Annotated in this window: 52 protein-coding genes and 2 pseudogenes (1 of these 54 only partly in view); 24 read left to right on the forward strand and 30 right to left on the reverse strand. The window is 68.4% G+C overall.

The annotated features are described in order from the left end of the window. Positions 1-106: 106 nt before the first annotated feature. Genes A5771_RS20115 through A5771_RS20150 form a run of 8 tightly spaced genes read right to left on the reverse strand, consistent with a single transcriptional unit; the run spans position 107 to position 8,418 of the window. Entirely contained in the window at positions 107-562 is a 456-nt protein-coding gene (locus A5771_RS20115; protein WP_234783137.1) for an MlaD family protein, read from the reverse strand. Continuing rightward, on the reverse strand, positions 559-1,764 hold the full coding sequence (locus A5771_RS20120; RefSeq protein ID WP_064856967.1) for an MCE family protein: 1,206 nt from the start codon (positions 1,762-1,764) through the stop codon (positions 559-561). The genes A5771_RS20115 and A5771_RS20120 overlap by 4 nt, the downstream gene beginning before the upstream one ends. A 38-nt stretch (positions 1,765-1,802) precedes the next feature. Then, on the reverse strand, positions 1,803-2,975 hold the full coding sequence (locus tag A5771_RS20125; protein ID WP_082947358.1) for an MCE family protein: 1,173 nt from the start codon (positions 2,973-2,975) through the stop codon (positions 1,803-1,805). Next, positions 2,972-4,009 carry an MCE family protein gene (locus tag A5771_RS20130; protein WP_234783138.1) on the reverse strand — a complete coding sequence of 346 codons (1,038 nt, stop codon included), beginning with the start codon at positions 4,007-4,009 and terminating at the stop codon, positions 2,972-2,974. The genes A5771_RS20125 and A5771_RS20130 overlap by 4 nt, the downstream gene beginning before the upstream one ends. 4 nt (positions 4,010-4,013) lie before the next feature. Further along, positions 4,014-5,105, reverse strand: coding sequence for an MCE family protein (locus A5771_RS20135; RefSeq protein ID WP_064856969.1), 1,092 nt, complete (start codon positions 5,103-5,105; stop codon positions 4,014-4,016). After that, positions 5,102-6,688 (reverse strand): MlaD family protein, encoded by a 1,587-nt coding sequence (locus A5771_RS20140; RefSeq protein WP_064856970.1) that lies wholly within the window; start codon positions 6,686-6,688, stop codon positions 5,102-5,104. Before A5771_RS20140 ends, A5771_RS20135 begins: the two co-directional genes overlap by 4 nt. Next, a complete protein-coding gene (locus A5771_RS20145; protein WP_064856971.1) occupies positions 6,688-7,545 on the reverse strand; it encodes an ABC transporter permease in 858 nt (285 codons plus the stop codon). The genes A5771_RS20140 and A5771_RS20145 overlap by 1 nt, the downstream gene beginning before the upstream one ends. Before the next feature lie 3 nt (positions 7,546-7,548). Further along, the gene (locus A5771_RS20150; protein WP_064856972.1) at positions 7,549-8,418 is read right to left on the reverse strand and encodes an MlaE family ABC transporter permease; all 870 of its coding nucleotides are present in this window, start codon (positions 8,416-8,418) and stop codon (positions 7,549-7,551) included. Between the two features lie 422 nt (positions 8,419-8,840). Between A5771_RS20150 and A5771_RS20155 the strand changes: the two genes are divergently transcribed. Together A5771_RS20155 and A5771_RS23525 are read left to right on the forward strand one after the other, a co-directional pair. Next, entirely contained in the window at positions 8,841-9,434 is a 594-nt protein-coding gene (locus A5771_RS20155; protein ID WP_064856973.1) for a hypothetical protein, read from the forward strand. Then, positions 9,395-10,069: pseudogene (locus tag A5771_RS23525) on the forward strand (Mce protein). The gene A5771_RS20155 and the pseudogene A5771_RS23525 overlap by 40 nt, the downstream one beginning before the upstream one ends. 20 nt (positions 10,070-10,089) lie before the next feature. Here the strand turns inward: A5771_RS23525 and A5771_RS20165 are convergent. Further along, the gene (locus A5771_RS20165) at positions 10,090-11,178 is read right to left on the reverse strand and encodes a phosphodiester glycosidase family protein (RefSeq protein ID WP_064856974.1); all 1,089 of its coding nucleotides are present in this window, start codon (positions 11,176-11,178) and stop codon (positions 10,090-10,092) included. A gap of 122 nt (positions 11,179-11,300) precedes the next feature. After that, a complete protein-coding gene (locus A5771_RS20170; RefSeq protein WP_064856975.1) occupies positions 11,301-12,023 on the reverse strand; it encodes a pirin family protein in 723 nt (240 codons plus the stop codon). A 97-nt stretch (positions 12,024-12,120) separates the two neighbouring features. Here A5771_RS20170 and A5771_RS23530 point away from each other — a divergent pair, with 97 nt between their 5' ends. Next, positions 12,121-12,294: a hypothetical protein gene (locus A5771_RS23530; RefSeq protein WP_165606182.1), complete on the forward strand. Its 174-nt coding sequence runs from the start codon at positions 12,121-12,123 to the stop codon at positions 12,292-12,294. Positions 12,295-12,310: 16 nt separating this feature from the next. After that, on the forward strand, positions 12,311-12,949 hold the full coding sequence (locus tag A5771_RS20175; protein ID WP_064856976.1) for an SDR family oxidoreductase: 639 nt from the start codon (positions 12,311-12,313) through the stop codon (positions 12,947-12,949). Between the two features lie 2 nt (positions 12,950-12,951). On the opposite strand, the gene A5771_RS20180 is transcribed toward A5771_RS20175, so the two are convergent. Both A5771_RS20180 and A5771_RS20185 read right to left on the reverse strand, forming a co-directional pair. Then, complete coding sequence (locus tag A5771_RS20180; RefSeq protein ID WP_064856977.1) at positions 12,952-14,076, reverse strand: NDMA-dependent alcohol dehydrogenase; 1,125 nt, start codon at positions 14,074-14,076, stop codon at positions 12,952-12,954. 82 nt (positions 14,077-14,158) lie between these two features. Then, the gene (locus A5771_RS20185) at positions 14,159-14,899 is read right to left on the reverse strand and encodes a glucose 1-dehydrogenase (RefSeq protein WP_064856978.1); all 741 of its coding nucleotides are present in this window, start codon (positions 14,897-14,899) and stop codon (positions 14,159-14,161) included. Positions 14,900-14,947: 48 nt separating this feature from the next. Between A5771_RS20185 and A5771_RS20190 the strand changes: the two genes are divergently transcribed. The 3 genes from A5771_RS20190 to A5771_RS20200 all read left to right on the forward strand — a co-directional run bounded on the left by A5771_RS20190 (position 14,948) and on the right by A5771_RS20200 (position 17,142). Next, the gene (locus A5771_RS20190; RefSeq protein ID WP_064856979.1) at positions 14,948-15,787 is read left to right on the forward strand and encodes an alpha/beta hydrolase; all 840 of its coding nucleotides are present in this window, start codon (positions 14,948-14,950) and stop codon (positions 15,785-15,787) included. 99 nt (positions 15,788-15,886) lie between these two features. After that, complete coding sequence (locus A5771_RS20195) at positions 15,887-16,639, forward strand: DUF2786 domain-containing protein (RefSeq protein ID WP_064856980.1); 753 nt, start codon at positions 15,887-15,889, stop codon at positions 16,637-16,639. Continuing rightward, a complete protein-coding gene (locus tag A5771_RS20200; protein ID WP_064856981.1) occupies positions 16,636-17,142 on the forward strand; it encodes a TIGR04338 family metallohydrolase in 507 nt (168 codons plus the stop codon). The genes A5771_RS20195 and A5771_RS20200 overlap by 4 nt, the downstream gene beginning before the upstream one ends. 37 nt (positions 17,143-17,179) lie before the next feature. On the opposite strand, the gene mymT is transcribed toward A5771_RS20200, so the two are convergent. Further along, positions 17,180-17,329, reverse strand: a complete 150-nt coding sequence (gene mymT, locus A5771_RS20205) for a metallothionein MymT (protein WP_064856982.1) — start codon at positions 17,327-17,329, stop codon at positions 17,180-17,182. 121 nt (positions 17,330-17,450) lie between these two features. Between mymT and A5771_RS20210 the strand changes: the two genes are divergently transcribed. Together A5771_RS20210 and A5771_RS20215 are read left to right on the forward strand one after the other, a co-directional pair. Beyond that, the gene (locus A5771_RS20210) at positions 17,451-18,107 is read left to right on the forward strand and encodes an O-methyltransferase (protein WP_064857027.1); all 657 of its coding nucleotides are present in this window, start codon (positions 17,451-17,453) and stop codon (positions 18,105-18,107) included. Between the two features lie 129 nt (positions 18,108-18,236). Beyond that, the gene (locus tag A5771_RS20215; protein WP_064856983.1) at positions 18,237-18,683 is read left to right on the forward strand and encodes an SPW repeat protein; all 447 of its coding nucleotides are present in this window, start codon (positions 18,237-18,239) and stop codon (positions 18,681-18,683) included. Between the two features lie 37 nt (positions 18,684-18,720). On the opposite strand, the gene A5771_RS20220 is transcribed toward A5771_RS20215, so the two are convergent. Beyond that, on the reverse strand, positions 18,721-19,098 hold the full coding sequence (locus tag A5771_RS20220; RefSeq protein ID WP_064856984.1) for a group I truncated hemoglobin: 378 nt from the start codon (positions 19,096-19,098) through the stop codon (positions 18,721-18,723). Positions 19,099-19,230: 132 nt separating this feature from the next. Beyond that, positions 19,231-20,946, reverse strand: coding sequence for a dihydroxy-acid dehydratase (ilvD, locus tag A5771_RS20225; protein WP_064856985.1), 1,716 nt, complete (start codon positions 20,944-20,946; stop codon positions 19,231-19,233). 77 nt (positions 20,947-21,023) lie between these two features. On the opposite strand from ilvD, the gene A5771_RS20230 reads away from it, so the two are divergent. The 4 genes from A5771_RS20230 to A5771_RS20245 all read left to right on the forward strand — a co-directional run bounded on the left by A5771_RS20230 (position 21,024) and on the right by A5771_RS20245 (position 24,475). After that, positions 21,024-21,596, forward strand: a complete 573-nt coding sequence (locus A5771_RS20230) for a DUF305 domain-containing protein (RefSeq protein WP_064856986.1) — start codon at positions 21,024-21,026, stop codon at positions 21,594-21,596. Then, on the forward strand, positions 21,593-21,886 hold the full coding sequence (locus A5771_RS20235) for a metal-sensitive transcriptional regulator (RefSeq protein ID WP_064856987.1): 294 nt from the start codon (positions 21,593-21,595) through the stop codon (positions 21,884-21,886). Before A5771_RS20230 ends, A5771_RS20235 begins: the two co-directional genes overlap by 4 nt. A gap of 78 nt (positions 21,887-21,964) precedes the next feature. Then, positions 21,965-23,176, forward strand: coding sequence for an MFS transporter (locus tag A5771_RS20240; RefSeq protein ID WP_064856988.1), 1,212 nt, complete (start codon positions 21,965-21,967; stop codon positions 23,174-23,176). Positions 23,177-23,338: 162 nt separating this feature from the next. Beyond that, positions 23,339-24,475, forward strand: coding sequence for a L,D-transpeptidase (locus A5771_RS20245; RefSeq protein WP_064856989.1), 1,137 nt, complete (start codon positions 23,339-23,341; stop codon positions 24,473-24,475). Positions 24,476-24,517: 42 nt separating this feature from the next. Here the strand turns inward: A5771_RS20245 and A5771_RS20250 are convergent, their stop codons facing one another. Beyond that, complete coding sequence (locus A5771_RS20250; RefSeq protein ID WP_064856990.1) at positions 24,518-26,503, reverse strand: M13 family metallopeptidase; 1,986 nt, start codon at positions 26,501-26,503, stop codon at positions 24,518-24,520. A gap of 53 nt (positions 26,504-26,556) precedes the next feature. Here A5771_RS20250 and A5771_RS20255 point away from each other — a divergent pair, with 53 nt between their 5' ends. Together A5771_RS20255 and A5771_RS20260 are read left to right on the forward strand one after the other, a co-directional pair. Further along, positions 26,557-27,261 (forward strand): hypothetical protein, encoded by a 705-nt coding sequence (locus tag A5771_RS20255; protein ID WP_064856991.1) that lies wholly within the window; start codon positions 26,557-26,559, stop codon positions 27,259-27,261. Continuing rightward, positions 27,258-27,971 (forward strand): hypothetical protein, encoded by a 714-nt coding sequence (locus A5771_RS20260; protein ID WP_064856992.1) that lies wholly within the window; start codon positions 27,258-27,260, stop codon positions 27,969-27,971. Before A5771_RS20255 ends, A5771_RS20260 begins: the two co-directional genes overlap by 4 nt. 18 nt (positions 27,972-27,989) lie before the next feature. On the opposite strand, the gene A5771_RS20265 is transcribed toward A5771_RS20260, so the two are convergent. Then, a complete protein-coding gene (locus A5771_RS20265; RefSeq protein ID WP_064924615.1) occupies positions 27,990-28,472 on the reverse strand; it encodes a helix-turn-helix domain-containing protein in 483 nt (160 codons plus the stop codon). Between the two features lie 29 nt (positions 28,473-28,501). Continuing rightward, positions 28,502-31,489, reverse strand: coding sequence for an MMPL family transporter (locus A5771_RS20270; RefSeq protein ID WP_064856994.1), 2,988 nt, complete (start codon positions 31,487-31,489; stop codon positions 28,502-28,504). A gap of 384 nt (positions 31,490-31,873) precedes the next feature. On the opposite strand from A5771_RS20270, the pseudogene A5771_RS24210 reads away from it, so the two are divergent. After that, a pseudogene (locus tag A5771_RS24210) lies at positions 31,874-32,137 on the forward strand (hemophore-related protein); the annotation flags it as partial. 19 nt (positions 32,138-32,156) lie between these two features. On the opposite strand, the gene A5771_RS20275 reads toward A5771_RS24210, so the two are convergent. Further along, a complete protein-coding gene (locus tag A5771_RS20275) occupies positions 32,157-33,305 on the reverse strand; it encodes a lysylphosphatidylglycerol synthase transmembrane domain-containing protein (RefSeq protein ID WP_234783141.1) in 1,149 nt (382 codons plus the stop codon). A 94-nt stretch (positions 33,306-33,399) separates the two neighbouring features. On the opposite strand from A5771_RS20275, the gene A5771_RS20280 reads away from it, so the two are divergent. Next, positions 33,400-34,539, forward strand: a complete 1,140-nt coding sequence (locus A5771_RS20280) for an AI-2E family transporter (protein WP_064856996.1) — start codon at positions 33,400-33,402, stop codon at positions 34,537-34,539. Here the strand turns inward: A5771_RS20280 and A5771_RS20285 are convergent. The 3 genes from A5771_RS20285 to trmB form a co-directional block, all read right to left on the reverse strand. Further along, on the reverse strand, positions 34,499-37,354 hold the full coding sequence (locus tag A5771_RS20285) for an MMPL family transporter (RefSeq protein WP_064856997.1): 2,856 nt from the start codon (positions 37,352-37,354) through the stop codon (positions 34,499-34,501). The two genes, A5771_RS20280 and A5771_RS20285, sit on opposite strands and share 41 nt — an antisense overlap. A 71-nt stretch (positions 37,355-37,425) precedes the next feature. Further along, positions 37,426-38,109 (reverse strand): NYN domain-containing protein, encoded by a 684-nt coding sequence (locus A5771_RS20290; RefSeq protein WP_428844427.1) that lies wholly within the window; start codon positions 38,107-38,109, stop codon positions 37,426-37,428. Between the two features lie 8 nt (positions 38,110-38,117). Continuing rightward, positions 38,118-38,882: a tRNA (guanosine(46)-N7)-methyltransferase TrmB gene (trmB, locus tag A5771_RS20295; protein WP_064857028.1), complete on the reverse strand. Its 765-nt coding sequence runs from the start codon at positions 38,880-38,882 to the stop codon at positions 38,118-38,120. Positions 38,883-39,030: 148 nt separating this feature from the next. On the opposite strand from trmB, the gene A5771_RS20300 reads away from it, so the two are divergent. The 6 genes from A5771_RS20300 (at position 39,031) to fadD4 (ending at position 45,850) form a co-directional block, all read left to right on the forward strand. Then, positions 39,031-40,008 carry a hypothetical protein gene (locus A5771_RS20300; protein ID WP_064856999.1) on the forward strand — a complete coding sequence of 326 codons (978 nt, stop codon included), beginning with the start codon at positions 39,031-39,033 and terminating at the stop codon, positions 40,006-40,008. Further along, entirely contained in the window at positions 40,005-41,603 is a 1,599-nt protein-coding gene (locus A5771_RS20305; protein WP_064857000.1) for a hypothetical protein, read from the forward strand. The genes A5771_RS20300 and A5771_RS20305 overlap by 4 nt, the downstream gene beginning before the upstream one ends. 130 nt (positions 41,604-41,733) lie before the next feature. Further along, on the forward strand, positions 41,734-43,554 hold the full coding sequence (locus A5771_RS20310; RefSeq protein ID WP_064857001.1) for a phosphoenolpyruvate carboxykinase (GTP): 1,821 nt from the start codon (positions 41,734-41,736) through the stop codon (positions 43,552-43,554). A 109-nt stretch (positions 43,555-43,663) separates the two neighbouring features. After that, on the forward strand, positions 43,664-43,966 hold the full coding sequence (locus tag A5771_RS20315; protein WP_234783139.1) for a type II toxin-antitoxin system Phd/YefM family antitoxin: 303 nt from the start codon (positions 43,664-43,666) through the stop codon (positions 43,964-43,966). Between the two features lie 90 nt (positions 43,967-44,056). Next, positions 44,057-44,263, forward strand: a complete 207-nt coding sequence (locus A5771_RS24215; protein ID WP_234783140.1) for a hypothetical protein — start codon at positions 44,057-44,059, stop codon at positions 44,261-44,263. Between the two features lie 69 nt (positions 44,264-44,332). Continuing rightward, the gene (gene fadD4 / locus A5771_RS20325) at positions 44,333-45,850 is read left to right on the forward strand and encodes a fatty-acid--CoA ligase FadD4 (RefSeq protein ID WP_064857002.1); all 1,518 of its coding nucleotides are present in this window, start codon (positions 44,333-44,335) and stop codon (positions 45,848-45,850) included. Here fadD4 and A5771_RS20330 read toward each other — a convergent pair whose 3' ends face one another. From A5771_RS20330 to A5771_RS20350, 5 genes are all read right to left on the reverse strand, one after another. Continuing rightward, positions 45,851-46,888 carry a hypothetical protein gene (locus A5771_RS20330; protein ID WP_064857003.1) on the reverse strand — a complete coding sequence of 346 codons (1,038 nt, stop codon included), beginning with the start codon at positions 46,886-46,888 and terminating at the stop codon, positions 45,851-45,853. Positions 46,889-46,905: 17 nt separating this feature from the next. Further along, the gene (locus tag A5771_RS20335; RefSeq protein ID WP_064857004.1) at positions 46,906-48,054 is read right to left on the reverse strand and encodes a site-2 protease family protein; all 1,149 of its coding nucleotides are present in this window, start codon (positions 48,052-48,054) and stop codon (positions 46,906-46,908) included. 15 nt (positions 48,055-48,069) lie between these two features. Continuing rightward, a complete protein-coding gene (locus A5771_RS20340; protein ID WP_064857005.1) occupies positions 48,070-49,260 on the reverse strand; it encodes an RtcB family protein in 1,191 nt (396 codons plus the stop codon). Positions 49,261-49,315: 55 nt separating this feature from the next. Continuing rightward, positions 49,316-50,488: a hypothetical protein gene (locus tag A5771_RS20345; protein WP_064857006.1), complete on the reverse strand. Its 1,173-nt coding sequence runs from the start codon at positions 50,486-50,488 to the stop codon at positions 49,316-49,318. A gap of 166 nt (positions 50,489-50,654) precedes the next feature. Next, positions 50,655-51,821 (reverse strand): acyl-CoA dehydrogenase family protein, encoded by a 1,167-nt coding sequence (locus A5771_RS20350; RefSeq protein ID WP_064857007.1) that lies wholly within the window; start codon positions 51,819-51,821, stop codon positions 50,655-50,657. 27 nt (positions 51,822-51,848) lie between these two features. On the opposite strand from A5771_RS20350, the gene A5771_RS20355 reads away from it, so the two are divergent. Beyond that, the gene (locus A5771_RS20355; protein ID WP_064857008.1) at positions 51,849-52,811 is read left to right on the forward strand and encodes a MaoC family dehydratase; all 963 of its coding nucleotides are present in this window, start codon (positions 51,849-51,851) and stop codon (positions 52,809-52,811) included. Here the strand turns inward: A5771_RS20355 and A5771_RS20360 are convergent. The 3 genes in view from A5771_RS20360 to A5771_RS20370 are tightly spaced (at most 4 nt apart) and all read right to left on the reverse strand, a layout consistent with a single transcriptional unit that may run on beyond the window. Then, positions 52,808-53,959 (reverse strand): acyl-CoA dehydrogenase family protein, encoded by a 1,152-nt coding sequence (locus A5771_RS20360; protein WP_064857009.1) that lies wholly within the window; start codon positions 53,957-53,959, stop codon positions 52,808-52,810. The two genes, A5771_RS20355 and A5771_RS20360, sit on opposite strands and share 4 nt — an antisense overlap. Position 53,960: 1 nt before the next feature. Beyond that, on the reverse strand, positions 53,961-55,013 hold the full coding sequence (locus tag A5771_RS20365; RefSeq protein WP_064857010.1) for an acyl-CoA dehydrogenase family protein: 1,053 nt from the start codon (positions 55,011-55,013) through the stop codon (positions 53,961-53,963). A gap of 4 nt (positions 55,014-55,017) precedes the next feature. Beyond that, positions 55,018-55,866, reverse strand: the 3' portion of a protein-coding gene (locus A5771_RS20370; RefSeq protein WP_064857011.1) for an alpha/beta hydrolase. 48 nt of this gene lie beyond the right edge of the window; the window shows 849 of its 897 coding nt (coding positions 49-897); its start codon lies off the right edge, out of view; it ends in the stop codon at positions 55,018-55,020.

Genomic DNA, 55,866 nt, shown 5'->3' on the forward strand with positions numbered 1-55,866 from the left:
GGCCCGGAACACCCACCGGAGCCCGGGCGACCGGGGGGGGGGCGTGGGGGGGGGGGGTGGGGGGGGGGGGGGGGCCCCGCAGGCGGGGGGGGGGGCCCAGCCGGGGCTATATGGTAAGGGGGGGGGGCGCGTGAGCGCGGCCCACCCCGCTGCCGCCGGACAGGAACGGGCCGGTGTTCGAGGGCGGCTCGAAGTCGATGTACTGTTCGCCGGCGGCCGACAGACCGGAGACCCGCACCGTGCTGGCCACCGGGATCTGGACCGTCGAGGAGATGTTGGCGACCGCGTCGACGCCGTTCGGCGTGACCCGCAACGACTCGATCCGGCCCACCGGTACCCCGCGCACCGACACGTCCTGGTTGGCCAGCAACCCGCCGGAATCCGGCAGCGCGATCGTGATCTGGTAGGTCGAGCGCGCCGGATTCACCTGCAGCGCCCCGACCAGCAGGTAGGCGGTCGCCACTACCAGTGTCATCGCCAATGCGAGCCCGGACAGCAGGTTCTTGCGCCGGTAGCCGGCGCGGACCAGGGCCACCAGGCGCCGGCTGAGTGCCTCGATCATGGTGTCGGCCCCGGTGTCGGCGGCCCGGGCTCGGCCAACTCGGCTTCCGCCGGGGTCGGGGGTATCGGCGGACCGACCGCGGTCCACGGCGCCTGCCCCATGTCGGAGTCCGGGCCGCGCCCCACCACGCGTTCTTGGAGCCGCCACAGCGCGTACTTGATCGAACCGGCCATCTTGGCCCAGTCGTAGCGCTTCGGGCCGTGAAACGCCGGGTCGCCTTTGAACCCGGCGTCGGGCATCGAACCCCACACCAGGCGGTCGATGCTGGCGTGCACCGAAACACCCGAGCCGACCGTCATTTTGACGATAGGTGCGATCAGCCGGTTCAGGGCGTACAGGCTGGTGTTGGGGTCGGTGGCCACATCGTTCCACGCGCTGGCAAGCGTGTTGGCGTCCTTGATGAAACTGTGCCCGGAATCGTCGGTCCCGGCGATCGAGGGGAATCGGGCCAGCTGGCGGCTGGTCGCGCCCAGTTCCTCGACCAGGTCGGCGAGCTGGCTGGTGTTGTCCACCAGTGTGTCGGTCGCCGGACCTGCTGCGTTGAGGACGTCGGTGAGCGCGGCGCTGCGCGCATCGAGCTGGTCGGCGAGTCTGCTGGTCTCGCGCAGCGCCGTCTCGATCTCGCCGGAACGGGCGTTGAGTTTCGTCAGCAGTTCGTTGGACTGGTTGATCAGCTTTCCGAACGCCTTGCCCTGGTCACCGGTCGCCTTTCCGGCTCCGTTGACGATATTGGTGAAGTTCTGCACCGCACCGCCGTTCACCAGCAGCGCCGCCGAGCTCAGCACCGACTCCACGGTGGCCGCCGACGCGGTGGACTCCAGCCCGATGGTGTCGCCGTCTTTCAGCAGCGGCGCCGACGGGTCGAGGGGCACCGGCGGCTTGATCGCCACGAACACATCACCCAGCGGTGTCGCCGAACGCAATTCCGCGGTGCTGCCCACCGGAATCCGGGCACCGTCCATGATGCGCAGCGTGGTGACCGCGGTGTAGTTGCGGGCCGCCATCGACTCCATCTGGCCGATGTCGGCACCGGCGAGCTTGACCTTGGCGTGCCCCGGCAGGTTCAGTGCGTTGGCGAACACCGCGGTGATCAGATACCCCCCGCTGCCGATGCCCGGCGCCGGCAGCGGCAGGCTGTTCAGACCACTGGTGCCGCAACCCGCCGCCGACGAGGTGATGACCGCACTGCACAGCAATGCCATGGCCGTCCTCGGTGCCCGTCTGCGTCGTTGTCTCACGTCTACTGTCCCATCATCGAAAGGCCGTCGAGGACGTAGGTGAGGCCGAAGTCCGGCCCGTAGTCAGCCAAAGTCCCCGTTCCGCAACCCAATTGCCGAAGGTGCATCATGTTGCACAGCTCCTTGGTGCTTTGGCTGTCGACGAGAATCTTGTCGGCCAGGGCGTGCAGGCGGACCGCTCCGTTGTTGGTGTCGACGGTGTTGTAGATGTTCTCCAGGGTCAGCGGCAGCAGATTGATGAGCTCGGCCAGGTCGCGCTGCTTCTCCACCAGGGTGGTCACCGCGGTGTCGCCGTTGAGGATGGCTTGCTTGAGGTGGTCGCGATTGGCCTGCAGCAGCGTCGTCGCCTGGGTGACGATCTCGTTGAACTTGCGGCCGGTACGCCCGGTCCCGAAATCCTCGTTGGCCAACATCTGACTCAACTGGCGTGTGGTGGAACCGAATTGGCGTAACTTCGCGTCATTGCGGGCCGCCGCGTCCATCAGCGAGCTGAGGTTGGTGATGATCGTGGTCAACTGATCGCCGGTCGCCTCGCCGCGGTCGGAGCTCAGTTGCAGGGCGCGCGACAACTCGCTCAGCGCGGATTTGATCTTCTCGCCGTTGCCATCGGCGATATCGGCGCCGGCGTTGATCACGTCGGCCACCGGGCCATTGCCTTTGCCGTCGCCGCCGAGCGATTTGGAGACCTTGTCGAGCATGTCGAGCACGCGATCGAATGCCACCGGTGTCCGGGTGCGGTTCAGCCCGATGGTGGTGCGGTCGGCCAACACCGGGCCGCCCGCATACACCGGGGTCAGCTCGATCTGCCGCGCGGTGAGGATCGAGGTGTTGATGGTCACGGCGTGCACGTCGGCCGGGATCTTCACATCGCGGTCGACGGTGAACTCGGCCTCGACGTATCCCCCCTTCGGGGTGACCTTCTTGACCTTGCCCACCGGCATCCCGAGCACCGCGACCACGTTGCCCTGGTATAGCCCTGCGGCGCTGTCGAATTGGGCGGTGACGGTGAGGTGTCCGCCGAACGGGTTGAGGTAGTAGCCGCCGACCGCGACCAGGATCAGCGCGCCGGCGACCAGTGCGGCGACCAGTGCGCTGACCCGCCGCCGACCCTTGCCGTTACCGGTGCCCGGTTCTTCTATCGGCTCGTCGGCGAGGACGGCCGGTGCCGCGATCATTTGCAGTCCTTGAAGTACTCGATCATGCCGAACTGCTTTGCGCGGCCGCTGATCGCGCACATCCACGAGTCGATCGCGATGCCGTTTCCGGCGAAGAACTCGATACCGGGGCCGTAGCCGGTGGCGTTGGTCAGGCCCCGCAAGGGCGGCGGCGCGGACTGGATCAGGCTGCGCAGCAGATCGTCATGCTGGCCGAGCATGTCCGACAGCGCACGCAGGTTGACCAGCATGTCGTCGAGCATCAGGCGGTCGTTGACCACGACGTTGTTCAGGTTGCCCGTCAGATTGGTCAGCGCAGCCAGCATGGCGTGGAAGGTGTTCTGCCGCGCCACCAGTTCTCCGATGAAGTCCTGGCCCTGATCGACCAGGTTTCCCAAGCTGGTCTGCTGGTTACGCAGTGTGGTGGCCACCCGCTGGGTGCTCGCGAGCAGGGTGCCAAGCTGATCGCGCCGGTCGGCGGTGATCTTGGATAGCGAGTGCAGATTGGCCATCGCTTGCGGAATCACCGGCGGGAGTCCGCTCAATTGTTGGCCGAGCACGGCCAGGGACTGCCCGAACTGGTCGGAGTCGACCTGGTCGAACGTCGTGGTGGCGTCCTCCAGCAGCGACTCCAGGGAGTAGGGCACCTCGGTGTGGGCGAGGGTGATCCGTTTGCCGGGCAGTGAGCCTGGGCCGTCGGGCTCCAACCGCAGATAGCGCGAGCCCAGAATGGTCATCACCTGGATCGTCGCCCGGGTGTCCTTGCCCATCGGGATGTCATTGCGCACCGTCAGGCCGGCTTCGACGTGGTCACCGGCCAGGCGCATGCTCGATACCCGGCCCACCTCGATGCCCGCGACCACGATCGGGTTGCCGGGGGCCAATGCGGCGGCCTGGGCGAACTCCGCGGTGTAGCGCGTGTAGCCGAAGCCGAGCACCTTGACCGACAGTGCCGCGGCCACGACGACGGCCACCACGGCCAGTGCCCCGAACCCCAGCCAGGTGGTGTTGTAGGACTCCAGCGGTCGCGTGCGCCACTGACGGACGAACTTCATGGCGCTACCCATCGGCGGTGTTCCTGCATCTCGGTGTGTGCCACGCCAGGTTCTCCCGGGTTATCGGGCGGGCATTGCCGGGGGTGGCCGCGTTGACGATGATCGTGGTGATGTCGTTGAAGCCGGGGAAGAAGCCGGTCGCATTGATATCGCACAGGTAGGCGTTGCCGTAGGCGCCGTCTCCGAACGCCCGGCCCAGGCCCTTGAGCACCAGGGGCAGGTTGGCGCCGGTGAACGCCAGCTGCGGTTCGATTCCGGCCATGTGCTTGGTGAAACCGGGTTCCCGGTTGATCATCTCCTGGAATGACGGGAAGACCTCGTCGGCGATCCGCGAGAGCTGTCGCGTCACCTGGGCCAGCGAGCCGACCGAGGACTGCAGGGCCGGTCGACGCGCATCGAGGTCGGCGACCGCGGTCCGCGCCTGGGTCAGTGCATGGTCGAGCTGATCGTTCTGCCCGGCGATGGTGCCGGTCAGCCTGTTCAGGCTGGTGATGAGGTCACCGAGCACCTCGTCGCGCCCGGCCAGTGTCGCGGTCAGCGTCGACGACTGATCGACCAGTGCGGTGATCGAGGCCTGGTCGCCCTGCAGCGACTGCAGCACGCCCTTGGTCAGATCGTCGGCCTGTTTGGGATTCAGCAGCGACATCAACGGTTTGAACCCGTTGAGCAGGGCGCCGACGTCGAAGGACGGTTCGGTGCGCTCGACCCCGATCACGCTGCCGCGCGGCAGGATTCGTTCTTGGCCGGGGGCGCCCTCGCTGGCACCGAGCGACAATCCGAGGTAGCGCTGGCCGATGATGTTCTGATACGTCACCGACGCGACGGTGTTGCTGTACAGCTTCTGGTCGCTTTGGACGATGAATGAGACGCTCGCGAGTTTCCCGTCCAGTTCCACCTTTTCGACCCGGCCCACCCGGACCCCGGCCATCCGGACGTCGTCGCCTTCGCGCAGCCCGTAGACGTCGGTGAACACCGCCGCGTAGGGCGTCGTCGCGCCGGCCACGTCACGGCGCAGCGTGGCATACACGAGCCAGGTCAACACCAACGAGATGACCATGAACAGAGACAGCCCGACCAAGGGGCCCCGGAATCTCATTTGTGGCCACCGCCTTTCGCCGGTGCCGGGACGAATGAGACCGCCGAGCCCCGCGCGACCGGACCCAGCAGCAGCTGGGTGGCCACCGAGGCCGGCTCGCTCTGACCGGTGACGAGCCCGGTGATCAGACCGAGCTGGTTGCGTTCGGCCTGACTGCCGACGGGACCGACGTTGCCGCCGTAGGACGCCGGGGCCACCGGCGCCGCCGGCTGCCACTCCGGTGCCGGGGGCAGCGCCGGGATGATCGGGCTCGGCGGCGGCGGCGGAGCAGGGTCGAGCGGGTCGGCGGTGCTGGGAACCCGGGGGAAGGGCCCGGTCCACCACGGCAGCGGTGGGTTGGTGTCCTCGAGGCTGCGGTTGGGGTCCACCAGCGGCGGCCCGACGGCGCGCAGCTTCCCGTCGGGGCCGATCTCGGTGCCCGCCGGCGGCTCCAGGCCGGCGGGGAAGTTGTAGTTCTGCGGCAGCATGTTCTCGGGCAGCTCGGGGCGCACCGAGATCATCGGCGCGGTGAAGCAGCTCGGGCCCTTCACGTCGCCGTACTGCGGGCAGTCCGCCCGGGTGTAGGTGTGCATCGGGGTGAAGGACAGGTTGGCTCGCATGTTCCTGGTGACCAACTTGGGGTCGTAGAGCTGGTCGAAGAACTTGTCGGAGAGCCGGTTGACCCGGGTGAAGATCGGAACGAACTTGTCGGCGTTGTTGGCCAGCACGCCGATGACGGGCGTGAGGTCATGGGTGATCTGGATCAGCTGATCGGTGTGGTTGTCGAGGGCTTCGCGGGTGACACCGACGGTGTGCTGGCTGCCGGCGACCAACGAGGCCAGCTCGGCGCGCTTTTCGGCGAACGCTCGCATCGGCGCGACGGCCTGGTGCAGGGCGTCGACCAGGTCGGGGGCGGTGGATTGCAGGCCGTGGGTGGCGTCGAGCAGCGCCGAGACCGTCGACGGCCCGGGGTCGGTGGCGACGATGCCGTTGAGCTGATCGAGCAGCCGGGACATGTTCGCGCCGGCGCCCAGCAGCTTGACGCGCCGATTATCGGTGGCCGCGCCGACGGCGGCCAGAATGCCCAGGCTGTGGTCTTCGCGGCTGCGGCCGGTGGCGGCCAGGATGTCGCGCAGCTTGGAGACGGTGGTCTGGAAGATCACCGTCGACAATTCGCCGTTCTCGGCGATGTGCGTGCCGTCCCGAATGGTGGGCCCGCCAGTACCGGAGTCGACCAGCTGGATCGACGACACCGCGAAGACGTTCGAGGGCACCACCCGGGCGGTCACCGACGTCGGGATGTCCTTGGCGTAGTCGGGTTTGAGGTTGATGTGCACGTAGTTGGGTTTGCCGTAGGCCGCCGGTACCACGTCGGTGACGTTGCCGACCAGCAGGCCGTGGTACTTGACGTCGGACTGGGCGGGCAGGCCGTCGCCGACGTTCATCAGGTCGGCCACCACTCGCACGTAGCTGTTGAGCATGCCGGTGGACTTGGCCAGCAGGCCCCCGGTGACCAACGCGATCACCGCGAGAACCGCGACCCCGGCGCCCAGCAGTTGGCGTTCGGAGGGGCCGCGCCCGTCGAGGTCGAGTGAGTTGCCCATCAGCCACCGAACCTGGCGCCGGCGTCGATGCTCCACAACGCCATCGTCAGCAGCATGTTGACCATGATCACGATCGTGATGGAGGCCCGCATGGCGCGGCCGGCGGCTACTCCGACGCCTTCGGGCCCGCCGGAGGCGTAGAAGCCGTAGTAACACTGCACGGTGGAAGCCAGCCACACGAACACCACGCACTTGATCACCGAGTAGACGATGTCCTTGCCGCTCAGCATCATCGTGAAGTAGTGCAGGTACGGCCCGATCGAGCCGCCGCTGATGACGCCGGTGACCACCTGACAGGTCAGGTAGGTGATCGCCAGGCAGGCCACGTACAGCGGGATGACCGCGATGGTCGCGGCCAGCAGCCGGGTGGTGACCAGGTAGGGGATGGGCTTGATCGCGATCGACTCGAGGGCGTCGATCTCCTCGGCGATCCGCATCGCGCCGAGTTGTGCGGTGAAGCGGCAGCCGGCCTGCATGGCGAACGCCAGCGACGCCATGATCGGCGCGAGCTCGCGGGTGTTGACCAGCGAGGAGATGATGCCGGTCGCCGGACCCAGACCGAGCAGGTTCAAGAAGTTATAGCCCTCGATCGCCACCAGGGCGCCGGCGGTGAATCCGAGCACCACGGCCACCCCGGCGGTCCCGCCGCCGACCACGATGGAGCCGTTGCCCCAGGCGATGTCGGAGAGCAGGCGCAAGAACTCCTTGCGGTAGTGCCGCAGGACGGTCGGGACACCGGCCGCGGCCCGGCCGAAGAAGACCAGCATGTGTCCCAGCCGGACGGTCGGGGCGGACGCCATCCGGTAGGCGCGCAGCAGTGGGCGCGCGATCGCCGGGACGTACTGAGAGACCGCCATCTCTTACAGACCCGTCCGGGGATACAGCACGTTGTAGAGCTCGCTGATGCCGACGTTGACGATCATCAGCACCAGGATCGACTCGACCACCGACGCGTTCACCGAGTTGGCGACCCCGGCCGGTCCGCCCCGGGTGGACAGCCCCTTCTGGCAGGACACCACCGCGACGATCGCGCCGTAGACCACCGCCTTGATCAGCGCGACGATCATGTCGCCGGTAGTGGCGAACGAGGAGAACGTCGCCACGAAGCTGCCGGGCGCGCCCTTCTGGAAGTAGACGTTGAACAGATAGCTGGCCAGGAATCCGACGAAGCAGGTGATCCCGGTCAAGGCGACGCCGATCATGATGGCTGCGGCGAAGCGCGGCACGACCAGGCGGCGGATCACCGAGACGCCCATCACCTCCATGGCGTCGGTCTCCTCGCGCATGGTGCGCGAGCCCAGATCGGCGGTGATCGCCGAGCCGACCGCGGCGGCCATCAGCATCGCCGCCACCAGAGACGCGGCTTGGCGGATGACGGCCAGCCCGGCAGCCGCGCCGGCCAGTGACGTCGCCCCCACCTGGTTGGCCAGCAGGGCGAACTGGATGGACAGGGTCACCCCGATGGGCAGCGCCACCAGCACCGTCGGCAATACCGCGGTGTTGGCCATGAACGCGCTCTGCCGGACGAACTCGCCCCACTGGAACCGGCCGCTGAACAGATCGGTGAAGAAGTACTGCACGGTGCGCACGGCCAGCACACACTGCTCCCCGACGGTGGTCAGTGATGCCAGCGGGTGGCGGTTGACGTAGCCGACGGTCCAGTCCTCAATGGCGGCCACCCCGTCGAGGGGCGCCTTATCGCCGGATTCACGTTGACCCTGGGTGGTCATCGGTCGCCGACCGTGCACTTGCGACCACCGACTGTCGGCGATTCCGCGCTGGGCCGATGATCCATGGCGGACATGGTAGCCACCGTTCTTACTCCAAGGTAGGGTTCGGCGATTCCGGCACCGACGGGCGAAGGAACCGGTGAGATGTGCGGCGCGGCGGTCCGACGAGCACTCATCGGACGTCGGCGCGGCGTTTCATCCGGCAATGATGTCGGAGACGGTGCCCCGGTAGCAGCACTTCGAGCAACATGACTCGGCTTATGGCCGGTTGATTCGGCGGTCCAGCTTCGGCTCTCCTCCGTCGAGCCTCGCTAACCGCCGGGTTACTCACCGGTAGCACCGATTTCGCGGATTCAGTGTGCTGCGGGCGGCCGCGGTGGCGATACTCGACGCGGACGAAACCGAGCGCGGGGAGACTGTCGATGCGGAAATGGTGGGCGCGGGCCGCCGCCGGTGCGGTTGCCTGCGCGGCGGCGACCGGGGTGCTGCCGGTCCCGGGCCCCGCCGTCGCTGATTCCAACCAGCCGCCGGCCCTTCCGGTGTTCGTGCCGACGCCCACCCACTGGTCACCCCATATGGACTTCTGGCCGTACAACACGTTCACCTATCAGGTCACGCCGGAGATGATCAGCGGCATGTCGGACTCCTGCCAGTGGTTCGCCGCGCAGTTCGACCCGCTGATGGGCCAGATCAACGACTTCAACCGCACCCTGGCCGACCGCCACGACGTCTACCCCGGCGTGCAGCCGCAGGCCGATGCGGTGCTGGCCAACATCGACCGGTCGACGGGTTTTCTGGGGCCGCGCCTGCAGCCGCTGACGATCCGCAACAGCCCCGACAACTACGGGCCGTATTCGCCGATCTACGGCGGCGAGCAGCTGACCGGGGTGCTGTTCCAGTTGTCCCGCATCGCCGACAGTATGCGCAAGAAGCAGCCGGCGGGCTTCGCCCGTCCCCATATCGATTCCGCCGCCGGATGGGGCAGCGCGTTGCGCAATTCCGGGGCCTGCACCTGAGACTCCCGCTGCTGCCGGGTAGGTTCGGTCACGTGTCGGAGGAGACGGATTCGGCCGACGATCACGTCGAAGTCGAGGTCGAAGACGAGGCTGTCCTCGACACGGCAACCGATGACACGGCAACGAACGAACCGCAGCCCGTCGACGCCGGTGCCGGCCCGGGCAGCACGAGGCGGCGAGGGATCGCCGTGGCGGTGTTGGCGCTGGGCGTGATCGGCGCGGCCTACGAAGGCTGGCTGCTGTTCGCCCACCATCAGCGCGAGGTGGCCGCCGCGCAGGCGCTCGACGCCGCCCAGAAGTACACCACGGTGTTGACCGGGGTGGACCCGGCGGCGATCGACAAGAACTTCGCCGAGGTGCTCGACGGGGCCACCGGCGAGTTCAAGGACATGTACGCCGCGTCCAGCGAGCAGCTGCGCCAACTGTTGATCGACAACAAGGCCGCCGCGCACGGCACCGTCATCGAGGCGGCGGTCAAGTCCGCGGCCAAGAACCAGGTCGAGGTGCTGCTGTTCGTCGATCAGTCGGTGAGCAACAAGGCCTAGCCGCAGGCGCGGATCGACCGCAGCCGCATCGTGATGACCATGGAGAAGGTGAACGGCCGCTGGCTGGCCGCCAAGGTCGACATGCCCTGAGCAATGGCGGCAGCCCGCCGTTAGTTGAACGCCAACCAGCTGGGCAGTGCGCGTTCATGGGCGTCGCACAACACCTGCGCGGTGTCGCACGACCCGCGCGGCACACCGGCGCCGGTCCACATGCCGCCGGCGTCGCGGCGCAGCACCACCGCCGACGACGAACCGCCGTCGAGCAGGACGGCGTGATCGCTGCCCAGGCCGCGGAACAGGTCCTGCATGTTGTCCGGGGTGTAGTGGCCGCCCTGGAAGATGTACATCTCGTCCTTGGCCCGCGAATAGCCCAGCGCGGTGCGCGCCGCGCTGGGCCCGCCGTCGTTGAGTTGCCCGGTGACGCCGGGCGCCAGCAGCCCCAGCCCGCTTACCGCGACGAACCGGTCCCCGCGTTCCACCAGGCCGGTGATGGTCGGCCCGGCCGCGTCATAGTCCCCGCCGTCGCGGCCGCCGCGCGGCCACAACACATACGGCGCGCCGCGGGTCGGCAGGATCATCGTGGTCAGCGTCGACCAGTGCTCGTTGCCGCCGGACAGTCCCTGCTTGCCGGCGTAAGGGATGGTGCCGGTGACGGCGACGTTGGCCCGGCCCTTGCCGCGGGTGTTGTCCACGTAGGCCCCCAGCGGGGAACTGCATTTGGTGGTCCGCCAGGATCCGCCGCGCTGGCCGCGGATGTCGAAGAAGTTGGCGTTGATCGCCACCATCGGCCGGCCCAGCGCCTGCCAGGCCTGCAGCGGGGTATACAGCTCGGAGGCCTGCAGCAGCCCCTCGCTGGTGCGGGCCCGCGGATCGCGTTCGCAGCGGCTCTGGACACCGCTGTGACTGTCGACCAGCAGGTGCGGCTCGATGCGCTGCGAGGCCGCCTTGAGCACGACGAGGTGCCCGCCGCCGGACATCTCATACCAGTCGCCGGCGGCGTTGAGCATCGGTGCGGGATGCCCGCCGCCGAAGTTGTAGACCACGTAGGAGCCCGGCGTGCGGGCGATCGCGGCGGCCAATTGGTCTTGGGCGGCCGCGCGCGCGGTCGGCAGGCCCGGGCCGAACGCCAGGGTGGCGAACAGCAGCACCGCGCTGCAACCGGCCGCCAGGCGGCGCGCGAAAGCCCTTGGAGTCAGCAATGTTTGCCCCTTCGGCTCCGGACCGGCAGACACCAAGTTCCCAGGCTAGCCACAGAAACCGCCGGGGTGGCGTCCCGTGATCGGACTGTGCTCCGTCGGTGCCGGATCGGTTATCGGCGTGATCAGCCGCCGAGTGGGGCCTGCATAGCCCAGATCAGGAGCTCCGCCGCCGTTTCGGCGCGCACCCGTGGGCCGCCGCCGCCGGTGAAGCGGACCGCGTCACCGGTGTGCAGCGCGCCGGTGCCCTCCAACTCGACCCGGCCGCGCGCGACGAACAGATGCACGTACGGGGCGTCGGGCAGTTCAACGCTGCCACCGGGCCGCAGCCGGGCGGCGTACAGCGTGGCGCCGGCGTTGCCGATGGTGATCGCGGCCTGCGGGTCGCTGCCGGAGGCGACGGTGACCAGCCCACCGCCGGTCAGCGCGTCGCCGATCTCCTGCTGTTGATAGCCCGGGGTGCCGCCGGGCGTGTCGGGGATGACCCACATCTGAACAAAATGCACCGGCTCACTGCCCGATTCGTTGCGTTCGGAATGCGCGATGCCGGTGCCGGCCGACATCCGCTGGGCCAGTCCGGGGCGGATCACCCCGGAGTTGCCGAGCGAATCGCGGTGGGTCAACTCGCCGGACAGCACCCAGGTGACGATCTCGGCGTCGCGATGCCGGTGAGTGTCAAAGCCGGAATCCGGCGCCACCACGTCGTCGTTGTTGACCAGCAGCAGTCCATGGTGGGTGTTGTCCGGGTCGTAGTAGTCGTTGAACGAGAACGAATGCCGCGACGTCAGCCACGGTGCACGGGTGACCGCCCGGTCGGCGGCCCGGCGCACCTCGCGCAAGCCGGTCATGACCGCCAGGCTAGCGCGCGGCCGGAGATTACCTGCCCGGCTCTTCGGGTACGCGCTGCAGGCGGCATTCCGTTCGACAAGCAGGTAGGTGTCCGCGATGCAACGCGAAAGCGCAAACCACAGTCCTCGGGAAGACGACCAGCTCAAGGCGGAGCTGCGAGGCACGCTGCAGGGCAACCGGTCCAGCCGGGTAGAGGAGTGGCGCGACCCGGAGCCGCCGGCCGACGACGATCCGGACATCCCGCTGGCCGGCCCGCCGCCGGGGTCTTGATCAGAAAGGCCGACCGATGGGTTTTCCCGAACAGCAGCAGAAACCGCCCGGGGTTCAGAGTGGGATGCAGCCGGTGCCCGACTGCGGTGAAACCAGCTATCAGGGCTCGGGCAAGCTGACCGGTAAACGTACGGTCATTACCGGCGGAGACAGCGGCATCGACGTGCTGGTCAACAACGCCGCCTACCAGATGAGTCATCCCAGCCTGGACGAGATCAACGACGACGAATGGGACTACACCTTCAAGCTCAACATCGGCGCGTACTTCTATCTGATCAAGGCGGCACTGCCGCACATGGGCGCCGGCGCGTCGATCATCGGCAGTTCCTCGGTCAACTCCGACGCCCCCAACCCCAGCCTGGCACCGTACGCGGCGACCAAAGCGGCGATCGCCAACTTCTCGGCGAGTCTCGCGCAGCTGCTCGGCGACAAGGGGATCCGGGTGAACAGCGTGGCGCCCGGCCCGATCTGGACGCCGCTGATCCCCTCGACGCTGCCGCCCGATGCGGTGGCGTCGTTCGGTGACAACGTGCCGCTGGGCCGCGCCGGCCAACCGGCCGAACTCGCGTCCAGCTATGTGCTGCTCGCCTCCGACGACGCCAGCTACATCTCCGGGGCGCGCCTGGCCGTCACCGGAGGACGGCCGATCCTCTAGATTTACCAGTCGGATTCGTCGAAGGTGATGACGCCGCGGATGTTCTTGCCGTCGACCATGTCGGCGTAGCCGTCGTTGATGTTCTCCAGCTTGTAGGTCGTGGTGATCATCTCGTCGACCTTGAGCAGCCCGGACTTGTACAGGCCCACCAGCCGCGGCGTCTCAATGTGGGAGCTGCCGCCGCCGAAGATGTTGCCCTTCAACGTCTTCTGCAGCATGGTGAACAGGAACAGATTCAGCTTGACGTCGGCGTCGACCATCGAGCCCATGCCGGTGACCACGCAGGTGCCGGTCTTGGCGGTCAGGGTCAGCGCCTCTTCGATGTACTCGCCCTTCATGTCGCCGACGGCGATGATCACCTTGTCGGCCATCAGGCCCCAGGTCTCCTCCATGACCGGCATGATCGCCTCGGCCATCGACGGGTAGACGTGGGTGGCCCCGAACTTGACGGCCGCATCGCGCTTGAACGCCACCGGGTCGATCGCGATGACGCGCCGTGCACCGGACAGCACCGCGCCCTGCAGGGCGCTCATGCCGATCCCGCCGACGCCGATGATGATCACGGTCTCGCCGGGCTTGACCTCGGCGACGTTGGTGGCCGACCCGAACCCGGTCGGCACCGCGCAACCCATGATCGCCGCGGTCTCGAACGGCACGTCGGAGTCGATCTTGACGACCGAATCGGCGTGCACGGTCATGTACGGGGCGAAGGTGCCGAGCAGGTTCATCGGGGAGACCTCATGCGACCCGGCGTGGATCCGGTTGGTGCCGTCGGCGATGGCCTTGCCGCCCAGCAGCACTGCCCCGCGGTCACACAGCGAACGGAAACCCTTCATACACGGCGGGCAGGAACCACAGGCCGGGATGAAGGCCATCACCACGTGGTCGCCTTCTTCCAGGCCGGTCACCCCCTTGCCGACCTTGGTGATGACCCCGGCGCCCTCGTGGCCGCCGAGCGCCGGCAGACCGATCGGGGTGGCTCCGGTGGTCAGGTGGTAGTCGGAGTGGCACATGCCCGCGGCATGCACCCGGACCTGGACCTCGCCGTCGACCGGGTCGCCCAGCTCGATCTCGTCGACCCGCCACGGCGAGTTCAGCTCCCACAACAATGCGCCCTTGGTCTTCATGCGGGCGATCTTAGCCAGTTGGCCGGAACGTGTTACAACTCCGGTGCCCAGCACCAGGGTTGAGCTGCTAAAACAGCTCTTATCACCCCTTGTGCGGGATGCCCACCGACAGCCCGCCGTCGATGACCAGGTCCGCCCCGGTCATGTAGGAGGACTCGTCGGAGGCCAAGAAGACCACCGCGGTCGACACCTCGGCGGACTTGGCGCCCCGGCCCAGCGGGATCTGCAGCGAGTCGTCGGGGATGGCGATCGTCATCCGGGTGCGGATCAAGCCGGGCAGCACACTGTTGATCCGGATGTTGTGCGGGGCCAGCTCCACGGCGGCCGCTTTGGCCAGGCCGCGCACCGCCCACTTCGAGGCCACGTAACTGTGCAGCCCGGCGGTGCCGCGGATGCCCTCCACCGAGGAGATGTTGATGATGGAGCCGCCACCGGCCGACTTCATCGGTGCCACGGCCGCGTGCATGCCCAGCATCGTCCCGGTCAGGTTCACATCGAGCACCTGCTGCCAGGCGGCGGCGTCGAAGTTCTCCAGGGTGTTGTACTTGGCGATCCCGGCGTTGTTCACCACCACGTTGAGGCGGCCGAACTCCTCGACGGCGCATTGCACCGCGGTCTGCCAATCCTGGCTCTGGGTGACATCGAGGCGGACGAACCGGGCGGTGTCGGAGCCCAGCTCGTCGGCGAGCTTGGCGCCCTCCTCGTCGAGGATGTCGCCGATCACGATCTTCGCGCCCTCGGCGGCCAAGGCGCGTGCATGCGCGGCACCCATGCCCCGCGCGCCGCCGCTGATCAGCGCAATCTTGCCCTCGAGTCTGCCCATGGCGCCTCAGGTTACCGGGGCGCGATGTTTGCCCGTTACGCTGCCCTGATGGCTGTCACCCGCACCGAACGAACCTTTGACGGTGTCCGGGGAGTGCAGATCGTCTACGACACCTGGACACCGGAAACGGCACCTCGTGCCGTGGTGGTGCTCTCGCACGGCTTCGGTGAACACGCCCGCCGCTACGACCACGTCGCGGCGCGGTTCGCCGAAGCCGGGCTGGTGACCTACGCGCTGGATCACCGCGGCCACGGCCGATCCGGAGGCAAGCGGGTGCTGTGCCGGGACATCTCGGAATACACCGGCGACTTCCACACGTTGGCGGGCATCGCCGCCCGGGAGCACCCCGGGTCGCCGCGGGTGGTGCTCGGGCATTCCATGGGCGGGGCGATCGTGTTCAGCTACGGCGTCGACCGCCCCGACGACTACCAATTGATGGTGCTGTCGGGGCCCGCGGTGGATATGGCCGGCACCGTCTCGCCGTTGCTGGCGTTCGTCGCCAAAGCGCTCGGTGTGCTCGCCCCCGGCCTGCCGGTCGAGAAGCTCGACTCCAACCTGGTCTCCCGCGATCCGGCGGTGGTGGCGGCGTACAACGAGGATCCCCTGGTGCACCACGGTCGGGTGCCGGCCGGTGTGGCGCGGGCGCTGATCAAAGTCGGCGAAACCATGCCGTCGCGGGCGGCGGCACTTACCGCGCCGCTGCTGGTGGTGCACGGTGAGCAGGACGGTCTGATCCCCGCCGAGGGCAGCAGGAAGCTGGTGGAGAGTGTCGGGTCCACCGATGTGCGGCGGATCGTGTACCCGGATCTGTACCACGAGGTGTTCAACGAGCCCGAGCGCGCGCAGGTGCTCGACGACGTGGTGGGCTGGATCGACGCGCACCTGTGAATCGCCGTCGGCGCGGTGTCGCTTACGTCGGTTAGCGTTGCCGACCATGAGCACCGACGACGACGAGGCGGAGCGCAGCGACGCTGAGGAGCGGCGGCAATGAGCACCGACGACAAGATGTTGGCGCGCATCGCCGCACTGCTGCGCCAGGCCGAAGGTACCGACAACGCGCATGAAGCCGACGCGTTCATGGCGGCGGCGCAGCGGCTGGCCACCGCGACCTCCATCGACCTGGCGGTGGCCCGCGCGCATTCGGCCACCCGGACCGCGGCGACCGCCCCGGTGCAGCGCACCATCACCATCGGGTCGCCGGGCGCCAAGGGCTTGCGCACCTACGTGCAATTGTTCGTGGGCATCGCCGCGGCCAACGACGTGCGCTGCGACGTGGCGTCGAACTCCACGTTCGTCTACGCCTACGGCTTCGCCGAGGACATCGACGCCACTCATGCCCTCTATGCCAGCCTGGTCGTACAGATGGTGCGGGCCTCCGACGTCTACATCGCCAGCGGCGCACACCGGCCCACCCCGACCATCACCGCCCGGCTGAACTTCCACCTCGCGTTCGGCGCCCGCGTCGGCCAGCGGCTGGCCGAGGCCCGCGACGAGGCGCGAAAGGAGGCCGAGGAGGACCATCGCCGTCCGACCGGCACCGCGATCGCGTTGCGCAACAAGGAGATCGAGCTGCACGACTATTACCGCAGCGCGTCGCAGGCACGCGGCACCTGGCGGGCCACCCGGGCATCAGCGGGGTATTCCTCGGCAGCACGACGGGCCGGTGACCGGGCCGGCCGGCGAGCACGGCTGGGCGACGACACCGAGCTGTCGGTGGCGCGCTCCGCGCTGGAGCGGTGAGCGAGCGTTCCGAGCGCGACACCCAGCGCGCCAAGGTCTACGCCGCAGAGGTCTTCGTGCGGACGTTGTTCGATCGTGCCGCTGAGCGCGGTTCGGGCGACATCGATTTCTTCGGCACCCGGTTGACGCTTCCGCCGGAGGCCCGCTTTGGCTCGGTGGCGGCGGTGCAGCGTTACGTCGACGACGTCCTGGCGCTGCCGTCGGTACGCGGCCGCTGGCCGGAGGCCCCGGCGTTGCGCGTGCGCGCCCGCCGCGGCGCCACGGCGGCGCACTACGAAAAGCTCGGTCAGGCAGGCGTTATCGCGGTGCCGGACCAACGCGGTGCCCAGTGGGCGCTGCGGGAACTGGTGGTGCTCCACGAGATCGCCCATCATCTGTGCGACATCCGACCGCCGCACGGCCCGGATTTCGTTGCGACGTTGTGCGAGCTGGCCGAGATCGTGATGGGTCCCGAACTGGGCCATGTGCTGCGGGTGGTGTTCGCCAAAGAAGGCGTCCGGTGACGCACGGCCTCCAGGTGCGTCACCGGACCGCGAGTCCTCAACTGCTGACGGGGACCAGTTCGTCACCGCAGGTGCAGCGGTAGGCCGCGCCGGCGCCCTCGCAGTGGCATGCGGATTCGATACGGACCCGGCAGCCGCAGCCCTCGTGGCCACAGGTCAGCACGGTTCCTGCTTCGTAGTTCGCCATGTGTCTCTCCTTCGGTGATGAGAGCCGGCGAGGTGCCGGCCCGCTGACTATATACCCCATAGGGGTATGGGGTAAAGATCGTTGCACCGGAAATCCTGATGGGAGGCTAGCCTCGGTGGACGTGACTGAAACCCCATCGCCCCGCGACGTCGACACCCTGCTGGACCGCATCTTGGCCGGTGACGACCCGGAGTTGCAGGCCGCGCTGGCCGCCAGCGATGCGGCCGGACTCCCGCCGATCGCAGTCTCGGCGCAGCAGGGCAAGTTCTTGAATCTGCTGGCCACCGCGACGCGCGCCACCCGCATTCTGGAGATCGGGACGCTGGGCGGCTACAGCACGATCTGGTTGGCGCGGGCCGCCGGCCCCGGGGGTGCCGTGGTGACGCTGGAGTACGAGCCCAAGCACGCCGAGGTGGCCCGGGCCAACCTGGACCGCGCCGGTGTGGGGAAGCGGGTGGAGATCCTGGTCGGCCCTGCACTGGAGACCCTGCCGACCCTGACCGGCGAGCCGTTCGACCTGGTGTTCATCGACGCCGACAAGGAGAACAATGTCGGCTATCTGAACTGGGCGGTGCAGCTTGGCCATCCCGGCTCGGTCATCTTGGTGGACAACGTGATTCGCGAAGGCGCGATCCTGAATCCGGATGCGGATCCGACCGCGCGGGGCAGCCGAGACGTGCTGGAGCTGATGGGCGAGCACCCGGGCCTGCAGGCCGCGGCGATTCAGACGGTCGGCGCCAAAAGCTGGGACGGCTTCGCTATCGCGGTGGTGCAGTAGTCGAGGTATTCGCTGTTCGACCAGGCGGATTCGGCGTTGCTGGCGGATCGCCGGCGAGCGTAACCTTTCATCAGATGGATGGGTGCAGTCGGCACCAAAATGCCTGCTGCGTAACAGAAAGGTTGCGAAATGAGTACGGTCCATTCATCAATCGATCGTCACCCGGATCTGTTAGCTCTTCGGGCGACTTATGACCGAGCGGCCGAGTCGATGGCGGCGCAATTCACCTTCGGGATGACGCTGTTGACGGCGGTGTATGCGGCCCTGTCACCGTGGATCGTCGGGTTCGACGGCACGTCCCGGCTGACGTTCAACAACTTCATCGTCGGCGCGGTGGTGGCCTTCCTGGCGTTCGGGCTGGCCTCGGCGCTGGACCGCACCCACGGTATGGCGTGGACCCTGCCGGTGTTCGGCGTGTGGTTCATCATCTCCCCCTGGGTCCTGCGGGACATGTCACCGACGCCCGGCATGATCTGGTCGAATGTGGTCGCCGGTGCGGTATTGACCGCCCTGGGGCTGACCGCCGCCTACTTCGGTAGGCGGGCCCGGCACGACGCGACCACGCCCGCGGCGTGACCTCGGTAAGCGGCTGACCGGCCGGACCGTCGGCCGGTCAGCCCAGTGCGGCGCTGTGCTGGTCGGCCACGATGTCATCGGACAGCGGCGCGATAGCGGCGATGATCTCCGCCGTGGTCGTCTCGGGTACACCGCACGCGGTCAGCGCAGCGGTGAGATGACCGACGGCCAGGTCGAACTGCAACCGACCGATGTTGCGGCCACGATGTGCCGCGGCCATCGACAGCCCCCGGTACGGCCCCGGGCCGCCGAGCGCTGCCGAGAAGAACGCGACCTGCTTGCGTTTGAGGGCGGTCATGTCGCTGTTGCGGAAGTAGCCGGCAAGCCGGGCGTCGCCCAGCACGCGCGCGTAGAAGTCCTCGACGACCGCGGTCAGCGCCGCGGCGCCGCCGATCTCGGAGTAGATGCAAGTCATCTGAATGTGTCCTCGGGGGTGTGGCGAACCATGCACCGACCAGCACACCGTCAGGGCGTTTCGCCGCCGTTAAAGCGCAGTCACGATCGTCGAAAGAACATTCACGCCGGTGGCATCCCCGCCGGCGACGGGCTACCCGCAGACCGCGCCGATGGCCGCCGAACCCACCAGCTTGCGGTACTTGGCCAGCACGCCGGTGGTGTAGCGCGGCGGGGGAGGGGTGAAACCGTCGGCGCGGGCGGCGAATTCGGCCGGGTCGGCCACCACGTCCAGCGTCGCGTTGGCCACGTCGAGGCGGATCGTGTCGCCGTCCCGCAGGAACGCCACGGGCCCGCCGTCCACCGCCTCGGGCGCGATGTGGCCGACGCACAGCCCGGTGGTGCCGCCGGAGAACCGGCCGTCGGTCAGCAACAGCACGTCTCTGCCGAGACCGGCACCCTTGATCGCGCCGGTGATGGCCAGCATCTCGCGCATCCCGGGACCGCCCTTGGGGCCCTCGTAGCGGATCACCACCGCATCTCCGGCGCTGATCGTGCCGTCTTCGAGCGCATCCAGTGCGGCCCGCTCGCCGTCGAAAACCCGTGCGGTGCCCTCGAACACGTCGGTGTCGAAGCCGGCCGACTTGACCACGGCCCCCTCCGGGGCCAGCGAGCCGCGCAGGATGGTGATGCCCCCGGTCGGGTGGATGGGGTTGGTCAGCGCGTGCAGCACCTTGCCGTCGACGACCGGGGGGTTGAGCTCGGCGATGTTCTCCGCCATCGTCTTTCCGGTGACGGTCAGGCAGTCGCCGTGCAACAAGCCGGCCTCCAGCAACGTCTTCAACATGACCGGCACCCCGCCGATCTTGTCGATGTCGAACATCACGTGCTGCCCGAACGGTTTCACGTCGGCCAGATGCGGCACCTTGGCGCCGACCCGGGAGAAGTCGGCCAGGGTCAGCTCGACCTCGGCCTCGTGCGCGATCGCCAGCAGGTGCAGCACCGCGTTGGTGGATCCGCCGAACGCCATCACCACCGCGATCGCGTTCTCGAACGCCTCCTTGGTCAGGATGTCGCGGGCGGTGATACCGCGGCGCAGCAACTCCACCACGGCCGCCCCGCTGCGCCGGGCGTAGCCGTCGCGGCGGCGATCGGCCGAGGGCGGCGAGGCGCTGCCTGGCAGCGACATACCGAGCGCCTCGGCCGCGCTGGCCATGGTGTTGGCCGTGTACATGCCGCCGCAGGCGCCCTCGCCGGGACAGATGGACCGCTCGATGATGTCGACGTCCTCGCGTGACATCAGCCCCCGCGAACAGGCCCCGACCGCCTCGAAGGCGTCGATGATCGTCACCTCGCGCTCGGTGCCGTCGGAGAGCTGGGCGTAGCCGGGCATGGTCGAGCCCGCGTAGAGGAACACCGCGGCCAGGTCGAGGCGCGCCGCGGCCATCAGCATCCCGGGCAGCGATTTGTCGCAGCCGGCCAGCAGCACCGAGCCGTCGAGCCGTTCGGCGGACATCACGGTCTCGACGCTGTCGGCGATCACCTCGCGCGACACCAGCGAGAAGTGCATGCCCTCGTGTCCCATCGAGATGCCGTCGGACACCGAGATGGTGCCGAACTCCAGCGGGTAGCCGCCGGCTTCGAAAACGCCCTCCTTGGCGGCCTTGGCCAGCCGGTCCAGCGACAGGTTGCAGGGGGTGATCTCGTTCCACGACGACGCCACGCCGATCTGAGACTTGGCGAAGTCCTCGTCGCCCATGCCCACCGCGCGCAGCATCCCGCGGGCGGCGGTCCGCTCCAGGCCGTCGGTGACGTCGCGGCTGCGGGGTTTGATGTCGACGGACGAGGTGTCGGTGCTTCCAGAATTCACCCGCTAAGTATGCCGGTAGGGGGTGGGCGGACCAAACGAATAAAATACCCCGCGGGGGTATGCGCTAAAGTGTGCGCATGAGATCCGCCGTCGCCGTCGTCGTGGCACTCGCCGTCAGCATCGCGGCCGGCGCCTGTCACCGCCCGCCGGAAACCCCGCCGGAGGCCGCTGTCTCGAGCAGTTCGGCGGCGGCCAACACCGGCAGCCCTGTCGACATCGCGTTCCTGGAGAACATGGTCGTACATCACCAGCAGGCCCTGGAGCTCACGGCGCTAGTCGGCGGGCGCAGCACCGATCCGGCGCTGTTGGCGCTTGCCAACCAGATCACCGCGCAGCAGCAAACCGAACTGCAGGGCTGCCAGGCGCAACTGCTGCAGTGGGAGGCGCCGTCTGGCGGGCACCACGCGGCCGCGGACATCCCCGGAATGGTGGATCGGGCCACCCTGGACCGACTGCGAGGCCTGCGCGGCCCTGCTTTCGACAAGCTCTGGCTGCAATCGATGATCGAACACCATCGTGGCGCGATCACCATGGCGCACAACGAGATCCAAGACGGCCAGAGCCCGGAGGCGATCAGCATCGCGCAGTCCCTGGCGGCACGGCAGCAGATTGAGATAGACCAGATGAACCAACAGTTGGGGGCGCTATGAGCACCGATGCACCCGGGTACTCCCCGCGGAAGGACAACTACGCCAAGCGGATGCGCCGCATCGAAGGCCAGGTGCGCGGCATCGCCAAGATGATCGACGAGGACAAGTACTGCATCGACGTCCTGACCCAGATCAGCGCGGTCAACAGCGCGCTGCGCTCGGTGGCGCTGAACCTGCTCGACGAGCATCTGGCGCACTGCGTTCGCGGTGCCGTCGCGTCCGGCGGCGAGGAGGCCGACGCCAAACTCACCGAGGCCACCGCCGCTATTGCGCGGTTGGTTCGTTCCTGACCCCCGCGCCGTTACCATGTGACCCAGCAGTTACCGGGAGCGCCATGCGCCAACACCACTCGACGCTGCCCCCACACCATGACTGTCGACACCGCAAAAGCCCGCAGCGGGCCGTGGACGCCCCGGACCACGGCCCAGTTGGCCATCCTGGCCGCCGCTGCGTTCATCTATGCCACCGCTGAGATCCTGCCGGTCGGGGCGCTGCCCGCGATCTCGGAGGGCCTGGGCGTCAGTGAAGCGCTGGTCGGCACCCTGCTGGCCTGGTATGCGGTGGTGGCAGCGGCGACGACGATTCCCCTGGTGCGCTGGACCGCGCACTGGCCGCGCCGCCGGGTGCTGCTGCTTACCCTGTTCTGTCTGACCGCTTCGCAGGTGATCTCGGCGATGGCGCCGAACTTCACCGTGCTGGCCGGCGGGCGGGCGCTGTGCGCCGTCACCCACGGCCTGATGTGGTCGGTGCTGGCGCCGATCGCCACTCGGTTGGTGCCGCCCAGTCACTCCGGGCGGGCGACCACGGCGATCTACGTGGGCACCAGCTTGGCACTGGTGGTCGGTATCCCGCTGACCTCGGCCATGAGCCTGCTGTGGGGCTGGCGGCTGGCGGTGGTGGTGATCACCGTGGCGGCGGCGGCCATCACCGTGGCGGCGCGGTTCGCGCTGCCCGCGCTGGTGCTCAGCACCGACCAGCTGGCGTTGGTCGGCCACCACCATTACCGCAATGGCCGGTTGTTGGGCGTGAGCGCGGTGATGCTGATCGCGGTCATGGGCCACTTCATCTCCTACACCTTCATCGTGGTGATCATCGGCGACGTGGTCGGCGTCCCGGGGGCCCGACTGGCCTGGCTGTTGGCGGCGTTCGGGGCGGCGGGGCTGATCGCGATGCCGATGTTGGCCCGCCCACTGGATCACCGGCCCAAGGCGATCACCGGGGGCTGCATGGCTGCGATGTCGGCGGCTTTCGTCGTCTTGGCGTCGCTGTCGATCGGCGGGCACCACACGACCGGCACGACACTTGCGGGAGCGGCGGCGATCGTGCTCTGGGGTGCCATGGCGATGGCGGTGTCGCCGATGTTGCAGTCCGCGGCGATGCGCACTGCGCCCGACGATCCCGATGGTGCGTCGGGTCTGTACGTGACGGCGTTTCAGGTCGGCATCACCGGGGGATCGCTGGCCGGCGGCCTGCTGTTCGAGCGGGCCGGAACGTCGGCGATGCTCAGCGCATCGGCACTGCTGGTGGGCCTCGCGGCGGTGGGGATCGCGGTCAGCAAGCGGTTGTTCGTCGTTCCCTGACGTAACAGGGGCGGTTACCTTCGCCACTGCGTCGCCGCTAGAAACCGCAGGTCAGTGGGATCTCCGACCCGGTTTCGGAACGTTTTCGGCTCGCTGTACGAGTTAGCTGGCGGTCGCCTTGTGCCACACTTGAAGCCAAGATTGTCCACCGGAGGTAGACGCATGTCGGGATGGAAGCTCGCGGGCATCGGGGCTTGGCTGTCCACCGCGGGAATGGCCGCGGTGCTCACGCTGGGCTGCGGGGTGGCGCTGGCCGACCCGCCGCAGCAGCCCGGGGAGCCCGCGCCGGTGAACGCCGGCCCGGTCGACCCGTTCGCGCCGCCTCCGGCGGAGTTGCCGCCGCCGGACCCCTTCGCGCCGCCTCCGGACCCGTTCGCGCCGCCTCCGCCGCCGGCGGACCCGATGGCGTTCCCGCCGCCGGCGGAGCCCGCTCCGGCGGCCGCGGGCGAGCCGGTGCCGGGTGAGCCGGTGCCGGGCGAGCCGCTGCCGGGCCAGCCGCTGCCGGGCGAGCCGGGTGCGGCACAGCCGGGTGCGGTACCGGTCGCTGCCGGGCCGGTGGCCGGGCAGAACCCGGAGCCGTTCACCGGCACCCCGCCGTTCCTGCCGCCGTCGTTCAACCCGCTGGACGGCTCGCTGGTGGGTGTGGCCAAGCCGATCATCATCAACTTCCAGCGGCCGATCGCCGACAAGGCCATGGCCGAGCAGGCGATCCACATCTCCTCGAACCCGCCGGTGCCCGGCAAGTTCTACTGGATGACGCCCAGCCAGGTGCGGTGGCGGCCGTTCAACTTCTGGCCCGCCCGCACCACCGTCACCGTCGACGCGGCCGGCACCAAGTCGAGCTTCCGCACCGGGGACTCGCTGGTGGCCACCGCCGACGACAAGACCCACCAGATGACGATCACCCGGAACGGCAAGCTGGAGAAGACCTTCCCGATGTCGATGGGTATGTCGACCGGCGGCCACGAGACCCCCAACGGCACCTACTACGTGTTGGAGAAGATGCCCACCCTGGTGATGGACTCGTCGACCTACGGGGTGCCGATCAACTCCACCTACGGCTACAAGGTGACCGTGCAGGATGCGGTCCGCATCGACAACAGCGGCGGCTTCGTGCACAGCGCCCCGTGGTCGGTCAACGACCAGGGCAAGCGCAACGTCAGCCACGGCTGCATCAACTTGAGCCCGGCCAACGCCAAGTGGTTCTACGACAACTTCGGCAGCGGTGACCCGGTCGTGGTGAAGAACTCCGTCGGCACCTACACCAAGAACGACGGCGCCCAAGACTGGCAGATGTAGTGCCGCGATCCCCGCTCGCGCACTAAAGCGCAATAAAACAGGTCAGTTCCAGATGCGGACCCGCTGGGCGGGCTCCAGGTACAGCGCGTCGTCACGCGTGACACCGAACGCCTCGTAAAACGCGTCGATGTTGCGGATCACCCCGTTGCAGCGGAACTCCGGCGGTGAATGCGGATCGGTCGCCAGTCGCCGGATCGCCTCGGCGTCACGGGATTTGGTGCGCCATACCTGCGCCCAGCCGTAGAAGACGCGCTGCACCCCGGTCAGGCCGTCGATCACCGGGGCCTCGGCGCCGCCCAGCGACAGCTGGTAGGCCAGCAGGGCGATCGAGAGCCCGCCGAGGTCACCGATGTTCTCCCCGACGGTGAACGACCCGTTCACGTGGCGCCCGTCGCCCAGCGCCCGCGGCACGTAAGTGTCGTATTGCGCGATCAAAGCGTCTGTGCGCGTACCGAATTCGCTGCGGTCGGCATCGGTCCACCAGTCGATCAGGTTGCCGTCGCCGTCATACTTGGCGCCCTGGTCGTCGAAACCGTGGCCGATCTCGTGGCCGATCACCGCACCGATCCCGCCGTAGTTGGCCGCGTCGTCGGCCTCGGGGTCGAAGAACGGCGGCTGCAGGATGGCGGCGGGGAAGACGATCTCGTTCATGCCCGGGTTGTAGTAGGCGTTGACGGTCTGCGGTGTCATGAACCATTCATCGCGGTCCACCGGCGAGCCCAGCTTCGCCAGTTCGCGGTCGTAGTTGACCGCGTAGGCCCGCAGGAAGTTGCCGTACAGGTCAGCGGGATCGGTGACCACGGCCGAATAATCCCGCCAGCGCGCCGGGTAGCCGACCTTGGCGGTGAACTTGTCCAGTTTGGCCAGGGCCCGCTCCCGGGTCTCGGGGGTCATCCAATCCAGGCCGGCGATGCTGACCCGGTAGGCCTCCCGCAGGTTCGCCACCAGCGCATCGATGCGCGCCTTGGCATCGGGCGGGAAATGCTTTGCGACGTAAAGCTTTCCGACGGCGTCGCCCATCATCGACTCCACCAGGGAGACGCCGCGCTTCCACCGGTCCCGGATTTGCTCGGTGCCCGAGAGCCGGCGCCCGTAGAACTCGAAGTCCTCGGCGACCAGGTCATCGGTCAAGATTCCGGCCCGGCCGTGAATGAGCCGCCACCGCGCCCAGTCCCGCCAAACGGCGAGCTCGACGGAGTGCCACAGCGCGGCGAACGCGGTCAGGTAGTCGGGCTGGCGCACCACGAGTTCGGCGGTGACCTCACCGGAGACCCCGAGGGCGCCGACCCAGCCCGCCCAGTCGAAACCGGGCGCCTCCTGCGGCAGCCCGGCGAAGGTGCGCAGGTTGTAGCTCAGCTCGGCGTCGCGACGCTTCACCACGTCCCAGTGCGCGCCGGCCAGTTGTGTTTCCAGCGCCACGATGCGAGCCGCGACCGCGGCGTGCTCGGCGGCGTCCCCGCCATAGACCAGCGCGAACATCCCCGCGATGTGGTCGGGGTAGGCGGCCAAGATCTCGGCGTGCTGCCCGTCGCGGTAGTACGACTCGTCCGGCAGCCCGAGACCGGACTGGGTCAGGTGCAGCAGGTAACGGGTGGAGTCCTTCGAATCGGTGTCCACATACAGCCCGACGGCGCCGCCGACGCCGGTGCGCTGGCAGGCGCCCAGCACCGCCGCCAGGGCGTCGCGGTCACCGGCGTGCTCGATCGCGGCCAACTCCGCCAGCAGCGGCTGCACACCGCGGGCCTGCACGGTCTGCTCGTCGAGGAAGCTCGCGTACAGATCGCCGATCCGTCGTTCATCGGTCCCGGCCGGCGCGCCCGACTTGGCGGCTTCGGTGAGCAGATCGCGGACCTGGATCTCGGCCCGGTCGAACAGGGCGCGGAAGGCTCCGTCGGTGGCGCGGTCCGGCGGCATCTCGTAGCTGTCGAGCCAGCGGCCGTTGACATGACCGAACAGGTCGTCCTGCGGGCGGACGGCCCTGTCGAGATGGCTGAGATCGAGGCCGGAACGCGTCGCTGGTGAGGTCATCGGTGCCCATCCTTTCACGGCGAACGGTACAGCCGTCCTGTAGCGTCACCGCCATGCCTGACGAGGAGCAGCCCGACATCTCCAACGAAACGGACGACGGCGTCGGCGATCCCGGTTCGACCACCGCGGAGGCGGCCGGCGCCGAGGGCGAAGCCGACGAGAGACCGGTCGTCAAAAAGCCCGCCCCCGGCAAGCGGGCGCCGGCGGCCAAAGAGGCCAAAGGCGCCATGTTCTCCAGCTACGGCCTGGTGTCGGCGTTCCTCGGACTGGTCGCGGTGGCCGCGTTGGTCTTCGGTCTGATCACCTGGAATATGCACCGCGGCGATGTCGACGAGCGCTCCTACCGCAGCCGCGTCCTGCAGACCGCGGCCAGCTGGACCAGCGTGCTGATCAACCTGAACGCCGAGAACGTCGAGAAGGGCATGGCGCGACTGCGCGACAAGACCGTCGGCGAACTCAACAGCGAGTTCGACGCCGCGTTGGCGCCCTACCGCGATGTGGTGCAGAAGATCCAATCCCGCAGCAGCGGCCGGATCGAGGCGGTCGCCATCGAGACGGAACGCCACAACCTGGACGATCCGGCCGCCACCACCGAGCAGGCGTCGACTCCCGGCCGCACCGACCCGGTGATGGTGATCGCCACGTCGATCGCCGAGAACGTCGGCGGCCGGCCGCAGACCGTGCACTGGGCGCTGCACCTCGACGTCAGCGACGTCGACGGGCACCTGATGATTTCTCGATTGAGGTCGATCCGATGAGCAAGCTGGGGAACCTGAAATCGCGGGCGCTGTGGCGCGTCCTGGCTTTCGACATCGCCGCTCCGCTGGCCGCGATCGCCGGTCTGCTGTTTTTCGGGCTGGTCAAAGATTGGCCGCTGTGGTGGGTGTCGGTCTGCTCGGTGCTGGTGCTGCTCATCGTCGAGGGCATGGTGGTGAACTTCCTGCTGCTACGCCGTGACGGGGTCACGGTCGGCACTGACGACGACCGGCCGGGCCTGCGACTGGGCGTGGCCGGCCTGGCCGCCACGGCGCTGGTCGTCGCAGCGGTGTTCGGATATCTGGACTGGACGGTGCCCGATCAGGAACTCGAGGCCGACTCCGGTGAGGTGGTCAAGACCGCCGTCGCGATGGCAGAGGCCGCGGCGACCGTCTCGCCGGCCAACCCGGACGCGTCGATCGAGAAGGCAGCGACCTTCATGGTCCCCGACCGGGTCAACGCTTTCCGGGAGAGCATCGGCCGCACCGCCACCGAGATGGCCAACCGCAACATCGCCGTGGACGCGCAGGCGCTCAGCGCCGGCGTCGAGGCGCTCGGGCCTTCGGCAGCTCGGGTCGCGGTGGTGCTGCGCAGCGTGCAGTCGGTGGCGAACCAGCAGGTGAAGCAGGCGGTGGTGCCGGTGCGGGTGACGCTGACCAAGCGCGGAGATCAGTGGATGGTGCTGGAGATGTCCCCGATCCACGCGCGCTGACGCGCGGCGTCAGATGGCTCAGAGTTGTCCGGGGTCGCCGCGGGTGTGCATCTTGACGAACCGGTCCGACAGTCGCCGCATCCGGATCATCAGCGAGGCCGGCGGACTGACCGTGCCGTCCAGGTATTCGCTCAGCGTGTCGGCGGGCACCCCGACCCGCGAGCAGAATTCCTGACGGCTCAGGCCCGACCGCTCGATCAACACCCGCACGTGGCGGGCGACCTCGGCGCGTTCGTTGGCCTCCAGGTGGTCGCGGGCCCGGGCCAGCACCTCCGCGAGCGCCTTGGAGATGCCGTAGGGTTCGGTGCCCTCCAGCACCTCTTCGACCTGGCGCGCGGTGCGCCCGTACGGGTCGCGCTTGAGGGCGACCACGATCAGCTGCCAGGTGGTGATATCGCCGGTCTGTAGCGCCGAGCGGATGGCGGAGGTCGGCCAGAACTCCACCGGCCGGTCGGTGCCACCGGGCCGGGAATCGGGCCGGGATTGTCCCCGGAGTGGCAGCGATCCGCTGCGTCGGTCCGCGGCCAACGTCACCTCGCCTCCTCCAACATCGCCACCGCCACCGCCAGGCAGCGTCCCCGGACGTGTTCCCAGTCCGTGTCCGCTCGGGGCGCACCGCCGCCGGAGTAGTCCTCCTCGCGTTGGGCGGGTTCCGGGTCGGCGAGCCGACAGACCAGCTGCGTGGCCATCCATCGTCGTTCGGCTGGTTGCCCAGAGTAGTACTTGTCGATCTCCTTGAGTGCCTCAGCAACGGTTTTCGGGTCCAGTACGTCGGCGAGCTCGGCGAGCTCCGCGTAATCCCGGCGGCTGTTACGTGACATCAGCAGGTAGCCCTTGAGCCGCAGTGTCTCGGCGCCGGTGGGAATCTGCAGCCGGTCGCCGGTGGGCAGTTGCACGGCCGCGGTCTCCATCGGGCGGCGACGCGTCAACGCCGGGCCCTCGAGCCCGATCTCGTTTGCTACCCACGCCTCGGTCTCCAGCGCGTCGAGGGCGACCGCGAGCCGGCGCCGCCACACCGTCACCGGGTGCACCGGCCGCACCGCCTTCGGCATCGCCCGGCCGGTGCCGGTGCGCGACTGCCACCCGCCGGCCAGCCTGGCCAGCGGGTGGGCCCTCGCCTTGCCGCCGGCGGGCACCGCCGCCGCACCGACCGGTAGCACTTCGATCTTGCTGGTTGCTATCTCGGCAAGGCCGCAGCCGCGCAGTGCCAGCGGGTCGCCGACGCAGACGGCGTCGGGAACCAGCTCTTTGAGCTTCGCCGCCGACTTGACCACCACCCGAAGGTCGGCGCTGGGGGTGATCAGCGCGGAGATGTCATCGGGGATCACCACGACGTCGCCCAGCTCGACTGTGGGCAGCGGCTTCTCGAAGTCCACCGAGGGCAGGATCCGGGCCAGCCAGCGCGGCAGCCACCAGTTCCACTCGTCGAACATCTTCATCAGCGCCGGCACCAGCACCAACCGCACCACCGTGGCGTCCACCGCGATCGCCACCGCGCAGGCCACCCCGAGTTCGGCGACCAACGGCATGCCGGCGAACGCGAAGCCGATGAACACCGCGATCATGATCAAAGCGGCGCTGGTGATGGTGCGCGCACTGCTGCTCACCCCGTGGGCGACGGCGTCATGGGTGTTGCCGGACTGCAGAAAACGCTCCCGGATCCGGGTCAGCAGAAAGATCTCGTAGTCCATCGACAGACCGAACGTCATCGCCAGCACGATCGGCGGGATGAAGCTGTCGATCGAGCCGGTGGGCGCGAACCCGAGTCGCTCCAGCCACCCCCACTGGAACACCACGACCAGGCTTCCGTAGGCGGCCCCCACCGACAGCACGGTCATCACGACGCCCTTGAACGCCAGGAACACCGACTGGATCGAGATCAACAGCATCAGGAACGCGATCACGGCCACGAATACCAGCACCAGCGGTTCGGCCGCCGCGACCCGGTCGTCGAAGTCCTTGATCAACGCGGTGGGTCCACCGACGTCGACCCGCACCGACGGCGACCCGGCCGCTTCGGGCAGGTGTTCGCGCATCCAGTCGATGGTCTCGCGCGCGGCCATGTCCTCAGGGTCGACCGACAGCACCGCAGACAGCAACCCACTGCTGTCGTCGTCGCCGAAGACCGGCGGGGACACCGAGGCGATGTTGGGGGCCTGCGTCATCGCCTGGCGGACCGCCAGGAACGTCTGGGCATGCTCGGGTGCCGATGCGTGCGCGTCGGGAACCGTGACCAGCACCCGGACCGGCCCCAACGCGCCGGGACCGAGGGCTTGCGCAGCCGCGGCCACTCCGCCCCGGATCTCATGGGACGAGTCGAACTGGCGGAGCATGCTGTTGCCCTGTTCCAGCGACAGCACCGGCGCCGCGAGCGTCAGCAGGAACCCGGCGGCCAGCAGCGCTGACACCCAGGGGCGGCGCATCACCCCCGCCGTCCAGCGGGTCCAGAACCGGGACTGGGTCGCCTGCGGGCGGCGCGCCCAGTGCAACAGCGCCGAGCGTTTGGCGACCGGACGTCCGAACACCGCCAACACCACGGGGGTGAGGGTGACCGCGGCCAGTACGGCGACCGAGACCGCCAGGATCGCCCCGGTGGCCATCGACACCAGCACCGGGGTGTTGATCAGGTAGATGCCGGTCAGGGAGGCCACCACGGTCAGGCCGGAGAGCACCACGGCCAGCCCGGATGTCGCCATGGCCGCATCGGCGGCCTCCTGGGGCTGGCGGCCGGCCCGCAGTTCTTCGCGGAAGCGCATCAGGATGAACAGTGAGTAGTCGATCGCCAGCGCGATCCCGAACATCGACACCGTCGAGGTGACGAACACCGACATCGCGGTGAACATCGACAGCAGATAGACCAGTCCCATGGTGACGACGACGGTGCCGATCCCGAGCGCCAGCGGGATGGCGGCGGCCGCCAGTGAACCGAACACCGCCAGCAACACGATCAGCACGATCGGCATGTTCCATTGTTCGGCGTCCGCGATGTCCTGCTTGGTCTTCGCCGACGCCGCCGCCCCCAGGGCGCCCTGGCCGATCACATACAGATTCACCGAGCCGTTCTCGATCCGGCCGGGCTGGTCGCCTTCCACCCCCAGCTTGGCCCGCAGCTTCTTGGCGACGTCGACCGCGCCGGTGTTGTCGAAGTCCACCCGCAGCGACACCACGTAGGGCCGGTCGGGGCGTGGCGGCGGCTGTGCTCGATCGGGCATCACCGTGACGCTGGACGCCTCGCCGGCGACGCGCTGGAGCAGTGCAACGGCGTTCTTCATGTCCTGATAGGTGGCATCGGCGCGGGGAGCGGCCACCAGAGCCAGCGGCGAGGTGCCTTGGTCGGGGAAGTGTTCCTCGAGCCGATACTGCACGTTCAGCGACTGGGACCCCGCCACCTCGAAGCCCCCGCCGGTGAGGTGACCGGACTGGGTTCCGGCCAGGTAGAGCGAGAGGAGCACAGCCAGAAGCCAACCTGTGAAGACCACCCAGCGGAATCTGCGCAGGTTGCTACTGAGGCGCATCATGAACTGCTGGATTTCGGCTCTCCCCGCTCTCGCCCGCACCGGTGCCTCGCGTGCTGCGAGCCTACCGCAGCCCACTGATGCGCCGGGGGTTTCCCGTCGCCTCTGAGCTGGTCTGATGCTGTCCGGGAACCGCACTGTGACCAGGCTGACGTGCGCTCGGGTGGCGGCGGTCGATCAGGGCTGACAGGATCGCGTACGGACCCCCGGATCGTGCCGTTGCTGCCGGGAGACTTCCCGCCCATACCGAACACCCCGAGTGTGGTCCGCAACGTGGGGGACCGAGGCGCACACCCGCAGCCGTGAGGAGAATTCGTGAACACCACCCGTGCCCTGTCCGGCCTCGGGGTCATTGCCGCCGCATCCGTAGGCGGCATCACCGCCGCGGTGCTGGCCGGCCCCTCCACGCCGTCGGCGACCGCGTCCAAGGATCCCTGCGTGGCCAGTGAGGTGGCCCGGACGGTGGGTAAAGCCGTCACCTCGGCCGGCGACTACCTCGACTCGCACCCGGACACCAACCAGGTGCTGACCGGGGCCCTGCAGCAGCAACCCGGCCCGCAGACCCTGGCGAACCTCAAGGGCTACTTCGACGCCAACCCGAAGGTCGGCGACGACCTGGCCAAGATCACCGCGCCGGTGCAGGAGATGAGTGACCGGTGCAAGCTGGCTGTCAACCTGCCGCAGGTGCTCGGGCTGCTGCAGGCCGCCCAGGCCCACGGTGGCCTGCCGGGCGGCCGGCCGGTAGTCGGCCCGCCGGCCGGGGGCGTAACCCAGCCGGTGGCGGTTCGGTAGCGCCCTCCTCGGCCGTGTCGTCGGTGCGGAAGACGAAAAAGAACACCACCCAGCCGACGGCGCCGACCAGCAGCCAGCTGACCATCCGATAGATCAGCACCGCGGAGATCGCTTCCGGCAAGGTCAGCCCGCTGGACACCAGCCCGGGCACCAACACGGCCTCGACCACCAGCAGTCCGCCCGGCATCAGTGGAATCGTTCCCGCGGCGCGGGCGGCGGCATAGGCCACCGTCAAACCCGCCACCGATGCCTGCCCCCCGGCGGCGTAGGCCGCGCAGGCCAGGCAGGCGACGTCGGCGACCCAATTGAACAACGACCAGCCGAATGCCGTCGACGCCGCGCGGCGGCCCAGGCTGACCGACTCCAGTTGCCCCAGCAGTCGGCGCCAGGTCGCCAGGCCGGTGCCTGCGGGCTTGTCGCGCACCGAGTTGACCCAGCACAGCACCCGGACACCGATACCGTCGATCAACTCCGGCCGCGCCGCGACCGCCTGGGCCAGCAACAGCAGCGCGACGAAGCCGCCGAGGGTGAACAGGAGAGAGAACGGGTTGCTGCGCGCACCGAGCAGGAAAGCGCCACCGAGCCCCAACAGCGCCAGCCCGAGCGCCTGCAGCACTCCCGACATCACCAGCTGCCACGACGCCACCACCGGCGACGCACCCCAACGCCGTTGCTGGCGGTACAGGAATGTCGTCGACAGCACCGGACCGCCCGGCAGCGTGGTGGACAACGAGTTGGCGGCGTAGAAGGCTGCCTCGGATCGCCACTGGGTGACGCGCACCCCGGCCGAGCGCAGCAGGGTGCGCTGGATCTGGGCGAAGCTGTGCATGGACGCCGCTGCCGCCAGGATCCCGCCGAACAGCCAGCGCCGGTCGGCGCTGCAAAGGCTGCGCCACGCCGCGGCGAGCTGATCCCACACCAGCACCACCTCGACGGTCAGCACCACCGCGACCAGACCGAGGACCACTGGACGCGCCCAGGTGCGGACGCCGGTGAGACGTTGCGGGGCCCGGGTCGGGACACCGATTACGTCGTGGGACACGAAACTAGAGGTTAGCCGCGCACCATCGAGATTCTCACTAGTCGATGTGCTGTCGCTGCGGCATCGTTACGCTACCGGAATGTCAGCCAGCACAGACGAATCCGTACACCCGACGGTGCGCAAAGCGGCGGCGTGGGCCTGGCGCCTGCTGGTGTTGTTCGCCGCGGCGCTGGTGGTGCTGCTGATCGCCCGGCGGCTGGAAGTGATCGTCGTCCCGGTGGCGCTGGCGATGATGATGTCGGCGTTGTTGCTACCCGGCGTGGATTGGCTCGACCGGCGCGGCGTGCCTCGCGGCCTGGCGGTGTTTCTGCTGCTGCTCGGCGGGCTGGCGGCGCTCGCGGGGTTGCTGAGCTTCGTGGTCGACCAGTTCATCGACGGGGTGCCCGAGCTGGTCGAGCAAGTCACCCAGGTGGTCAACTCGACCCAGCGGTGGCTGATCGAAGGCCCCCTGCATCTGAGCGGCGAACAGATCGACCGCGCCGGCGAAACCGTGATCAACGGCTTACGCAACAATCAGGCCAAGCTGACCAGCGGGGCGCTGTCGACGGCCGAGACCATGGCCAAGATCTTCACCGGCGCCTTCGTCGTGCTGTTCACCTTGATCTTCTTCCTCTACGGCGGCCGCAACATCTGGCACTTCGTCGTCAAGTTCTTCCCGAGCGGGGTACGCGACAGGGTGCATGCGGCCGGGGTCGCGGGTTTCGAGTCGCTGATCGGCTACATCCGGGCCACCTTCCTGGTGGCACTGGTCGACGCCGTCGGCATCGGCGTCGGGCTGGCGATCATGGCGGTGCCGTTGGCCTTGCCGCTGGCCTCGCTGGTTTTCCTGGGAGCCTTCGTACCGCTGGTCGGTGCGGTGCTCACGGGATTGCTGGCGGTGCTCGTCGCCCTGATAGCCAAGGGCTGGGTCTATGGGTTGGTGACGCTGGGCCTGATCATCGCGGTCAACCAGCTGGAAGCCCACGTGCTGCAACCGTTGGTGATGGGTCGCGCGGTGTCGATCCACCCGCTGGGGGTGGTGCTGGGCATCTCCACCGGGGGGATCCTGGCGGGCATCGTCGGCGCGCTGCTGGCGGTACCGACGATCGCCTTCATCGACCGGGCGGTGCGGGTACTGGTCGGTTCGTCGGACGACGGCGGGTCCGAGGGCGGCTTGCTCGAAGCCGAACCCGACGAGGTCAGTACCGGCCCTCCCGACGCAGTAGCTCCGCCGCACTGAGACCGCCGGCGGCACCGCGGCGCTGCGGGTCGTCCCCGGCCTTGTCGCCCTTGTCGCCCTTGTCGGCCTTATCGCCCGCAGCGGTGAGCTTCTCGGTCGGCGGGGTGTCCGGGTCGGAAGGGGCGCCTTGGGAACCCGGAACCGGGATGGCGGTGGTCGGGGCGTTCTCGTCGTCGCCGGCGTCCTGCGGAGGCACCGGCAGCGCCCGTGTCCGCTCGTCGCCACGGCCGCCGCGCAGTTCGCCGAGCCAGGATTCGATTTCGCGTTCCGGAACGTCGCCCGGCGATTCCACCCGCTCGGTCACCGCATCGGCGGCGGAGAATCGGGTGGTCGGCGCATCAGGCGAACCGGTGTTGATCCGGTTGGTCCGGGCGCCCGACGGGTTGCCGGTCACCGGCCGGGTCGGCAACTGCTCACTGGGCCGCGAGCGCGCCTGGGCGGACCCGCTCGGTGCGGGGTGAGTCGGATCGTGCACGGGGCGCGGCGCGCCGGCGCCTACCGCTGCGGGGGCGGGCGTCGCAGCCGGGAAGCGGCGGGTCACCTTGCGCCGCTCGTCGGGCAGCCGGATCTCGCCCAGCCCGATCCGGTGCTGGAGGCGCTTCATCCAGCGTGGAGCCCACCAGCAGTCGTCGCCGAGCAGTTTCATCACCGACGGCACCAGGAACATCCGGATCACGGTGGCATCCAGCAACAGCGCCGCCATCAGGCCGAACGCCAGATACTTCATCATCACCAGATCGGAGAACACGAACGATGCCGCGACCACCGCCAGGATCAGCGCGGCCGCGGTGATTAGACGACCGGTGGTTGCCGTGCCGATCCGGATCGCCTCGGCGGTGGACATCCCGGATTCTCGGGCCTCCACCATCCGGGAGACCAGGAAGACCTCGTAGTCGGTGGCCAGGCCCCAGCCGACCGCGACCACCAGCGCGATCACCACCACCATCAGCGGCGTGGGGGTGAAGTTCAACAGCTCGGCGCCGTGCCCGTCGACAAATATCCAGGTCAGGATGCCCATCGTCGACCCAAGGGTGAGCGCGCTCATCACCGCGGCCTTCAATGGCAGCACCAGCGACCCGAACGCCAGGAACATTAACAACGTGGTGGTGGTCAGCAGAATGAACACCATCAGCGGCCCTTGCCTGACCAACGCGTGGATGCTGTCCTGCTCGAGTGCGGGGGTGCCCCCGACCAGCACGTCGAGGCCCTTGGGGGTGCTCATATGGCGCAGCGCCTTGATCTTCTGCGCGGCCTCGTCGCGGGTGATCAAGCCGTTTTCGATCACCCGGGTGGAGGTCTCCTTCGAGGCCCCGGGCAGATAGGGCCGTTCTTTCCACATCTCGTCGGGGTCGTCCTCGGGGACGACGAACCCGCTGATCGACATCGCCCGACTGCGCACCTCGGCGACCTGCTGGTCGGTCACCGGTTTATCGTTGTCGCTCTTGATCACCAGGGTCAGCTTCTCGGTGCGGAAGCCGGGGAAAATCTCGTCGAATTGCTCCTGGGCCATCCGGGCGGTGTTGTCCGGCGGGAGATATTTCTCGCTCATCCCGCCGAACGTCAGCCTGCCCAGCGGGATGATCAGCAGGATCATCGCGACCACGATGGGGATCGCGAAGACCAGCGGCCGCTGCATCACGAAGTTGACCAGCTTGCCCCAGAACCCGGCCTCGACCTCTTCGCGGGTCTTGGTCTTCTGAGTCTTCTCGGCGAACCAGCCGATGATGCGGTTGGAGAACTCCCAATCCCGCAGGAACGGAATGCGGTAGAGGGTGCGCACCCCCAGCGCGTCCACATTGGTGCCCAGCACGCCAAGAATGGCCGGCAGCAGGGTGATCGACAGCAGGGCCGCCAGTCCCACCGAGGCGAAGATTGCGTAGGTTATCGCCTTGACGAAGCCCTGCGGCAGCACGAGCAGGCTGGCACCCGACACGATGATCAGCACCGCCGAGAACACCACGGTGCGTCCGGCCGTCATCACCGAACGGCGGACCGCCGCCTCGGTGTCGTAGCCCTCGGCGATCTCCTCGCGAAATCGGCTCACCACGAACAGGCCGTAGTCGATCGCGATACCGAGGCCGATCAGCGACACCACCGGTTGGGCGAAGAAGTTGATCGGCCCGAATATGGCGGCGAACCGCAGGATGCCGGTGGCGCCGGCAATGCTCAAACCACCCACGATGACCGGCAAGCTGGCGGCGACGACCCCACCGAACACGAAGAACAGCACCACCGCCACCAACGGCAGCGCCAGCACCTCCATCCGCTTCTGGTCGCTGGCGATGGTGCCGGTCAATTCACTGGCGATCGGCTGCAGGCCGGCCAGTTCGACCTTGCCCCCGTCGAGTTTCTGCAGATCGGGCTGGACCGCCTGGTAGTTCTTCAAGATGGTGTCGTCGTCGTCACCCTTGAGTTGGATCGACGCGAACGCGTGCTTCTTGTCGGGGTCGGCCATGGTGGCCAGCGCTTCGGGATTGGTGAAGTAGCCGACCCAGCTCATGATCTGGTCGGGGTGGTCGTTTTTGACCTGGTTCAGCCCGTCTTTGACGCCGTCGAACCACCGCTTGTTATCGACGGTCTCGCCTTTGGGGGCGGTGAAGATCGCCACCACATGGCTGGTGCGGTCCCGGCCGTAGGCCTCGTCGCCGAGCACCGATGCCTTCACCGACTGGCTGCCGTCGTCGTAGAAGCCGCTCTGGGTGACGTGGTCGCCCAGGCTCATCCCGTAGACCCCGCCGCCCAGACAGAGCGCCACCATCACGCCGATTACGATGAACCGGTAGCGGTATACAGTTCGACCCCACCAGGCGAACACCTATACGCTCCTCACTAAAATCTGTTGAGAGATCTTTCGACCCGCGCGCCCCATTTCAGGCTCTCCAGTTGTCACTCGCGCGAGGCCAGCAGTGAGCTCAGCGGCCGGAACGGCTGCAGCCATGCCCCTTGCTCCGGCAGCGAATCCAGGCTGATCCGCGGCAGCCGCTCCCGGAACACACCAGGAATGTCTTCCAGGTCGACAAACTCCAAGCTATCCGAGGCTAGCGCCCAGCTGGCATGTTCGCGAAATCCGAGCACGCAGACCGCGATGCCCAGCGCGCGAAGTTCTTCCAGTGGTTCCCGGAACGCCTGGCCGTCGGCAGAAGCCACCGCCACCGCGGCCAGCCCCTGCTCCTTACGTAACGCAATGTGTTCCAGCATGTCGGAATCGACATCGCTGTCCTCGTCGATCTTCGGCTTGGCGAAGACCGCGAAACCCACGTTACGCAACGCCTCCACCCACGGCCGGACGACGTCGGCGCTGCCCGGGGCGATGTTGGTGAACACCGTGGCCTCGGGTTCGACCGGCCATTGCGGGTGGCTCGCCGAAATCTCGGCGGTGCGATTGAGCAGCCAGCGGCCCAGCGCGTCGAACCGGGGCCGCTCCACCCCGGTCGGACGCCGGCCCAGGATCGCACCCAGGCCCATGTCCAGATTCGGGGCGTCCCAGACGAGCAGCACCCGACGGGCCGGTGGCCCCGGGGAGGCCGGCTCCTGCGGGATCTCCGTCGTTGGGCCCGGCACCTCCGCCACGGTGTCGCTCACAGCGGCTTCTCCCAGATCAGCTCGGTGATCGCGCTGCCCGCGTCGCGGCCCTTCGCTTCGTATTTGGTGGTGGGCCGGGCGACTGAGATGGGTAAGCCGGCGCCTTCGGACGGGTCTGTCACTCGGCGCAGGCGGGGCTCGCCGTCGCCGGACTCGGCGATCTGTTCGGCGTAGCCGGCATGGTCGGTCGCCGCGTGCAGCACCCCGCCCGGCCGCAGCCGATCGGCGATCAGGGCCAGGGTGGACGGTTGCAGCAACCGCCGCTTGTGGTGCCGGGCCTTGGGCCACGGGTCCGGGAAGAACACCCGCACCCCGGTCAGCGAAGCCGGGGCTATCAGGTGTTCGAGCACGTCGAGGCCATCGCCACGCAGCAGCCGGATGTTGCCCACCTGTTCGCGCTCGATTGCGCAGAGCAACTGCGCCAGCCCGCGCTCGTAGACCTCGACGGCGATCACGTCGAGATCCGGTTCGGCGCGGGCCATCGCGACCGTGGAGCTACCGGCTCCACAGCCGATCTCGAGTACCACCGGGGCCTCACGGCCGAACCAGCGGTGCGGGTCCAGCGGCTCGGGACGGCCGGGCCCCTCCGGCGGCAGCACGTCGGCGCCCAACTGAGGCCAGAGCCGCTCCCAGGTCTGGCGCTGGCCGGCGGAGAGCGCGGAGTGGCGATAGCGGACGCTGAAGTTGCGGGCGCGTCGTGGAGTCGGCGCTTCGGTACCGGCGACGTCTGATGGCGTCTCGACGTCGCGCTGCGCATGCATGCAGTCCATGGTGGCCCATGGACTGTGGTGTACCCACGGCGCGGTGCACATTGATACCCAACAGTTAGCACCGTGGTGACTCGCTTCACACGGGCACAGCTGACAACATGGCCTCAGTGGGGCGGGCCGATTGGGCGATGTGGGAGGCATGGTCGTGACACAGGGGCACCAGCTCTTCGCTGCCGAGCTGACTCGGCTGGCCGGCGAGATCTGCAATCCGGGGTTGTCGTCGCTCGCCGCGGACATCGCCGCGCCGCTGACGATCGCGGTGTGCGGCCGGCGCGGGGTGGGTAGGCGCAGCGTCGCTGCGGCACTGGCCGCCGCCGGCGTGCGCGTCGCCGACCGGCCTGACGTGGAAGCAGACGCCGTGGTCTACGTGGTCGCCGAAGCGGTCAAGCCGGAGGACACCGCGGCGGTGGTACGCGCGGGGCGGCGTGCGCCGCTGCTGGTGGTGCTGAACAAGGCGGACCTGGCCGGGCATTGCGGTGTCGCCGGCGTCGCAGCCGCCACCGGGGCGCCGGCCGAACCGCTCTCGGCGTTGTTCGCACTCGCCGCGCTGGGAGGGCGGCTGGACAATGGGCTGTGGACCGCGCTGCGCCGGCTCGCGGCGGAACCGGCCGACCTCAGTTGCGCCGAACACTTCGTCAGTTGCCCGCACGGCGTGCCGCGGCAGCTGCGCGAGCGGCTCTGCGCGACCCTCGACCTGTCCGGGATCGAGCGAGTCCTCGAGCTGGCCCGGCGCGGCGGCACCGTGGCCCAGGCCCGGGCGTTGCTGCGTCGGCTCAGCGGCGTCGACGGCGTGCTGGCCCGGCTGGCCGCGCTGGGCGCCGGGGCGCGGCACCGGCGGATGACGGAGGCGGTGGCCCGGCTGGAGGCGCTGGCGGTCGGCCGGGATTTCGCCGCACGCATCGATGAATTCTTGACCCGCGACGCGACGGTGGCGGCCAGGATGGCCGCGGCGGTGGCCGTTCTCCCAGAACACGCGGTGCCGGGTGAACCGCTGCGGCGGGCGCGCCGGTGGCAGGCCTACCGCAGCGCGCCGATGGGCATCACCCAGCGTGCCTGCGCCGGGGACATCACCCGCGGATCGTTGCGGGCCTGGGCGACGACGCGGGGCCGCTCATGACCGCCCCACAAGGCCCCGATCTCGACGCCACCGCCGCCGTGGACGCCCTGGTGGCCGAGATCGCCCCGGGGATTCGCCCGCCGGCGGTGCGACGCTGCGACGCGATCATGGTGACCGGGCCCTGGTTGGCCGGGGTGAGCGCGGTGGCCTCCGCATTGGCCGACCGGCTGCCGGAGTGGCGCGTGCTGGAAGCCACCGACCTGATGCCGGGCGAGGTGCCCACGGCGGTGGTGTTCGTGGTGTCGGCCGCAGCGGCACTGACCGACTCGGACTGCGCGCTGCTCGACGCCGCGGCCGCCCACACCGACGTGGTGATCGGCGTGGTGTCCAAGATCGACGTGCACCGCCAGTGGCGGGAGATGCAGGACGCGGCTCGCGAGACCCTCGCCGACTACGCGCCCCGCTATCGCGACGTGGAGTGGGTGGGGGCGGCCGCGGCGCCCGAGCGGGGCGGCCCGCGGGTGGACGACCTGGTTGCCGAACTGGCCAAACAGCTCGGTGACAGCGATGTGGAGCGACGAAACCGGCTGCGGTCCTGGGAGTTCCAGCTACGCACCGATGCCGACCGGATCGACCGCGACGCCCGCGCCGAGGGGCGGCGCGCGCGGGTGGCGTTGCTGCAGGAGCAACGCGACGAGGTGGTGCGGCAGCGGCGGATGTCGAAATCCGAGCGGGTGATCGCGTTGCGCAGCCGCGTCGCCCAGGCCAAGGTGCAGCTGTCCTACTTCGCCCGCAAGCGTTGCGCCTCGGTGCGCGGCGAGCTCGCCGAGGACGCCGCGGGCATGACTCGGCGCCGGTTGCCCGAGTTCGAGGCCTACCTGCGAAGCCGGCTGGAGGAGGTCGTGACCGAGGTCGACGAAGGGGTTGCCGAGCACCTGGCCGACATGGCCCACGAGTTGGGCCTGTCCGGCGATGCCGCGGCGTCGACCTCGACCCCGCCGCAGTTCGAGACCGGCGCGCCGGCGTTGGCGTCCCGGCGCCTGGAGACCCAGCTGATGACGCTGCTCGGCGTCGGCTTCGGTCTGGGAGTGGCATTGACGCTGAGTCGGCTGTTCGCGCACCTGGCCCCGGGGTGGACGGCGGCCGGTGCGGCGCTGTGCGTCGTCGTCGGGGTGGCGGTCACGGTGTGGCTGGTCCGCATCCGCGGGCTGCTGCGTGACCGGGCGGTGCTGGAACGCTGGGTGGGTGAGGCCACCGCCGCGCTGCGCTCGGCGCTGCAGGAGCTGGTGGCCCTTCGGGTGGTGGCCGCCGAGTCGGCACTGAGCACCGAACTGGCCGAGCGCAACGAAACCGAGGCGGCGCGGGCCGCGGACCGGATCGCCGGGCTGGACCGGGAACTGCGCGAGCACGCCGCGGCGACCGCCCGGGCCGCCGCGGTCCGGGATCGGCACCTGCCGACGTTGCAGCGGGCGCTGGCCGCGGTGCGCTCCGAACTCGGCGGTTCAGCGAGGCTCGACGAAGGAGAGGCGAAGCTGGGACCGGCGCATGAACCGGGCGGTTCAGCGAGGCTCGACGAAGGAGAGGCGAAGCTGGGACCGGCGCATGAAGTGCGTGAATCGGGTCCGTCGGAGACCGCCCGGGACGTTGCCGACTAGCTGGGTGTATGCCCGCTTCGCCGCGCGGCGCTATCCACGGTAACCTCTTATCTAATGAAGCATTAAGAGGTGGACTGCGGCGCACCAGCGGCCAGGCCACGAAGTGACACAGGTGACAACAGGAGAGCTCATGACCTCAGCGACCATCCCCGGTCTGGACACCGCCCCGACGAAACACCGCGGGTTGCTGGCCTGGGTCCAGGAGGTCGCTGAGCTGACCCAGCCGGACCGGGTGGAGTGGTCCGACGGTTCCGAGGGCGAGTGGGACCGGCTGATGGCCCTGCTGGTGGAGGGCGGAACCGCGGTAAAGCTCGACGACGCGAAGAAGCCCAACTCCTACCTGGCGCTGTCCGACCCCGCCGACGTGGCTCGGGTCGAGTCCCGGACCTTCATCTGCACCCGCGCCAAGGAGGGTGCCGGCCCCACCAACAACTGGATGGACCCCGACGAGATGCGGGCCACCATGACCGAGCTGTACCGGGGCTGCATGCGCGGCCGCACGATGTACGTGGTGCCGTTCTGCATGGGGCCGCTGGGTGCTGAGGACCCGAAGCTCGGCGTCGAGATCACCGACTCGGCCTACGTGGTGACGTCGATGAAGATCATGACCCGGATGGGCACCGCGGCGCTGGAGAAGATCGGTACCGACGGCGCCTTCGTCAAGGGCCTGCACTCGGTGGGTGCGCCGCTGGCCGAGGGGCAGCAGGACGTGCCCTGGCCCTGCAACGAAGAGAAGTACATCACCCATTTCCCGGAGACCCGGGAGATCTGGAGCTACGGCTCCGGCTACGGCGGCAACGCGCTGCTGGGCAAGAAGTGCTACGCGCTGCGGATCGCCTCGGCGATGGCCCACGACGAGGGCTGGCTGGCCGAGCACATGCTGATCCTCAAGCTGATTTCGCCGGAGAACAAGGCCTACTACATCGCCGCTGCCTTCCCGTCGGCCTGTGGCAAGACCAACCTGGCGATGATCCAGCCTACGATCCCGGGCTGGCGGGCCGAGACCCTCGGCGACGACATCGCCTGGATGCGTTTCGGCAAGGACGGCCGGCTGTACGCGGTGAACCCGGAGGCCGGCTTCTTCGGGGTGGCGCCGGGCACCTCCAACAGCTCCAACCCGAATGCGATGAAGACCATCGAGGCGGGCAACACCATCTACACCAATGTCGCCCACACCGACGATAACGACATCTGGTGGGAAGGCATCGACGGCGAGACGCCTGCGCACCTCACCGACTGGAAGGGCAACGACTGGACGCCCGAGTCGGGAACCCCTGCCGCCCACCCGAACTCGCGCTACTGCACCCCGATGTCGCAGTGCCCGATCCTGGCGCCGGAGTGGGACGACCCGGCCGGTGTGCCGATTTCGGCGATCCTGTTCGGCGCCCGCCGCAAGACCACCGTCCCGCTGGTCAGCGAGGCCCGCGACTGGCAGCACGGGGTGTTCATCGGCGCCACCATGGGATCCGAGCAGACCGCCGCCGCCGAAGGCAAGGTGGGTGCGGTGCGCCGCGACCCGATGGCGATGCTGCCGTTCATCGGCTACAACGCCGGCGACTACATGCAGCACTGGATCAACATCGGCAAAAACTCCGATGAGTCCAAGCTGCCGAAGGTGTTCTTCGTCAACTGGTTCCGCCGCGGCGAGGACGGACGCTTCCTGTGGCCGGGCTTCGGCGAGAACAGCCGGGTGCTCAAGTGGATCATCGAGCGGGTCGAGGGCAAGGGCTCCGGCGAGTCGACGCCGATCGGCACCGTGCCGCACGCCTCCGATCTGGAACTCACCGGGCTGGACGTGGACCCCGCGGATGTGGAGCAGGCACTGGCCGTCGACGCCGACGAGTGGCGCGCCGAGTTGCCGCTGATCGAGGAGTGGTTCGAGTTCATCGGCGACCAGCTGCCCACCGGGCTGCGCGACGAGTTCGACGCCCTCAAGCAGCGCCTGGGTTAATACCCGGCGAGCAGACACAAAAAGCCCCCAAATGTCCGGCATATTGGGGGCTTTGTGTCTGCTCGGCTCGGACTTAGTCCGACTGGACTAAGTTCGGCAGTCGCGGGCCATGGCGATGGTCAACATTCACGAGGCAAAGACCCATCTGTCCAGCCTCCTCGCCCGCGTAGAAAACGGTGAGACGATCACGCCGGCAGGCCGGTCGCCGATGACACCGCACTCGCGGGTCGACATCGCTTTCGGAGCCTTATCCGGCCGGCTCCACTACGACGACGAACACTTCGACGACGTCGACGACGCCCTCAACGCCCAGTTCGGGATTGAATGCCCGGCATCCTGCTCAATACCCACGTACTGCTCTGGTCGCTGGACGACAGTCCACGTTTGGGTCACCGGGCGCGCACTCGAATGACTTCTGCCCCGGCGGTATTCGTCTCGGCGGCCAGCATATGGGAGATCTCCATCAAAGCGGCTAGCGGCAAGCTCGCGATGCCCGCCGACTTTGACGAAGCCGTCGGGAAATCCGGCTTCCGCAACCTGCCGATCACCGGTCGTCACGCAATGGGTTGCGATATCGCTGCGCCGCCGCACCGGGACCCCGTTCGACGCGATGCTGGTGGCTCAGGCCGAGGTCGAGCGACCCGATCTGCTGACGGCGGACGCGAAGCTCCTCAAGGCGCTGCCCGCAGCCGTGGATGCGCGGCTGTGATCACCGGGGCGCCGAACTCGAACCCGACCACTTGACACCCGTCAAGTTTGACGGCGGTACAGTCTGCGCATGCAGATCCGGGAACACGTCGGCGCCGGCAAGCCGGCCATCATCTTGCACCCGTCGGGCACCGTCATCACCTTCGACGATCTCGAGGCCCGCGCCAACCGGCTGGCGCACTTCTTCCGCCGCGCCGGGCTGGTCGAGGGCGACACCGTCGCGATCCTCATGGAGAACAACGAGCACATGCACGCCGTCATGTGGGCGGCGCGTCGCAGCGGCTTGTACTACGTACCTATCAACACCCACCTGACCGCGGCCGAGGCCGCCTACATCATCGACAACAGCTCCGCCAGGGGCGTCATCGGATCTGCCGCGCTGCGCCAGACGTGTGAGAACCTGGCCGAGCATCTGCCGCAAGGCCTTCCCGACCTGCTGCTGATCGCCGACGATGATCTGCCCGGCTGGCAGCGTTACCCCGAATGCGTTGCCGATCAACCCGATACGCCCATCGATGACGAGATCGAGGGCGACCTGCTGCAGTATTCGTCGGGCACCACCGGCCGGCCCAAGGGCATCAAACGCGCTCTGCCGCACCTACCGCCGTCGGAGGCGCCGGGCCTGATGTCGATGTTGGTGGCGGTCTGGATGACGCCCGACTCGGTCTACCTGAGCCCGGCGCCGCTGTATCACACCGCCCCGTCGGTGTGGTCGATGCAGGTGCAGGCCGCGGGCATCACCACGGTGGTGCTGGAGAAGTTCGATCCGGAGGGCTGCCTCGACGCGATCCAGCGCTATCGGGTCACCCACGCCCAGTTCGTGCCGGCTCATTTCACCCGGATGCTGAAACTTCCTGAGGCGGTTCGGAATTCCTACGACGTTTCCAGCCTGCGACGGGTGATGCACGCCGCGGCGCCGTGTCCGGTTGAGATCAAGAAGCAGATGATCGACTGGTGGGGGCCGATCGTCGACGAATATTACGCGTCCTCGGAGGCGCACGGGTCGACGCTGATCAGCGCGGAGGAGTGGCTGGCCCGTCCGGGCTCGGTCGGCAAGCCAATGATGGGCGGGGTGCACATCCTCGATGAGGACGGCAACGAACTGCCCGCCGGCCAGCCCGGCGAGATCTATTTTGAGGGCGGCAACGACTTCGAATATCTCAATGACCCGGACAAGACGGCCAATTCGCGCGACAGCCGCGGGTGGGCCACCGTCGGCGACATCGGCTACCTCGACGAGGAAGGGTATCTGTACCTCACCGACCGCCGCCACCACATGATCATCTCGGGCGGTGTGAACATTTACCCGCAGGAAGCCGAGAACCTGTTGATCACCCACCCGAAGGTGATGGACGCGGCGGTGTTCGGGATTCCGGACGACGAGATGGGACAGCGTGTCAAAGCGGTGGTGCAGACCGTCGACCCCGCCGACGCCACCGACGCCTTCGCCGACGAGCTGTCGGCCTGGCTGCGGGATCGGTTGGCGCACTATAAGTGTCCGCGTTCGATCTCCTTCGAGGCGCAACTGCCGCGCACCGACACCGGCAAGCTGTACAAGAACGAGCTGGTGGCCAAGTACTCGGGGTGATCACGTGCTGTAGCGCAGCCACAGCGGCAGGGCAGCGTCGAGCAATTGCATGAACTTGTACAAGCCGACCCGGTACTCTCCGGATCCCAACGGGTTCATCCGGTACTCGGGAAACGCGATGCCGATCCCGAACAGCCCGGGCGCCAAGATGCCGGTGCGGTCGTCGTAAGGCAGTGGGCCCCATTGCGGCGTCAGCGGAAGCTGTCTGCGCCCGAACCCCACGGTGTAGACGACGTGGCTGCACGCCTGGAGGCGTTCGCCGAACTCAGGACTGTCCACCCAGCACCTGTGCAGGCGCGGCGGATAGGCCCCGTCGATGTTCTCCCGAGCCCACCGGGCGGCCTGCCCTTTGAGCCCGGTGTCGTCGAACAGAATCCAATCCTTCAGGTACACCGCGTATTTGAGCGGGCTTCGGTAGAAATTGATCACCTTCCGTACCGGAGTCTGCAGCAGGTTCGGCAGGGCGATCATCGACGAGTGCGACGAGCCGAACACGGCGACGGTGGCCTCGTCGAGGGCCAGCTGTGAAAGTTTGCCGGGGTCCAGTGCCACCTCGAGCGGGATCTCCTCGAGTCCGGGATAGCTAAGCCTGTTGGGAACCGACCCGATAGCAAGGATCACATTCTTCGAGCTGAGCTCTCCGCATTCGGTGTGCAGGGTCCAACGCCGGTCGTGCAGGGTGAGTTCAGTCGCCATCGTCCGCAACGGGGCAACGCGCTCGCACAGCCGCTGGGTCACCCAGACCAGGGGATCGGCGATCATGCCGAGCGCGCAGGTCTGTTCCGGGTCGAGGGTGGTGAGCGCGAACGCCGGCGCCTCAGCGAAGCCAAACGATGGCGACGCGTTCAAGTAATCCAGAAACAGCCCGACCTTGGTGTTACTGGAGACCGCGCGCCATTTGCCTCCGACATCGCCTGCCCCGAAATCTTGGTCTATCCAAGCGATCTCATTCCCGGCAATGCCATGGTCGAGCAGCCGGCCTACCGCGGCGATGCCGGCCGGACCTGCTCCGATCACCGCCCAGGAATAGCTGTCCATACCTCTGACACTGAAGATTAGGCGATGTCGGCACCGGCCGCAGCGGACTGGACTCCCAGCCCGTGCAAGGCCGCCGCGCGGCTGATGTCGCTGGGTGAAACGATGCCGACGAGGGTGTCGCCGCTGAATACCAGGGCGCGCCCGTCAGTACACCCCCGCAGGCGGGTGAGCAACGCCGACAGCGGTTCGTCGGGCTGGGCCAACGGAATTTCGACCGGCGGGCACGCCACCTCGCGCAGCAGCGTGGTAGCTCGCTGGTCAGCCGGTAGCGACCGGATCCGGCTGAAAGTGACCAATCCCTGCAGCCGCCCGGCCTGATCGAGCAGCGGGAATGCGGAGTGCCGGCGGAGCAGCGCGACATTCTGCAAGAACTCGGCGACGGTAACGTTGCCGTCCACCGTCTCGGGCTCTGCGGTCATGACGTCGCGAACCCGGACTCCGGCCAACGCCGTGCTGGTGCGGGCATGGTGTTCTTCGGCGCTGGCCATGGTCACGACGAACAGTCCCAGCAGCATCCACCACAGGCCGCCACCCAGGCCGTCGATGGCTTGCAAGACGCCCAATGCGATCAAGGTAAACCCGAAAATACGACCCGCCCGGGCGGCCACCACCGCTGCGGTCAACCGGTCGCCGCGCCACGCCCATATCGCGGCTCGCAGGATGCGTCCACCGTCCAGCGGTGCGGCCGGGATGGTGTTGAACGCGGCCAAAACCACGTTGATAACCGCCAAATAGCTGGGGACCGCCACCACCAGTGCACCCGCATCGGTTACGTCCGCCAGCCGCGCCGCTGCGGCGAACAGGCCGGCCATCAGCAGACTGGTCAACGGTCCGACCGCGGAGATCCGGAAATCGGCTCCGGGGGTGGGCGCTTCACTACGCAACCGGGCCACCCCGCCCAGCAGCCACAGCGTTATCCCCTCCACCTGGACGCCGTTGCGCAGCGCCACGATCGCGTGCGCCAGCTCGTGGGCGAGCAGTGACAGCACGAACAGCGCGGCCGCCACAACGGCGGCCAGCAGGTGTGCCCCCCACGGGTAACCGGCGACCATGCGGGGAAAGGATGTCGCCAGCCCGGCTACCAACAGCACCACTATGACCAGCACGCTCCAGTGCACACCGACCCTGACACCGGCGATTCGGCCCAGCTGTACCGTCGGATTCATCGTCGTCCTCCGTTTCTAGGTGCCCTTCACGTTGAGAACCTGGCGCAACTCCGCCGTCACCTCGACCAGGTCGGCGGCATCGGCCATCACAACGTCGATGTCCTTATACGCCTGCGGGATCTCGTCGACCCACGCATCGCCGTGCCGGTATTCGACACCCTTCATGGCGACGGCTAAGTCGTTGGCGGTGAACAATTTTCGTGCCTGCGTCCGAGAGTGCCGCCGACCCGCACCGTGTGGTGCCGAGCACAGGGCGGTCGGGTTGCCCTTGCCCCGCACAACGTAGGAACGGGTGCCCATCGACCCGGGGATCAGGCCCGGAACACCGTCGTTGGCGTCGATCGCGCCCTTACGGGTCAGCCAAACCTCCTTGCCGGCGTGCTTTTCCCGGCGGGTGTAGTTGTGGTGCGAGAACACCCGGTCCTTTTCGGTGTGCCGTGCTTCGTCGATATCGATTCCCATCCAGTAGGCGAAAGCCTGCCGGAATCGGTCGGTCATCTCAGCGCGGTTCTCGAAAGCGAAGGACTGCGCCCAGGTCAGCTCGCGTAAGTAGGCATCGAATTCGTCGGTGCCCTCCTCCAGGTAGGCAAGGTCGCGGTTCGGCAGACTGATGCGCCGTTCGCGCGCAAGTCGTTGTGCGGTCCTGATGTGGCGCTGCGCGATCTTGTAGCCGACGCCGCGGCTACCGCTGTGCAGAAAAAGCCAGACCCGGTCACGGTCGTCGACGCATAGCTCGATGAAGTGGTTGCCGCCGCCGAGCGAGCCCAGCTGCAGCCGCCAATTCCGGCTGTGGGTTAGGTCGACACCGTGATCTGCAGCCGAGCGCTCCAGCGTCTCCAACCGAGGTGCGGTGAAGGAGAACCGATCTAGGCGGCGATTGTATCGGCCGGGGGACAGCGGAATGCTCGACTCGATCGACTCGCGCAGCTCACGAAGATCGCGGCCGGCGATCTCGGTGCGGGTGGCGGCGGTCAGGACCGCGGTCATGCCGCAGCCGATGTCGACGCCGACCGCGGCCGGGATCACCGCCCCGACGGTAGGGATCACGGTGCCGACCGCCGAGCCCTTGCCGAAATGGGCATCCGGCATCAGCGCGACGTGCGGGTAGATGAACGACATGCTGGCGGTCTGCTTGGCCTGCTCGACCGTCTGTTCATCGATCTCACTGGCGAAATTGACTAGCTTGTATCCGGCGATGTGCTGCATATTTTCCCCTGCGGCCGTCGACCCCAACGGAGGTGTCGTATACCCGAACGGGCCGTCACCAACGCAGCAGTGCGGCCAACCCGGCGGCGTCGCTGAGTTCGGCACCGGCGGCGCCTTCGACCGGGCTGACGCGGGCCCCGGTCCGAAGCGCCTGCTCGACCAGCCGCTCGGTGAAGCGGGGCTCCGGCGTCGCGGGCCGGCCATTCGGGCCGACCTCTGCACCGCCGTACAACGCCCCGTCTGCGCCGACTGCCCCGGCGTAGCGGACCTCCGGGTCGTACACCAGGTGGCTGACCTGCCCGGCGTTTAAAGCTGCGGCAACTTCGGACAACCCGAGAGCGCTACGGCCGGATCCGGCAGCGTCGCCCAGCTGCTGGGCCAGCCGCCGCTCCCGCTCGGTGTGTTGCTCATGCGCCCAGTCGGTGACCGCGGCCGCCAGTGCGGCATCATCGAGCCCGCTAAGGGCCCGGGCGTCGGAGTAAACCATGCCGCGCAGCGTCTGCGGGAACCGCTCGGCGACCGGCTCGGTCCACTGCGTGCCACCGCTGACCAGGATGCGTTCCCAGCCGCGATCACTGGCCAACTCGGTGGCGACTTCGACAACCTGGTCCAAGAACCGCTGTGTCCGATCCTGGTCGCGGGCCTGGCGCTGCTCGCGCCTCGGAGTATGGAACTGCCCCTGCGGGCCGCCTCCGATCTGGCCGGCCCGTTCGTGCGGCGCCTGGACGTACGGCTGCCCCATATGGCTCAGCAACTGCAGTGATCCGACTCGCCACTCCAGCAAGCGGGCGTCGTCTGCTGAGGCCAGCACGACGCCGGCCGGTCGGCCCTCATCGAGTAACTCCAGCAGTGGATGGATGAAGGGCCCGTCGTCCAACACCAGCCGGTTGTTGACCGACATGTTGGTTTCAACCCTTAAGACCCAGTCGCTTTCCAGCGCGGCGAAGGCAATTCGGCTGCGGCACGAGGCGGTCGGGCTGGCCATGTCCGCTACGTGCGGCCAGAGTCGTTCAAGCGCTGCGGCAATAGCTCGCCGGTCCTCCGAAGAGTTATCTTCGGCCCAGCGCTGCAGTTCGCGGAAGCGGTTTTTCAAATCGATGGCGGTCGCTTGCAGGTTCGGGTCGTGGCCGCGGTCGGTGTCCGCATAAACCGACAGCACACCCAGCGGGTCGGTTCGCTGCGAGAGCTCCCGAAGGTCGGTGTCTGCCAGCCTTGCGATTGCGACCATGGTTCGGCTCCTCGTTGTCTCTGCTGCTTTCGCCCGCCTCTCCTTGCATGTGTCCTTACCGGCGACTGCCGCACCAATTGCTGCTCACCGCGGCGGGCTTTCCACCCCAGTCTACCTGGGCCGCAGCGGTGCACCGCCGTTCTCGGTTGAGCGCCGGCGGCAAGGCCTAGATTCCTCCGCGGGCCACCAGTTGGGCGGCGATCACGTTGCGCTGGATCTCGTTGGTGCCCTCGCCGACGATCATCAGCGGGGCATCCCGGAAATAGCGCTCGACATCGTATTCGGTCGAGTAGCCGTACCCGCCGTGGATGCGCACCGCGTTCAGCGCGATCTCCATGGCCACCTCGGAGGCGAACAGCTTGGCCATGCCGGCCTCCATGTCGCAGCGCTGGCCGCTGTCATAACGCTCGGCGGCGTAGCGGGTGAGCTGGCGGGCGGCGGTCAGCTTGGTCGCCATGTCGGCCAGATAGTTGCCGATGCTTTGATGCTTCCAGATCGGCTGGCCGAAGCTCTCCCGTTGCTGGGCGTAGGCCAGCGCGTCCTCCAGCGCCGCGGTGGCCACCCCCAACGCGCGGGCCGCAACTTGAATGCGACCGGTCTCCAGGCCCTTCATCATCTGCGCGAAACCGTGGCCGGGCGCGCCGCCGAGTACCGCCGTGGCCGGCACCCGGCAGCGCTCGAAGCTGAGTTCACAGCTCTCGACGCCCTTATATCCCAACTTGGGCAGATCCCGCGAGACCGTGAGCCCGGCAATCGGGTTGTCTACCAACAACACCGAGATCCCGCTGTGCCGCGGGGTGGCCTGCGGATCGGTCTTGGCCAGCAGCGCGATCAGCCCCGAATAGCGGGCATTGGAGATCCAGGTCTTGGCACCGTTGATCACCAGGCAGTCCGGGGTGGCCGGAGAAGACACCGCGGTGGTCGTCATGTTCTGCAGGTCGCTGCCGCCGCCCGGTTCGGTCAGCGCCATGGTGGCTCGCAGCTCTCCGGTCGCCATGGCCGGCAGGTAGCGGCGCTTCTGCTCGTCGGTCCCGAACAGCGTCAGCAGTTTAGCGACGACGGTGTGCCCGCCCATCGCCCCGGCCAGACTCATCCAGCCACGCGCGAGCTCTTGGGTGACCAGCACGTAACACGGCATCGACACCGGTGTGCCGCCGTATTCCTCGGGCACGGCAAGGCCGTAGATGCCCAGGTGCTTCATCTGCTCGATCCACGCTTCCGGGTAGGTGTTGGCGTGCTCGACGTCGCGGACCGACGGCTTGACCTCCCGGTCGATGAATTGGCGCACGGTCTCGACCAGGATCGACTCTTCGTCGGTCAGTGGGGGCGTCATCGGTTCACCGTATGTCAGGATTTTGAGATGACCAGCGAGCCCTACTTCGACGAACTCCAGGTCGGCCAGGTCTTCGACGCGGCTCCGGCGATGACGCTGACCGCAGGAGCCGCGGCGCTGCACCAGGCGATCCTCGGCGACCGGTTGCGGCTGCCGCTGGACACCCGGCTGTCCTACGTTGTCACCGGGGCGACCACGGCGCTGGCCCACCCGGGGCTGGTGTGCGACGTCGCGATCGGCCAGTCGACGTTAGCCACCCGGCGGGTCAAGGCCAACCTGTTCTACCGGGGCCTGGCTTTCTTCCACTTCCCGGTAATCGGGGACACCCTGTTCACCCGCACCGAAGTCGTCGGGTTGAAACAGAACTCCGCCAAACCCGGCCGCGAACCGACCGGGTTGGCGGCCCTACGGGTGACCACCATCGATCAGGCCGACCGGCTGGTGCTCGACTTCTACCGCTGCGCGATGCTGCCGCTGTCGCCCGGCGCCGACGACACCGGGCACCGCGACGACCTGTCGGCCGTCGGCAGCGGACTCGCGGCACCACCGGATGTCACCGCGCACTGGGACGCCGACGAGTTCCGGCGGCGGGTGCCCGGCCCGCACTTCAACCCGGGCTTGGCGGGTGCCGTGTTGACCAGCACCGGCGACGTGGTCAGCTCCGCCCCCGAGTTGGCCCGCCTGACCCTCAATATCGCTGCCACCCATCATGATTCGCGGGTGGCGGGTCAGCGTCTGGTCTACGGTGGGCACACTATCGGGCTGGCGCTGGCGCAAGCCTGCCGGTTGTTGCCGAATCTGGTCACGGTGCTGGGCTGGCAGTCGTGCGATCACACCGGGCCGGTCCACGAGGGCGACACCCTTTACAGCGAACTGCACATCGAATCGGCCGCCGACAACATCTTGAGTTTGCGGTCGCTGGTCTATGCGGCCGGGGATGAATCGGATCGGCAGGTGCTGGACTGGCGCTTCACCGCATTGCAGTTCTAGTGCGGCAGGTCCCGGAACGGGGCGTCCCGGTAGGGATCCGGCTCCTTGGGTAGGCCGAGCACCCGCTCACCGATGATGTTGCGCTGAATCTGATCGGTGCCGCCACCGATGGAGGTGAAGTAGGCGTTGAGCGCCCGGAACGTCACCGCGTCACCGACCGGATTCTCCGGTCCGCTCAGCATGGCTTCGGCGCCGACGATCTCGGTCGCCACCCGGGCCGTCTCGTGCAGAATCCGCGACATCGCGATCTTGCCCAGCGCGAGCAGGGTCGCGGCCTCGGCGCGGTCGGGACTGGTCTTGGCCCGCTGGGTGTTCCACCGGTTCACGCCTGCCAGCGCATGCGCGCGGGCGATCTGCTGGCGGATGTGGGAGTCGCCGAGGCAGCCGGCGTCGCGCGCCAATTCGACCAGGTCGCTGGACTTCTCGCGGCGGCTGCGGGTGGTGCGGGCGATGTCACCCATCAGCCGGCGCTCGTAGCCCAACGCGACCTGCAGCACCGACCAGCCGGCGCCCGGCTCACCGATCCGGTTCGCATCGGGCACCCGGGCGTCGGTCAGGAATACCTCGTTGAACTCCGATTCGCCGGTGATCTGATGGATCGGGCGGATCTCCACGCCGGGCTGTCGCATCGGCAGCATGAAGAACGTGATGCCGTTGTGCTTGGGCACATCGGGGTCGGTGCGCGCCACCAACATGCCGTAGTCGGCGGTGGTCGCGAACGACGTCCACACCTTCTGCCCGTTGACGATCCAGTCGTGGCCATCGCGTTCGGCGCGGGTGCGCAGGCCGGCCAGATCCGACCCGGCGCCGGGCTCGCTGTAGAGCAGGCACCATTTGCTCTCCCCGCGCAACGCCGGGGGAAGCAGCCTGCGCTTCTGCTCTTCAGAGCCGCAATCGTGCACGGTGCAGGCGAACAGATCAGCTCGGTCATGCCCGGCGCCCGGGGCTCCGGCGGCCGCGAATTCAGCTGCCACCAACCGAGATTGACGATCGGTAAGACCACGGCCGTAGCAGGACGGCTCCCAAGACGGCGCCGTCCAGCCGGCCTCAAACACGGCCGCGGCGAAGGTCTCCCGGTCGACCTCGGGTGACCAGTTGGCGGCCAACCAGTCGCGGACCTCGGTGCGCAGGGCAGCGTCGTCGGTCATCTCACGCTCCGATCTCACGCAGGTAGCGCTCGCGGTGCCAGGACGGGCTGCCGAACAACTGGGCGTCGCCGCGCGCCCGGCGCAGATACCGGTGAGCGGGGTGCTCCCAGGTGAACCCGATCCCGCCGTGCACCTGAATGTTGGTGGCGCCGACGAAGACGAATGCGTCCGAGCAGTAGGCCTGAGCCAGCGCCAGATCGGCGACCCAGCCCGTCGAACCAGCGGCTGTGGCGACGTGGCGCGCGGCCGACACCGCGGACTCGGCCTCCAACAGCATGTCGGCGCACATGTGCTTGACGGCCTGGAAGCTGCCGATCGCCCGGCCGAACTGGTAGCGGGTCTTGGCGTAGTCGCGGGCCATCTCCATCGCGTGCCGTGCCGCACCGGCCTGCTCGCCGAGCAGCGCCACCGCAGTGTGGTCCAGCGCCGTGGTCACCGCCTGCACGCCGCTCCCCGGCGCGCCGACCGCGCTGGCCGGGGCGTCGGCGAAGCGGACGAGGCAGAGCCGGCGGGACGCATCGACCGTCGTCAACGGTTCCACGGTGATGCCCGGGCCGCCGGGGTCGACGGCGAAAACACCCGGTCCGCTCTCTGCGGCGGCCAGGACGTAGAGCAGGTCGGCGGAGTCGGCGTCGAGCACGAATCGCTTCTCGCCGGTCAGCAGGGGCCGGTCGGCGCCACTGCGGGCCGAGGTCGCCGGTGCAGCGGGCGGGCGGGTCGAGTCACCCTCGGCGAACGCGACCGCAACCCGCTTCGTCCCGGCGGCGATCGCCGGCAACACCGCGGCACACTGCGCGGGGTCATCAAGGGCGGTAAGAAGATTCACCGCGAACACCGCGGTCGATAAATACGGGCCGGCGAACAGAACCCGGCCCAGCTCCTCGGCCACCGCGCCCACCTCGACCGGTCCGGCGCCGGCACCGCCGTACTCCTCGGGCACCAGCAGCCCCAGCAAGCCCATCGCGGCCAGCTCGTCCCAGCCGTCGTCGGAGCGCTTGGCCATCAAGTCGGCGACCGCACCGCGCAGCGCGCGCAGCTCCTCGGTACCCGCCACCGGATCAGCCTTCCCGGGTGAAGGCGTTGCGCAGGCCGGCGCACTGGCTGGCGAAGAACGACCGCGACACCGGCGCCTTGGCCAGCAGCAGATCGAAACCGTGGAAGGCGCCGGCGATGGTTTCGACCTCGCACGGCACACCTGCTTGCCGAAGCCGCTCCGCATAGGCCAGGTTCTCGTCGTGGAACAGATCCAGGGTGCCCACCCCGATCCAGGCCGGTGCCAGTCCGGTCAGATCGGCACGCCGGGCCGGCACCGCGGCGTCGGGATCGGCATCGCCGAGATACGACGTCCAGCCGAACAGATTGCTCCGCGGGCTCCATAACCGGTAGCCCGGGTGGGCCGGCAACGAAGCGCTGCGGTCATCGAGCATCGGATACACCAGCAGCTGCAGCACCGGTTGGACGCCGCCGCGGTCGACGGCCAGTTGCGCCAGGGCAGCGGCCAGCCCACCGCCTGCGCTCGCCCCGCCGATAGCCACCCGCGCCGGATCCACCCAGGGCAGCGCGGCCAGCAAGGTCAGTGCCTCCCAGCAGTCCTCCAACCCGGCGGGGTAGGGGTGCTTCGGTGCTAACCGGTAGTCCACCGAGGCGACGGTGATGCCCAGTTCGTCACTGAACCGGCGGCAGAGCCGGTCATCCTGTGCCGCCTGCCCCAGCACATAGCCGCCGCCGTGGATCCACAGCAGCGCCGGCGTGGGGATGGTGGGCCGCCTGTGCGGCCGAAAGACCCGCACCTCGGCACCCGAGGGCACCGACAGCACCTCGACGTCCCTGGGGGTGCGACGGCCCTGCAAACCGACGAGCGCCTGCAGCACCGGCAGTGTCCGGGGCCCGATCCCGCCACGCGGCAG

The sequence above is a fragment of the Mycolicibacter sinensis genome, assembly GCF_001667375.1.
GTDB lineage: Bacteria > Actinomycetota > Actinomycetes > Mycobacteriales > Mycobacteriaceae > Mycobacterium > Mycobacterium sinense_A.

Excerpts from the sequence above, each read along its gene's own strand:
- A5771_RS20115 (WP_234783137.1), bottom strand. The coding sequence starts at position 562 with ATGATCGAGGCACTCAGCCGGCGCCTGGTGGCCCTGGTCCGCGCCGGC.
- A5771_RS20120 (WP_064856967.1), bottom strand. The coding sequence starts at position 1,764 with ATGGCATTGCTGTGCAGTGCGGTCATCACCTCGTCGGCGGCGGGTTGC.
- A5771_RS20125 (WP_082947358.1), bottom strand. The coding sequence starts at position 2,975 with ATGATCGCGGCACCGGCCGTCCTCGCCGACGAGCCGATAGAAGAACCG.
- A5771_RS20130 (WP_234783138.1), bottom strand. The coding sequence starts at position 4,009 with ATGAAGTTCGTCCGTCAGTGGCGCACGCGACCGCTGGAGTCCTACAAC.
- A5771_RS20135 (WP_064856969.1), bottom strand. The coding sequence starts at position 5,105 with ATGAGATTCCGGGGCCCCTTGGTCGGGCTGTCTCTGTTCATGGTCATC.
- A5771_RS20140 (WP_064856970.1), bottom strand. The coding sequence starts at position 6,688 with ATGGGCAACTCACTCGACCTCGACGGGCGCGGCCCCTCCGAACGCCAA.
- A5771_RS20145 (WP_064856971.1), bottom strand. The coding sequence starts at position 7,545 with ATGGCGGTCTCTCAGTACGTCCCGGCGATCGCGCGCCCACTGCTGCGC.
- A5771_RS20150 (WP_064856972.1), bottom strand. The coding sequence starts at position 8,418 with ATGACCACCCAGGGTCAACGTGAATCCGGCGATAAGGCGCCCCTCGAC.
- A5771_RS20155 (WP_064856973.1), top strand. The coding sequence starts at position 8,841 with ATGCGGAAATGGTGGGCGCGGGCCGCCGCCGGTGCGGTTGCCTGCGCG.
- A5771_RS20170 (WP_064856975.1), bottom strand. The coding sequence starts at position 12,023 with ATGACCGGCTTGCGCGAGGTGCGCCGGGCCGCCGACCGGGCGGTCACC.
- A5771_RS23530 (WP_165606182.1), top strand. The coding sequence starts at position 12,121 with ATGCAACGCGAAAGCGCAAACCACAGTCCTCGGGAAGACGACCAGCTC.
- A5771_RS20175 (WP_064856976.1), top strand. The coding sequence starts at position 12,311 with ATGGGTTTTCCCGAACAGCAGCAGAAACCGCCCGGGGTTCAGAGTGGG.
- A5771_RS20180 (WP_064856977.1), bottom strand. The coding sequence starts at position 14,076 with ATGAAGACCAAGGGCGCATTGTTGTGGGAGCTGAACTCGCCGTGGCGG.
- A5771_RS20185 (WP_064856978.1), bottom strand. The coding sequence starts at position 14,899 with ATGGGCAGACTCGAGGGCAAGATTGCGCTGATCAGCGGCGGCGCGCGG.
- A5771_RS20190 (WP_064856979.1), top strand. The coding sequence starts at position 14,948 with ATGGCTGTCACCCGCACCGAACGAACCTTTGACGGTGTCCGGGGAGTG.
- A5771_RS20195 (WP_064856980.1), top strand. The coding sequence starts at position 15,887 with ATGAGCACCGACGACAAGATGTTGGCGCGCATCGCCGCACTGCTGCGC.
- mymT (WP_064856982.1), bottom strand. The coding sequence starts at position 17,329 with ATGGCGAACTACGAAGCAGGAACCGTGCTGACCTGTGGCCACGAGGGC.
- A5771_RS20215 (WP_064856983.1), top strand. The coding sequence starts at position 18,237 with ATGAGTACGGTCCATTCATCAATCGATCGTCACCCGGATCTGTTAGCT.
- A5771_RS20220 (WP_064856984.1), bottom strand. The coding sequence starts at position 19,098 with ATGACTTGCATCTACTCCGAGATCGGCGGCGCCGCGGCGCTGACCGCG.
- A5771_RS20230 (WP_064856986.1), top strand. The coding sequence starts at position 21,024 with ATGAGATCCGCCGTCGCCGTCGTCGTGGCACTCGCCGTCAGCATCGCG.
- A5771_RS20235 (WP_064856987.1), top strand. The coding sequence starts at position 21,593 with ATGAGCACCGATGCACCCGGGTACTCCCCGCGGAAGGACAACTACGCC.
- A5771_RS20240 (WP_064856988.1), top strand. The coding sequence starts at position 21,965 with ATGACTGTCGACACCGCAAAAGCCCGCAGCGGGCCGTGGACGCCCCGG.
- A5771_RS20245 (WP_064856989.1), top strand. The coding sequence starts at position 23,339 with ATGTCGGGATGGAAGCTCGCGGGCATCGGGGCTTGGCTGTCCACCGCG.
- A5771_RS20250 (WP_064856990.1), bottom strand. The coding sequence starts at position 26,503 with ATGACCTCACCAGCGACGCGTTCCGGCCTCGATCTCAGCCATCTCGAC.
- A5771_RS20255 (WP_064856991.1), top strand. The coding sequence starts at position 26,557 with ATGCCTGACGAGGAGCAGCCCGACATCTCCAACGAAACGGACGACGGC.
- A5771_RS20260 (WP_064856992.1), top strand. The coding sequence starts at position 27,258 with ATGAGCAAGCTGGGGAACCTGAAATCGCGGGCGCTGTGGCGCGTCCTG.
- A5771_RS20270 (WP_064856994.1), bottom strand. The coding sequence starts at position 31,489 with ATGATGCGCCTCAGTAGCAACCTGCGCAGATTCCGCTGGGTGGTCTTC.
- A5771_RS20280 (WP_064856996.1), top strand. The coding sequence starts at position 33,400 with ATGTCAGCCAGCACAGACGAATCCGTACACCCGACGGTGCGCAAAGCG.
- trmB (WP_064857028.1), bottom strand. The coding sequence starts at position 38,882 with ATGCATGCGCAGCGCGACGTCGAGACGCCATCAGACGTCGCCGGTACC.
- A5771_RS20300 (WP_064856999.1), top strand. The coding sequence starts at position 39,031 with ATGGTCGTGACACAGGGGCACCAGCTCTTCGCTGCCGAGCTGACTCGG.
- A5771_RS20305 (WP_064857000.1), top strand. The coding sequence starts at position 40,005 with ATGACCGCCCCACAAGGCCCCGATCTCGACGCCACCGCCGCCGTGGAC.
- A5771_RS20310 (WP_064857001.1), top strand. The coding sequence starts at position 41,734 with ATGACCTCAGCGACCATCCCCGGTCTGGACACCGCCCCGACGAAACAC.
- A5771_RS20315 (WP_234783139.1), top strand. The coding sequence starts at position 43,664 with ATGGCGATGGTCAACATTCACGAGGCAAAGACCCATCTGTCCAGCCTC.
- fadD4 (WP_064857002.1), top strand. The coding sequence starts at position 44,333 with ATGCAGATCCGGGAACACGTCGGCGCCGGCAAGCCGGCCATCATCTTG.
- A5771_RS20330 (WP_064857003.1), bottom strand. The coding sequence starts at position 46,888 with ATGGACAGCTATTCCTGGGCGGTGATCGGAGCAGGTCCGGCCGGCATC.
- A5771_RS20335 (WP_064857004.1), bottom strand. The coding sequence starts at position 48,054 with ATGAATCCGACGGTACAGCTGGGCCGAATCGCCGGTGTCAGGGTCGGT.
- A5771_RS20340 (WP_064857005.1), bottom strand. The coding sequence starts at position 49,260 with ATGCAGCACATCGCCGGATACAAGCTAGTCAATTTCGCCAGTGAGATC.
- A5771_RS20345 (WP_064857006.1), bottom strand. The coding sequence starts at position 50,488 with ATGGTCGCAATCGCAAGGCTGGCAGACACCGACCTTCGGGAGCTCTCG.
- A5771_RS20350 (WP_064857007.1), bottom strand. The coding sequence starts at position 51,821 with ATGACGCCCCCACTGACCGACGAAGAGTCGATCCTGGTCGAGACCGTG.
- A5771_RS20355 (WP_064857008.1), top strand. The coding sequence starts at position 51,849 with ATGACCAGCGAGCCCTACTTCGACGAACTCCAGGTCGGCCAGGTCTTC.
- A5771_RS20360 (WP_064857009.1), bottom strand. The coding sequence starts at position 53,959 with ATGACCGACGACGCTGCCCTGCGCACCGAGGTCCGCGACTGGTTGGCC.